Origin of the sequence: Enterobacter sp. BNK-22 (genome assembly GCF_048684805.1) — a bacterium.
Lineage (GTDB): Bacteria > Pseudomonadota > Gammaproteobacteria > Enterobacterales > Enterobacteriaceae > Enterobacter > Enterobacter quasiroggenkampii.
Genome location: NZ_JBLQTT010000001.1, coordinates 2,919,445 through 2,974,917, shown reverse-complemented (window position 1 = coordinate 2,974,917; position 55,473 = coordinate 2,919,445). Strand labels below are relative to the sequence as shown.

Sequence of the window (55,473 nt, the reverse complement as noted above, 5' to 3'; positions counted from 1 at the left end):
TGTAGCTCGCCACGCGGGTGGCGTCCGTCCCTAAGCCCACCGGCACGCCGGTCTCGAGCATTTTCGCCACCGGCGGCGTGTGGCGGGTGGCTTCGATGCCGTAACGCTCGGCAAAGTACTCGCCCTGGAAGGCCATGCGGTGCTGGACGGCAATGCCGCCGCCGAGCGCTTTGATGCGGTCGATGTTGGCCTGTGACACGGTTTCCGCATGGTCGAAGAACCAGTGCAGGCCGTTGAACGGAATGTCGCGGTTCACCTTCTCGAAGACGTCCAGCATGCGGCTGATGGATTCGTTATAGGTGGCGTGCAGGCGGAACGGCCAGCGGTGCTCCACCAGATGGCGTACCACGCGCTCCAGCTCGTCCTCCATGCCCGGCGCGAGATCCGGGCGCGGTTCGAGGAAATCTTCAAAATCGGCGGCAGAGAAGACCAGCATCTCGCCCGCGCCGTTGTGGCGGAAGAAGTCGCTGCCCTGGCCCGGCGTGAGCATGTCGGTCCATTTTTCAAAGTCTTCCAGCTCGTGGCCCGGACGCTGGGTAAAGAGGTTGTAGGCGATGCGGATGGTCATCTGCTTTTTCGCGTGCAGCTCGGCGATCACCTCGTAATCTTCCGGGTAGTTCTGGAAGCCGCCGCCCGCGTCGATGGCGCTGGTCAGCCCCAGACGGTTCAGCTCGCGCATAAACTGACGGGTGGAGTTGACCTGCTGCTCCAGCGGCAGCTTCGGCCCTTTGGCCAGCGTGGCGTAGAGGATCATGGCGTTCGGACGGGCGATCAGCATCCCGGTCGGGTTGCCGTTGGCGTCGCGCTGGATCTCCCCGCCCGGCGGGTTTGGCGTGTCTTTGGTGTAGCCGACCACCTTCAGCGCGGCGCGGTTGAGCAGGGCGCGGTCGTACAGGTGCAGGATGAAGACCGGGGTATCCGGCGCGGCGTCGTTAATTTCGTCGAGGGTCGGCATGCGGCGCTCGGCAAACTGGAACTCGGTCCAGCCGCCGACTACGCGCACCCACTGCGGCGACGGCGTGCGCAGCGCCTGCTCTTTCAGCATCCGCAGGGCGTCGGCCAGGGAGGGCACGCCTTCCCAGCGCAGCTCGAGGTTGTAGTTCAGCCCGCCGCGGATCAGGTGCAGGTGCGAGTCGTTCAGGCCGGGGATGGCGGTGTGGCCTTTTAAGTCGACCACTTTGGTGCCGTCGCCGTGGTGCTGCATCACCTCGGCGACGGTACCCACTTCCAGAAATTTTCCATCGCGTACGGCAACGGCTTCCGCGACAGGATTCTCGCGATCGACGGTGTGAAACTGGCCGTTAACCAGAATGAGATCGGCTTTACCGAGGGTATCCATAACTGCTCCTGACTGAGAGGGGAATGGTCAGGATTATGGGAACCGGTTTCGGCAAAGATCCAGTTATACAATAGGATAGGTATACCAAAGTATAACTATACCTAAGGTTAACTATACGAAGAGATAATTACGCGCGGAGAAGGAAAACCGCAGGATGAGGGTGACTTTATCGTCGCGGCGCTCGCGGCGATTTCTACCCTTAACCACTGGAAAATGCTATGACCTCTTCAAAGCTCGAAGTGTTAACCCCTGCGAACTGTCAGATCATCTTTATCGATCACCAGCCTCAGATGGCGTTTGGCGTGCAGTCGATTGACCGCCAGGTGCTGAAAAACAACACCGTGGCGCTGGCGAAAGCGGCTAAGGTGTTCAACATCCCGACCATCATCACCACCGTAGAGACCGAAAGCTTCTCCGGTAACACCTATCCTGAGCTGCTGGACGTGTTCCCGGGTCAGGACATTCTGGAGCGTACCTCCATGAACTCCTGGGACGACCAGAAGGTGCGCGACGCGCTGAAGGCCAACGGCAAGAAGAAGGTCGTGGTTGCCGGTCTGTGGACCGAAGTGTGCAACAACAGCTTTGCCCTTTGCGCGATGCTGGAAGGCGACTACGAAATTTATATGGTGGCGGACGCGTCCGGCGGCACCTCCAAAGAAGCCCACGACTACGCGATGCAGCGCATGATCCAGGCGGGCGTGATCCCGGTGACCTGGCAGCAGGTAATGCTGGAGTGGCAGCGCGACTGGGCGCGTAAAGAGACCTACACCGCGGTGATGGACATCGTGCGCGAGCATTCCGGCGCGTACGGCATGGGCGTGGATTACGCCTACACCATGGTGCACAAAGCGCCGTCTCGCCAGAAGAGCGAGCACCGCACCTTAGCGCCGGTCCCGGCTCGCTAAGTCCCGTCGGCGGGCTGGTCCCTCATCCGGCTCGCCGCTGCCTCTTTCTCTGGAGTTCACGATGAGTACTGGGCTGATATCCCTTGCGGCAGGCGTGTTGATTGGCCTGATGTATGCCGTGCTGAAGGTGCGCTCCCCCGCGCCGCCCGCGCTGGCGCTGATTGGTCTGCTGGGGATGCTGGCGGGTGAACAGGCGACGCGCCATCTCTTATCCCGCGACGGCGCCCCACCTCCTCAGGTGACCGTTCCGCAGGCGGCATCGCAGACGGGAGCGTCATCATGAAAGCATGGATAATTTCGCTGGTGTGCGGCGTGGTTGCTGGGGTAATTTACGCTCTGCTCGACGTCCATTCCCCGGCACCGCCGGTTGTCGCCCTGCTTGGCCTGTTTGGCATGCTGGTGGGTGAACAGCTCATCCCGGTGGGACGACGTTTACTGAGTCGCGAACCGCTCACCCTCGCCTGGTTTCGTCACGAATGCGTACCGAAAATCAGCGGCACGGCGCCCCCTGCGCCCGCGAAGGACCCTCGCGACGTTAAATGACTGGTTAGAGGAATAACAGCATGACGCTGCCGTGGCGCATTGCCATCATTGATGACGAACGTTCCGTCCGCAGCGGGTTGAGTAATCTCCTGGAGTCGGAAGGCTATTCAACCGACACGTTTGATTCGGCAGAGGTATTTCTGAGCCATCCGCTTGCCCTGTCCGGCGCGGCGCTGGTGATCACCGATATCAAGCTCCGGGGCATGAGCGGCCTTGAGCTGTTTGACAAGCTGCGGCTGCTGGCCGTACCGCCTCCGCCCGTGCTCTTTATCTCCGGTCATGCTGATGAAAATATGCAGCGGTACGCTCTCGGTCTGGGCGCCGCTGCTTTTTTGCGTAAGCCGATTAACATCGATATTCTGCTGGATCATATTCAGCGGGAGCTGACCCGCCGACAATAAGGATCGCGGATGAACGAACACGAGCAGCCTGCATTCTGGCCCGCCCAGGGAAATCTTCACCAGGGGCGGGTTTTTGTCCTTAAAGAGGATGTGATTTTTACCGTGCTGGCGCAGGAGGGCGGAATCGCCTGGATGCATGCGCGACATCCTCATTCCGGCGGCTCGTTCATTATCGCCACCGCGGTCAGCGACGAAGAGGAAGAGCGGGCCACCCGGCTGCTGAAAAACGAGTTTGCGCTGCGTGACGCGCTGCAGGACAGCTGGGCCATTCGCGCCGTCGCGTCCACCCAGTACCGGGGACGCTTCGCGCTGGTGTACGCTCCGTTTTCGTTTGAGCTGCTGGCGCGGCGCGCGGGCAGGGCGATCTCGGGGATCGCGCGCTTTATCGAGCTGGCGATCCAGATCTGCGTTCCTCTGCGCCAGATGCATCTGCAAAACCTGATCCACGGCGATATCAAGCCCGGCAATATTTTTGTTCATCACGATGCCACCTGCCGTCTGGGCAGCTTTGGCCTTTCATGCAGCCTCTCCGGCGCCTTCGCGCAGACCCGGCTTGCCATTTCAGGCGGCACACCAGCGTATATGTCCCCGGAGCACACCTCCCGCACCCAGCGCCCCGTCGATGGCCGCAGCGATCTCTACAGCCTCGGCGTGGTGCTGTATGAACTCCTGACCGGACGCCTGCCGTTTGAACGGGGGGAGGACGATCGGACCAACTGGGCGCACTACCATATTGCCTCGGCGCCGCTGGCCCCGGATGCGATACGCCCGGACGTGCCGGGAATGCTGTCGACCATCATCCTGAAGCTGCTGGAGAAGCACCCGGATAACCGCTACCAGACGGTTGACGGGCTGATTGCCGACCTCCGCCGCTGCCAGGCGACGTTGACCGGTGAGGGCGAGATCGTTGCCTTTACCCCCGGCCAGCAGGACCGCACCCCGGCGATTCTTCTGGCAGACTCGCTGTTCGCGACGCATCCGCAGGCGAATGACGTCATTGCCGCGTTTGAGCGGGTGGGGCAGAACCGCGTGCCGGAGCTGGTGACCATCGGCGGGCCGTCGGGGATCGGCAAATCCTCCATCATTGCGACGGCGTTAAAAACGCTCCAGCAGCGTACGGTGCTGCTGGCGGTGGGCAAAGTGGATCAGTTTTCACCGTCATTGCCCTACGGCGTATTAAGCTCCGCATTCCGCCCCCTGACCCTGCACCTGCTGGGCCTGCCAGCAGACGAGGTGGCGAAGTGGAAAATCCGTCTTTCTCGCGCCCTGGAAGGACACGAGGCGCTGGCCGTCAGCCTCGTGCCCGAGCTGGGCCTGCTGCTTGAGCGCAAGCCGCGCTTCCCGGCGGATACGTTTTCCATTGATGCCCGGGCGCGCTTCAGCCATATGGTGCTGGCGCTGGTGAAAACCTTTGCCTCGCAGGGCTGCCCGCTGGTGCTGGTGCTCGACGATCTCCAGTGGAGCGACGCCGCCAGCCTGCATACGCTCAACTACCTGCTGGTGAACTGCGGCGCGATCCCGCTGCTGGTGGTTGTGGCTCACCGCGACATCGATTCGTTGTCCGACCCCACGCTGCAACAGCAGCTGGCGAGCCTGCCGCAGGCGGCGCAGCGCGCGAGCGAAATTGTCCCGCAGGCGCTGTCGGTCAAAGCCGTGTCCCGCTGGCTGGGGACGGTATTTCGCACCCGCAGCACGGCGACGACCGACCTCGCCACGCTGATCCATGAAAAGACCGGGGGCAACCCGCTCTTTGTACACGAATTTTTCCGCCGCATCGTCGATGACGGGCTGGTGGTGCACAACAAATATCAGGACAAGTGGCACTACGATCTGCAGGCGATCCGCGCCCGGCATTACACCGAAAACGTCGTCACCCTGGTGCTGGAGAAGCTGGAAGAGTTGCCCGACGAGACGCGTCGCCTGCTGGGCAGCCTTGCCTGCCTCGGCGGCACGGGCGAAATGGAGATGATCTGCCGCGTGGTTGGTATATCGATGGCGGAAATGCGCTACGCGCTGCATCCGGCGGTCATGGCGCAGCTGATCGTGCTGACGGAGAAAGCGTACTCCTTCACCCACGACCGGGTGCAGGAGGCCGCCTTTGCGCTGCTGGATCGGCATGAGAAAAGCCATCTTCATCTGACCACCGCCAGCCTGCTGGCCGACGCCGCACGGCAGGCGGCGGGGAACGAGCTGCTGTTCCGCGCCGTACATCACGTCACGGCCGCGCTGGACAGCATCCAGCCTGCCCCGCAGCGCCAGATGTTCCGCGAGCTGAGCCTGCTGGCCGCGCGACGCGCGAAACGCTCGGGGGATTACCTTTCGGCGCTGAGCTATATCCAGACTGCCCGAGCGCTGGGCAACGCCGGGACGGTGTCAGACTTTATGCTCGATATCGAAGAGGCGGGCTGCGAGTTTGCGCTGGGGCACCTGGCGCGCACCCGCGAGCTGTGTGACGCCATCCTCGGGTGCCCCGGCGGGCTGACCGAAAAGGCGCTGGCGGCCAATCTGCTGGTGGAAGTGTACATTCGCCAGTCGGACAGCCGTCTGGCGCTGGAGGCGGCGCTCTGCTGGCTGGGGGTCTTTGGTATTCAGATCGGCCGCTATCCGGAAGATGCCGACTGCGACAAGGCCTGGGAACACTTCTGTAACCGCGCGGGCGACGCGCCGCAAAGCCTGTTTGCCCCGCTCTCGCGGATGGATAACCCGGAAACCGAAGCGGTGATGAACCTGCTTTACAGCGCCAGCATTTGCGCCAGCTTCATCTGTCCGCGCCTGCACTTTTTACTGCTTTGCCGCATGATGCACCTGACGCTCGACCACGGTATTACCGGCGCCTCCACCACGGCGATGGCCTGGTTTGGCGTGCTGATGGGCCACCGCTACGCCGAGTATCGCCTCGGCTTTCAGTACGGCACGCTGGCCCGCGAACTGGTCAATCGCCACGGCTACGACGCGTTTGAAGCCAAAACCCTGCTGCCGCTCGACCAGCTCAGCGTCTGGACCCAGCCCTTATCGTTTACCATCGAGTGCGCGAAAGCCTGCTTTACCTCGGCGGTGACCCACGGGGATATGACGATGGCCTGCTTTGCGGCCTGCCACCAGGTCATTAATTTCCTCTCCCGGGGCGATCACCTTGACGGGGTGCTGACCAGCATCGATCGCGGCCTGGCGTTCGTGCGTAAAACCCACTTCCAGGACGTGGAGACCATTTTGATGGTCCAGCGCGGCTACGTTGAGTTCCTGCGCACGCCGGTTATCGGCACCTGGACCGCATCGCAGGTGCTGCCGGAGGCGCTGCTGCCCGCGTCGCCGGAGCAGGCACCGGAGCAGACCTCCACCATGCTGTTCTGGTACTGGCTCTACCGCGGCATGGCGCACTTTACCTGCGGCGAGTATGCCGACGCGCAGGCGGATCTGGAGATGGCGGGGTGGTACGCGTGGTCTGCGCCGGGGCACATCCATCTGCTGGATTACCATCTTTACAGCGCGCTGGCGCTCTCCCGTCAGTTAACGCCGGAGACCTTCTCAGCGAACCACCGCCGCAGCATTCACGCCCACTATGACAAAATCGCCCTCTGGGCGCGCATTAATCCCGGCACGTTCGCGGATAAAGAGGCGCTGATCTACGCCGAAATCGTGCGTCTGGACGGGATGAACAGCATCGCGCTTGAGCAGTATGAGAAGGCGGTCCGGCTCTCCCGCGAGGGCGGGTTTAATCCGATTAATGCCCTGGCTCACGAGCTGGCGGGCCGCTTTGCGCTGGCCTGCGGCTATCCAACCGCCTCTGACGCACACTTCCGTGGCGCAATTGCCGCCTGGGGCCGGGCGGGCGCGCAGGCCAAGGTGCGCCAGCTGGAGCAGGATTTCCCGCATCTGCTGGCCTCAGGGCAGGCGAGCGCCTATGACACGGTGGCGTTCGCCCAGAACGAGACGATCCGCGATCTGCAGAGCGTCATCAAAGCCTCCCGCGCGCTGTCGGAAGAGATCAATCTTGAGCGCTTAATCGAAAACCTGATGACGATCCTCCTCGAACGCGCCGGGGCGCAGCGCGGCCTGCTGCTTCGCGTGAGCGATAACCTGATCCCGGAGATCGAGGCCAGCGCCTGGACCAGCACTGAAGGCGTGCGGGTGCGGATCTTGAAAGACGTGCCGACGGCGACCGACATGCCCCTGTCGGTGCTGGCGGCGGTGATCCGCACCGGGCAGGAGATCCGCACCGGTAAGCCGGAGGAGTTTCACCCCTTCAGTCAGGATCCCTATCTGGTGACCTCGGGGGCGGCCGTCATGTGCGTCCCGATGTTCAAACAGGCGCGGCTGGTGGGCGTGCTCTACCTGGAAAACCGTCTGATGCCGGAGGTTTTCACCGCCGAGCATTCTCGCGTGGTGAGCCTGCTGGGGGCGCAGGCTGCGGTCTCCCTGGAAACGGCGCGGCTGTACGCCGAGCTGCTGGGGGAGAACATCCAGCGCCGTCGGGTGGAAAAAGAGCTACGCGCCAGCCAGACCTCGCTGATGCTGGGCGAGCAGATCAGCCACACCGGCAGCTGGCGCTGGGAGCTGGAGCAGGATCTGATGTTTGTCTCGGAGGAGTACGCCCGCATCCTCGGCCTGCCCGAGCAGCAAAAGATGATCTCCATGGCGGAATTTTTGACCTTCGTTCATGAAGACGATTACGCCCGCATCAGCACCATCGTCACGCAGAGCGTGCGCGAAGGGCTCTCCATGCGCGCGGAGTTTCGGGTGAAGCGTACCGACGGTTCAACGCGCTATATCCTCGGCATTGGCGATCCGGTGGGCGTGGGCAGCGAGGTGAACGAGTATTACGGTATCATCACCGATATCACCAGCCAGCGCGCCGCAGAGGATGCCATGCGGGTGGCGCAGGCGGATCTGGCGAGGGTGTCCCGCGCCACCACCGTCGGGCAACTGACCTCCTCTATCGCCCATGAGATCAACCAGCCGCTGATGTCGATCGTCTCTAACGCCGGAGCGAGCCTGCGCTGGCTCAGCCGGGAGCCGGCCCGGCTGGATAAAGTGCGGGAAGGGCTGGAAGAGATCGCCGCGGAAGGCGCGCGGGCGGGGGAGATCATTCGCAGCATCCAGTCCCTGACGCGCAAGCAGGATCCCACCTTCTCGCGCATCGATCTGCACTATCTGATCCACCATATCATCGCGCTCTCCCGCAGCGAGCTGGAGCAGCGACACATTAGCGTTGATTACCTGTTGAAGGCGCAGGACAGCTTTATCACCGGCGATAGCGTGCAGATCCAGCAGGTGCTGCTTAACCTGGTGATGAACGCCGTTGAGGCGATGGCCGAGGTGAAGGATCGCGCCTGCACCATCACCCTCAGCACCAGCAACGCGGACGGGAAAGCGATCGTTGAGATCGCCGATACCGGGAGCGGCATTGAGCCCGAGCGGCTGGAGCAGATTTTTGACTCGTTCTACTCCACCAAGCCACAGGGGATGGGGATGGGGCTGACCATCAGCGCCAGCATCATTGAGCGCCACTGCGGGAAGCTGAGCGCGCGCCGCCGGGAGCCTTACGGCACGGTGTTTGCCTTTGCGCTGCCGCTGGCGGTACAGGAAGGGTAAACGTTACTCCGCAGGCTGGCTTTTGGTCAGGCGCTCAACGGCCCTGACCAGCTCTGCCACGGAGCGCACCTGCATTTTCTCCATTACGCGGCGGCGATGCACTTTCACCGTGATCTCACTGACGCCCAGCTCGGCGGCAATTTGCTTATTCAGCATGCCGCTTATCGCCAGCGTGAGCACCTCGTGTTCGCGCGGCGTGAGGGAGAGATGGCGCTGCTTCAGGGCGTAGTGCTCTTTATTGCGCTCGGCGTTGTTTTCCGCCAGCTGCAGCGCGGACTCAATGGCGTCGATAAGCGCGTTAGATTCGACGGGCTTGGTGAGGAATTCGTACGCGCCGCCTTTAATGGCGCGCACCGACATCGGAATAGTGCCGTGGCCGGTGAGAAAGATAATCGGGATTTCACGCCCGCTGTCCTTGAGGGCATCTGCCACCTCAAAACCCGAGATGGTGGGCATCTGCATATCCAGAACCACGCACGAGGGGAGCTCTTCAAAGCGGTGCTGAAGAAACGCTTCTGCCGATGCAAAGCCGATGGCGTTTAAGTCTGCGGATTCCAGCAGCCCGATTACGGACTGTCGGACTGCGTCATCGTCATCAACCACATACACAATGTGTTCCATTCACCGCCCCGGTGCTGTTTTACATGTCGAGGATGCAAACAGCCCCCCAGGAGTGACGTAAGGGACTGTTTATGCTGACTTTCATCTTAACACATTAAATATAATTATCATTTAACAATATGATAATCATATGAAGTATAGCGATCCGTGACCGGGCGAGTTCAGGAACGAAACGCTGATGTTATGCACCGACAAGCTCAATCCGGTTGCCGTCCGGGTCCGCGATCACCGCTTCATAGAAGCCGTCTCCGGTCATGCGCGGGGCGCTGAGCAACGTGCCGCTGGCCTGCGCCCGTTCGGCCATGTCGTCCACCTGCGCCTTGCTGCCGACGTTGATGGCAATATGCGCCCAGCCGATAAACTCCGGATGTGACGGGGCTGCGGGCAGGTCCGGCAGCTTCATCAGCTCGATGGTCGGTCCGTCATTCAGCGTAATAAAGTGTGATTCAAACCCGGGACGATTTTTACTGACGTAGCGTTCGTTGCTGCGGCCATTAAAAACCGTTTCCCAGAACTGAACCTGGGCGTTCAGGTTTCGGGTCCACAGTGCAACATGGGCAATATGCATAAGCTCCCTCGTGATTTGTCGGTGAGGACTTTGATCGGTAAAACAGGCTACACTCTGGTTTTGAGCGCGACAAGCTGAGGAAATAACAATGCATTACACACTGAAAGAAAGCGACAAGGAAAAAGCGGAAGGGTCAAACGGCGCGGGCGCTCTGCAGCAAAAACTGCTGGAGTCTCGTTCGATTGTGATCTCCGGTGAGATCAACCAGGAGCTGGCGCAGAAAGTGATCACCCAGATGATCCTGCTGCAAAGCGTCAGCAACGATCCGATCAAGCTGTACATCAACAGCCAGGGCGGCCACGTGGAAGCGGGCGACACCATCCACGACTTCATCAAATTCATTCGCCCGGAAGTGCACGTGATCGGCACCGGCTGGGTCGCTAGCGCCGGGATCACCATCTTCCTGGCTGCGAAAAAAGAGCACCGCTACTCGCTGCCAAATACCCGCTTTATGATCCACCAGCCGCTGGGCGGCGTGCGCGGTCAGGCGACGGATATTGAGATCGAAGCGCGCGAGATCATCCGCATGCTGGAGCGCGTGAACAAGCTGATCGCCGACGCTACCGGCCAGCCGCTGGAAAAAGTGAAAAAAGACACCGACCGCAACTTCTGGATGTCCCCGGCGGAAGCGCTGGACTACGGTATCGTGGGTAAACTGATTACCCATTATGACGAGCTGAAGCTGGATTAATGTGTTATTGCGCCCGGAAACGGGCGCTAACCCAGACCTCATCGGTCCGTTTATCGGCAGGATTTCAGCTCCAGCTGCGTTTGCGAGTCAATAGTCATCACCACTTTCCCCGCTTCTGTCGCTGCAATAGCAACCCCGGTAAAGTCCTGAAGTGTCAGTCTGGCGCCGTGCTTAAGCAGTTCTGCTGCACCGAGACCGACACAATACGCCCCGGCGGCGACGGCTGATGTCACTCCGCTAACGGAGTCTTCGAATACCAGGGCATTCCTGGCGGGTATATTCAGACGCCGGGCTGCGACTAAGTAGGGATCCGGGAAGGGTTTACCTCGTTCAACATCATCTCGTTCAACAATAACCGACACAGACTGTGAAATATCAAGCATGGCCGCGACACGCTCTATTTTCTCCTTCCACCCACTCGTCACAATCCCCACCGTCACTCCTGCGCTATGCAGGGAAGCAATCAGTTTCGCCACGCCAGGAATGGGCGCATACTCAGCCGTATTTTCAACGTAGATAACATGGTTCTGAACGTTATTTTGTTCATGGAGGGGAAGATGACCAAATAGCGCGCGGATAGTATAATGACCTGGCTGGCCATGAATATGCTGCACAATATCTTCATTGGAAATATCTATTCCATACATGGCTGCAGCTTCTGTCCATGCTCGTTCTATGACGGGGTTTGAATCAATTAACACGCCGTCCATATCAAAAAGAACGGCTGAAAGAGGGATATGTTCGTTACACATTCGTGACTCCCTGGTTGTAATTATTCATATTGAAAATGAATTCGTAATATATGTTTCTGTTGTGAATGACTGTCAGGTCCGACTTTATGGGGCAATATCATGGACTAATGCCTGGTGTTTTTATAATTCCATTTTTCCTGGGTTCTATAAATGAAAGGAATTGATATTAAATTAATACGGGCGTTTATTACTCTGGCGGACAAGGGCAATTACCAGCACGCTGCTCAGGCACTGTTTATCACTCAGCCTGCGTTATCGAAGCAGATAAAAATGCTGGAAGAGGTGATGAAGGGGACCCTCTTTATCCGCGGCAGAAAGGGCGCGACGCTCACAGCGTTTGGTCATCATCTGTTGTCGAATGCAAACGCCATTTTGTCTGCCCATGACGAACTGTTGAAGCAGGCTAAAATATTTCAAAAAACATGTTACAAAACGCTCAGGGTGGGATTGGGTATTTCTTCTTTTCATCATGTACCGATATGGATAAACCATTTTCGACGAACAGTTACCGATTGTGAGGTGGTAATAAAAGAAATGGCCTCGAGTCTTCAGTGCCACATGCTGACGGAGGGAGAGCTGGATATAGGCTTCATCAGGATGCCGGTGGCAGGGGCGCTGACGGGAAGAGCGTTGTTTGAGGAGAAACTTGTTCTGGCTGTTCCGGGGGATAAAAGAATAGACACCATGAATATGACTGACGTCTTATCGTCCTTGCCATTATTACAATTATCCCCGGATGTTATGCCCTGTCTGGCTGAACAAACTGCACTCTGGCAAAAAAATACGAAAACAACCGCGCTTCCTGGACCCATGGCTGACGATATTCCTACCTTGCTGGCATTAGTGGCGGGCGGCAATGGGACTGCCTTAGTGCCCGGGAGTGTCAGACATTTTTTACCGCCAGGCGTGAGGCTTATCACGCTGGAGACAGATCCTGTCGGCTGGGATATTGGTATCGCCTGGAATCCAAAAATAGCCCATCCGCAGCGGGATGAATTTTTACGTCTGGTTGAAGAAACTTCGACATTTGACCCACGACAAGGCGGTTTGATGCACAGTCTTCCATAATCGCGCCTGTTTCCCTTCTCACTGGTGCTACCCATGGCGTATCAACTGAACCTGAACTGGCCGGAATTTCTTGAGAAATACTGGCAAAAGCAACCCGTTGTGCTGAAAAATGCCTTCCCGAATTTTGTCGACCCGATTACCCCGGACGAGCTGGCGGGTCTGGCGATGGAGCCGGAGGTCGATAGCCGTCTGGTGAGCCATTTCAACGGTAAATGGCAGGCCAGCAATGGGCCGTTCGAGCACTTTGACGATCTGGGCGAAACCGACTGGTCGCTGCTGGCGCAGGCGGTGAACCACTGGCATATGCCCGCGGCGGAGTTGGTGCGTCCGTTCCGCGTTCTGCCGGACTGGCGTCTGGACGATCTGATGATCTCCTTCTCCGTGCCGGGCGGCGGCGTGGGTCCGCATATCGATCAGTACGACGTGTTTATCATTCAGGGGATGGGCAGCCGCCGCTGGCGTGTGGGTGACAAGCTGCCGATGCGTCAGTTCTGCCCGCATCCGGCGCTGCTGCATGTGGATCCGTTCGAGCCGATCATCGACGAAGATCTGGCCCCGGGCGATATTCTCTACATTCCGCCTGGATTCCCTCACGACGGTTTTACCCATGAAACGGCGCTTAACTACTCCGTCGGCTTCCGTGGGCCAAACGGCCGCGATCTGATCAGCAGCTTCGCCGATTATGCGCTGGAAAACGATCTGGGCGGCGAGCACTACAGCGATCCGGATCTGACCTGCCGCGAACACCCGGGCCGCGTGGAGCAGTACGAGCTCGATCGCATTCGTCAGATGATGATCGACATGATCGGCAAGCCCGATGATTTCACAAAATGGTTCGGCAGCTTTGTCTCCACGCCGCGCCACGAGCTGGATATTGCCGCCGCCGAGCCGCCGTACGCGCCGGAAGAGGTGCTGGACGCGCTGCAGGGCGGCGAAACGCTGTCTCGCCTGAGCGGCCTGCGCGTGCTGAACATCAACGGCAGCTTCTTCATCAACAGCGAACAGCTGGAGACGGTAGACGCGAAGGCGGCGGATGCGCTGTGCCGCTACACCGAACTCGGTCAGGCCGAGCTGGGCGATGCGCTGAAAAACCCGGCGTTTGTCGAGGAACTCACCGGGCTGATTAACCAGGGATACTGGTACTTCGACGAGTAGTGACGTTTACCGTCAATACGGCCTTAGCTTTCGGGTTAAGGCCGTTTTTTTCTGCTTTCCGCTGACATGTTCTGTCATTACCTGCGGTTATTCTTGTACTACCTAAAAAGAGAAGGGTTTTCATTGCAGTTTTTTCTGCAAATGCCGTTAACACCTATCAGGCACCCTTAAAAATTACGTAATTTAAACTGAAAATAGCCTTCGGCTGGTAAGAGATAATGGGAAAATACAGAACAGATCAAGACCTGGAGCTACTTCGCTACTCAGACAACGAGATGCTGGAAGTATTGGTTAACTATCTCACCACGGATAAAGACGGGTCGACGCGTTACACTGAGTCCTTAACGGGTGAGAAAGCATTTCAGGATGCAGGTAAAAACTATAAGCAGGTCTGGCAACTCATCGGGGCGGAGCTACAACATTTCGGTGGCGATACCTTTGTTAACCTCTTCCGTGGTAACGGCGTGCTTTATAAAGAAATCCTGACGGACGTATGCAAGAAACTCTCCGTTAAAGCCGATTTCTCTGCGGATACTGTCGATATTGAGCAGGCCCTTCTCGCAAAATTATTCACTGACTCCTGGGATAAAATGAATGAGGAAGAGCGCCGCAACATCCGCCGCGAACTCAAAATTGACGGGAATCTTGCTAGTGGTGCGGCACTGACGGCAATCATCACCGCAATCCGTATGGGCGGATTTATGTCCTACCAGGTGGCGATGATCGTAGCGAATGCCGTTGCGAAAGCGGTGCTGGGCAGGGGACTGGCGCTGGCCGCCAATGCGGGACTGGTACGCGCGATTGGGATTTTTGCCGGTCCGATCGGCATGGCCATTACCGCGTTACTAACTATCCCGGCCATCAGCGGCCCGGCGTTTCGCGTTACGCTGCCTGCCGTGGTGCAAATTGCTGCCATGCGCCAGCAAATGCTAAACAAAGTTGGAGATTTCTTTTGATGAAGGAAACGTTGCTTACTATCGACTGGGTGAATGTGTACAAAGAGGTTAAAAGCGCGCTGGAAACCGGGCACGTCATTATTCGTGATGGCGTAGCGTACTGGCACGCCATGTCCGGTAAAAGCGGGATCGCTCAACACCTTCCGCTAAAAGAGGTGGTGCTGGAAACGGCCTCCATTGGCGACATCAAACAACTTACACAAATGGCACAGACCGTTCAGCTGGCTGCAGTCGGCGTCTCCACGGGGATCATCGTGGGGGCAATGGTGGTACAAACCATGTATTTGTCGAAAAAAATTGATCAACTGCAGCAGAGCATGGATCTGATCTCCGAAGATGTGCACGCGCAGAATGTTATTTTCTACATGGATAAACTGTCTCGCTACTTTGGCGTCGTGGAGTCTGCTCGCGTTATGTTGCTGGATCGCACGCTGGTGGATGAGACGCATGACGTTGCGGCACACCTCATTGTCCGAATGGGCAATGAACGCAACGAGGTTCTCTCGTTTATTGATAACTTGCTCTCCTTTGCCGATAAACTCAGCGACAGGCATTTAGAACAGGTTCTGGATTTCATTACTCTCATGCTCGATCTGGTGCCAAAAGCGATCTACATCGAGAGTCAACTTTGCGATCGCTACGGGAAATTCAGGCTGGCAGAGCACCTGATGCGCGAAAACTCACGCCGCTATGCTGCCACGCTGGAACATTACCGCCAGTGGTGTAATAGCAAAGTTAAGGAGAGCATCAGCGGTCGCGTTGAGCCACAGTCACTTGCCTTTACCCGTAAGCAGGAAGATTTGCGTCTGTTATTTAAATCGGAAGATAACGCGCTACTGCTCCAGGAGCTGGTTTCCATCGCCCCCCTTCCTCTTAAAGCGTAATCATGGTGATGCCTGGAACCTTTTCCAGGTATTCTTCATATTTCTTGAACCATATTTTTTTCTGACACATTTTGTCAGTCCCATCCTCTATTTTCTTTTCACTGACCAATATTGGTAGGTCTGCTCGAAACGGTAGGAAATATCATTGGAGTTTTCGACGCTCTTGCCGTTAACCAATATTGCACCAGCAACTTAATTCAAATTTCCCACAGCCCATAATGAGGTAATACATGTCTCTGGGACGAATTCGACCGCAATTTACGCAGGGCCTGGAGAAAGCAGCCGGTGAAGAAAATAAGGCGTTTGCATCAGCGGTTATTCCCCGTTTTACGCTAGAAAACGATGTGGCGCTGACGACGCAGGTCATTGCCCAGCTTGATGAAGCCAGAGCCAAAATTGACCACTTCCATAAAATTTACGTGGAATGGGAATTCGCAGCGGTCGACCCTACGGGGAACGGGATCGTGCTGAATTTTTTTGGCCCACCAGGAACCGGCAAAACCCTGACGGCAGAGGCGCTGGCGGGTTCGCTTAAGCGCAAGATTATGGTTGTCAGTATTGCCGATCTCGAAAGCAAATTTATGGGGGAAACCGCGAAAAATATCGCTGCTCTTTTCCGTCAGGCCACGGAGGAAGAGGCCGTGTTGTTCTTTGATGAAGCAGACACCCTTTTGGGTAAACGTCTCTCATCTGTTACTCAGGGCATTGATAATGAAGTAAACGCGATGCGTTCCACCTTATTGATTGAGCTGGAAAAGCATACCGGTATCGTCATCTTTGCTACCAACTTCGTCAAAAACTACGACAGCGCATTCCTCAGCCGTATCTCTCACCATGTTGGTTTTACGTTACCCGGCAGCCAAGAGCGTTTTCGCATCTGGGAAAAATTGCTCGTGCGCGCTATTCCGCTTGCCGATGCACGGGAAACGATGCTGGAAAGCGCCGTGTCTCTCTCCGAAGGGCTCTCTGGCCGAGATATCCGGAATGCCATGCGCCTGGCTCTACCTAAAGCCGTATTGGAATCAGAACAAAAACTTACGCTTAAGCATCTTGAAAGTGCACTTGCGCAAATTCGTGATGCTTACGGCGCGATATCGAACGCGGCATCTTTCGTTCCACCACACATTAACACAGCAAAAAAAATGCTCGGTTTGAGCTAAGGGTTGAATCATGGGTTTATGGAGTCGTATTTGCTCTGCAGTCTCGTACGTACGTGATGTCGCTTCATCCGTCGTCAGCAAAGCAAAAGAAATGGCCGGAAAAGCGATCGGTTTCATGGCAGAAAAAGCGGAAGGTTTTGTTGGCAAAGTCAGCCAGATGTGGCAACGCATTAAGCCGCATATCGGCACGGGACGTAAAATTCTTCAGATGCTAGGCGGTTTTATCACATTGCCATGGGTAAAGAGCGCGCTGGCAGGGCTGGATCGCGCGCTGGCATGGCTGGAAAAACTTGATAAACAACCGCTGGTAAAAAAGCTGCAGAAAGCCCTGGAGTGGGTCATTAACTGGTGTAAAAACGCCCACCAGAAACAAATGGAGGAGCAGGAGCTTGAAGAGGCTCGCCATCATGCTCAGGCTATGGCTGAAGCGGAAGGTGAGTTGAGTGGTGAGGAGAAAGAGGCTGTGTCGGCTTTCGCACTGGTGAACAGCTATCTTATCGCAAAAGCAGAAGTGGATTTCGCCGTGAAGCGAGATACGCTGCAGGACTTCGAGTATTTCCTGCGCCTGCGTGCAGTGCAAAAGCTGCTCGCCTTCTATGAAACCCGTATGCAGGCCGTGAAGTCCATCAGCGATGTCGATGCGGATATGCACTTTATGGTTTATGCCGCGAACGCGCTGATCCAGCAGGAGGCAGAGTTTAGTGATGCCGATACTCTGCGTCTGGATAACCTCACTCAGAGACTATTCGGCAAGCCGATTATCCCGTTTGTCTTCGAAGAGATGATTATTGCATGGGAGAAAAGCCGTCAGCTTCTGGAAGAAGAGTGGGAGAAGAAAAACAGCGCGCTTTCGAAAGATCGTTTGCTGCATAACCGTCTGGTGCGCGCGCTAAAATACGAAGAACTTGAACCGGCTGAAGTGGGCGTGCTGAACGATCTTAAAATCACCCTGCCGCGTGATACGGCCGATCTGGAACAATTAGGCGACGATCTACTGGCGCGCCATAGCTACGTCAACGCGGCGGAAGGCTTTCTACAGATGCTCGAAAAAGAAGAACAGCAGCTGATTGCGGAAGGCAAAGCATATCTGCTCGATCAGGGGGCGATTGTGGGTGCACTGCTGATCGACTGCTCGCAAAACGATCGCGCCTGGTCTTCTCTTTCCAGGCAGGAACAGAGCTTAATTACCGATTTCGCCAACATATTTGCTGCCGATTGCCAGAAACGTACTGAAGCGGGTCTGCTCGTCGAGGTGGTAGCATGAATCTGCTAACTGAAATTGGCCACTTTTTGATCCCAGGCTTTGATGCGCTGCAGATGGGCTTTTTCGGCGTAATGCTGCTGGCAGTAATCTACACCTGGCTCTCCGTCAGGCGCAATGCACAGGAAGCGCGCTGGCAGCAGGCCTGGGAGCAAAGTGGATTACAGGCTGCTCAGCCGGGGGTGAGTGCAGAAATGGGATCGGCCGCTGAGCTGAGCCAATCACTGGCGACCAAAGCTGAGAAAATAGCCGCCATTATGCCGGGTATGCTGTTGATCCTTGGTCTGTTGGGAACCTTTCTTGGGCTGGGGCTGGCGCTCGATAAAGCTTCCGGCATTTTGCATAACGCGGGAAACAGCATTGGTGCAATGGACTCCTCCATGCGCGACCTGATGGAGATGATGCAGGGGCTGGGCACGAAATTCAAAACCTCAACCTGGGGGATTATTGCCTTTATCGCCCTCAAAATCTGGGAGTCGAAAAATGGCTATGAAGAGCGCCGTCTCAACTGGTGTATGGCCAAACTGCAGCACTCCCTGACCGAAGAATATACTCTGCAGGCGGAGGAAAACGCTTCCCGGCAGCAGCAGCGTGAAGCTGGACGTAACGCGGCTACCGAGCGTCTGGTGGAGGCGATGGCGCTGCAAACTGTCGCGTTGCGCGAGGAGTTCAGTCAGCAGGCAAAACGCAGTGAAGAGCAGGAAGCGCAGCGTCATCAATACCATCTGGCGGCGTTAAAAGAGATCGCAGATATTAATAATCAGTCGCGCAATCTGCTGGAAACTTACACCCGTAAAAGTGAAGAGAACCTGGTGGCACTGCAGCAGGCGGCGACTACTATGAGTGATGCTTCGCAGCAAGTCTCTGGCTCGGCGATGAGCCTGGAAAAAGTGGTTACCGCGCTGGGTGCCGAACTTAGTGAGCTCATGACCGGCATTAAGCAAGAGCTGTCGCAGGTAGTGAATGAGATGAATGCCGACTTCACTCGCAACGTGCAGCAGATGAGCGATAAGCTGGCGGAGTCTACTCATCAGCTCAGTACGACAATGGGCCAGATAGAAACCTCCCTTAACGGTGCTATCGCCAGCATGGATGCGTCTTTCCGCGGCAACATGACGCAGATGGCCAACCAGCTGGAATCCGCCACTTCGCAGATCAGCGAGTCGGTTAACAACATGTCTTCGAAGATCGATTCAACCATGACCACGGTGAAAGAGAGAACCGAAGCCGCGGCGAAAATTCAACGTCAGGCGATGGATGAATTCTCCGAAACCAGCATGACGCTGAATGAACAAGTCACCTCTATGACAAACTATATTCAGCGCGTCACGAAGGAGATCGCTCTCGGTCTGGCCGCCGTTTCCGAAGGCAACCGTAAGATGGAGCACTACATCACGCGCTTTAACGAGGCCTTCGATCTGCTGGGTACATTGCCGGAAACCGTTAAACAGATCACCACTCAGGTGTCTGTATTGTGCACCCGCATCGATAAGTTGCTCCCGGCTCAACAGCTTGTCGCCGAACGTGTTGAGGTCTGATATTGCCGATGAAAGATAAACCGAATGAGTGGATTTCTATTTCCGATCTAATGGCAGGGGTCATGGCCGTGGTGATGCTGATGCTGGTGTTATCGGTACTGCAAAACAAAGTGGCTGACGTAAAACGCGAGCAGGAGAAAAACAGCGGCCAGGCAGCCGCGCAACAGAAACTGAATGCCATGATGCACAGCATGCAGCAGGAGATGGTGGATCAGGGGGATGCTGCGCTGGTGGGGTTTGATATAGCCAGCGGAAAAATTACGCTGCGCGATAAAATCTTCGCCCGCGGTAGTGCCTGTATCACCGTTCAGGCAAGAGATGCACTTGCTCGTCTGGCACCACGGATTCAGGCGTTCGTGAGCGGTTCGACGAACACTCAGGTTTTTGTTGAGGGGCACACGGATAACATCAGCGTGAATAACCCTGTGGTCGATTACACCAGGTTCTGTACCGTGTATGACGATAACTACACGCTCTCGGCTGCCAGAGCCCGTGAAGCACGTAAATTGTTAATTGCGAACCTCAACGATCAGCAATCGCATCGTGTGATTGTGGCCGGTTTTGGCGACTCTCAGCCGCTAAAAGGGATTTCACCCAGCGATGAGCGTAATCGCCGCGTTGAGGTGCAGTTCCTGACGCACGCGCCGTCACGTCAGGAGCAGGGCAGCGCTCTGTAACTCAGCGGCTGGTTGAGTAATGGCATTTAAACCAGCCCGCTATAGGGGCTTACTGAACCGTTGGAGAGGACTGGGGTGAGGGCATCAGGCCGCACTAGTCCTCCTCCATCGCAATCACAATCGCTTCACCCAGCTTTTTCAGCGCCTCGCGATGTTTCTCCGTAGGCGGCAGCGCCACGTTGATCCGCAGGCAGTTACGGTACTTCCCGGAGGCGGAAAACAGCGACCCGGCCGCGGCCTGGATCTTCAGCCGGCACAGCTGCTTGCTGACGCACACCATATCGACCTTCTCCGGCAGCTCAATCCACAGCAGGAAGCTGCCCTGCGGGCGCGTGACGCAAATCTCTGCCGGAAAATACTGCCGCACCCAGCAGGTGTAGGTTTCCATATTCTGCTGATAAATCTGGCGCATACGGCGCACATGGCGATGGTAATGACCGTCGCGAATAAACGCCGCCACCGCCATCTGCGTGCCCGGCACGTTAAATCCGCCGGCGGCGTATTTCATGTGCATTACCCGGTCGTAGTAGCGTCCCGGCACAATCCAGCCGACGCGCAGGCCCGGCGCCACGGTTTTGGTAAACGAGCTGCAGAGGATCACGCGGCCGTCGATATCCATCGAATGAATGGTGCGCGGGCGCGGGTACTCCGCCGCCAGCTCGCCGTAAATATCATCCTCGACAATCACGATATCGTGCCGCTGGGCGAGGGCCAGCACCTGCTTTTTCCGCGCCTCCGGCATGATAAACCCGAGCGGATTATTGCAGTTGGGCACCAGGATCACCGCCTTGATTGGCCACTGCTCCATTGCCAGCTCTAGCGCCTCGATGCTGATCCCGGTTTCAGAGTCGGTGGGAATTTCAATCGCCTTGATGTCAAACCCGCGCAGCATCTGCATGGTGCCGTGAAACGACGGCGATTCCACCGCCACGATATCCCCCGGTTTGCATACCGACAGCAGGGCGATCGACAGCGCGCCGTGGCAGCCGTTGGTGATCACAATGTCGCTTGCCGAAACGGTGGAGCCGCCGTCCAGCATCAGACGGGCGATCTGCTCGCGCAGCTCCAGGCGCCCGTCAAGCACGTCATAGCTCAGCATCTCGCCAGGGTTATGCTGCGCGATGCGGCTCATCTCGCGCCACAGAGGCTTCAGGCTCGGCTGGTTAATGTCCGGCGAACCGCCGCCGAAGGAGAGCATCTCTTTGTCGGCGCGGGCGTCCAGCAGCATCATCACCTCATCCCACTGGGTAACGTCCACCGGGCGCTGCACCGGGCGCGTCATCGCCGGAACGGGCGGCTGGGCTTTGCGCGGTGAGACAAAATAGCCGGAGCGCGGTTGAGGCGTGATCAGCTGGAGGTTTTCGAGGATCTGGTAGGCCTGCTGTATGGTGCTGATGCTCACGCCGTGCTCCTGACTCAGCGTGCGCACCGACGGCAGACGTTCGCCGCTGCGATACAGCCCTTGTTCAATGCGTTCTGCCAGAAGATTGGCCAGATGTTGGTAGCGTGTCATGCTGTATCCTTTGTTTTCACCATACAGATTATAAAACCAGTACAGATTGCTGCGAAAATTGCAATGCAGATACTGTTTTAGCGGATCTGTATGTTAAACAAAAGTTGTTTTTGCATCTGTATTGCACGGGTGGATTTCCGGGATGATAACCCCACTGACACAGTGAGGAGAGCATCATGGAATTCTACGAGAATCGTTCAAAACGTCCGTTTATTGTGTTTGTCTGGATCGCAAAAACGCTGCGTAACTGGTATCGCATCAACCGCACCCGCCGCATCCTGAGCCAGATGAGCGACGAGCAACTCAAGGACGTTGGGTTATCGCGATATGATGTGTGAGCCGTATCATCGCCCGGTGGCGCTACGCTTACCGGGCCTACGGGATCGAGTAGGCCGGGTAAGGCGAAGCCGCCACCCGGCGATGTTTAGCGCAACAGCGCAAACGTCTGCCGCTTCGGCCTTTCCAGTAAATCCAGCGCCTCCTGATACGAGCGCACGTTGTTATAGCCCATCACCAGCCCGTAACGTTTGCCCGACCCGCGATACCACTCCGAGAGCGCATTGACCTGCAGCTGCTGTTCCTGCCAACAGCGCGCCACTTCCCGGTCACGGCTTCCTTTGGTCAGGAACGCCACGATATGCATCCCTCCGTCGTTTTGCTCGGTGAAAAACAGATCGCCATACACCTCCTGCAGGGCGGCAATCATCCAGTCGCGGCGGGTCTGATACAGCGCGCGCATCTTTTTCAGATGACGGAAAAAATGCCCTTCGTTGAGAAACGCGGTGAGGATCTTTTGCGTCAGCACCGGCTGGCCGCTGGTGGTGATGTCCGCGCAGTCGATAAAGGCTCCGACGGTGCTGGCGGGCATCACTAGGTAGCCCATGCGCAGCGACGGCATGATGGTTTTACTGAAGGTACCCATAAAAATCACCCGGTCGTGATGGTCGAGGCTTTTCAGCGACGGCAGCACCTTGCGGGTGTAGTGAAACTCCCCGTCGTAATCGTCTTCGATAATCCACGCCTCGTTCTGGCTGGCCCAGTCGAGCAGCTGCTGCTTACGCGGCAGGGAGAGCGTGACCGCCAGCGGGCTCTGGTGCGACGGGGTGACGATGGCAAATCGGGCGTCGCGATGGTGGTGCAGCAGGTAGTCCGTGTCGATGCCGCAGCGATCGACCGGCACGGTATGCAGGCGCGGCACGATCCGCTTGAGCAACTGCTGGCCCATAAAGTAACCCGGATCTTCAAACACCACCTTGTCGCTGCGGCTGGCGAGGGTGTCGAGGATCAGGCGCAGGCTGCCGCTGTAGCCACTGGTGATCAGCACCTGTTCAGCGGTGCAGGATAAACCGCGTGAAATATTGAGGTAGCTGGCGATGGCCTGGCGCAGCGGATACCAGCCCAGAACGGGCGGGTTGAGCATCTCCTCCTGTCGCATGGCGCGCGTCGCCTGGCCTGCCAGCAGCAGCCATTTTTTATACGGAAAACTGTCGAGGGCAGGGATGCCGGGGCGCAGAAACCCGGCCCGCTCGCGCTGGCTGATGAGCGAGGCCGGAAGCGCTCCGGTGGGCTGCTCCGCAGGGGTAGCCTTATCCGGCAGCAGTAAGTCCGGGTTAACCCGCGTGCCGCGCGCGCCCTGGCTCACCAGATACCCTTCACCCGTCAGAATGGCGTACGCCGTTTCGACGGTTTTACGCGCCACCTTCAGCTCTTCCGCCAGCACGCGGATGGCAGGCACCCTGTCGCCCGGCTTCAGCACGCCGCGCATGATGTTGTCGCGATAGCGGGAATAAATCTCGTGATAGCCCGGCTTCATGTCCTACCTCGTTTCACGCTTTTTGTATCTTTTTACTATGTCATGAACGGCGTAGATTTGCCTCATCGCACGGTACATGCCGCACAAAAAGAGGAAAGACCATGAGCACTCGCGTTAATCACCATAAAGTTACACCTGCCCTCGCCAACGCGCTGTCTGCCCTGAGCATGGAGGTGGCAAAAACCTCCATCGATCCGGCGCTGAAGCACCTGATCGACATTCGCGTGTCGCAGCTGAACGGCTGTACGTTCTGTCTGGATATGCACTCAAAAGAGGCGAAAATCGCCGGCGAGCGCGAACTGCGCCTGTACCATCTGGCGGCCTGGCGCGAGTCCCCGCTGTTCAGCGCCCGTGAAAAAGCCGCGCTGGCCTTCACCGAAGCGCTGACCCAGATTGGCGTTCACGGGGTGAGTGACGCGCTGTACCGCAGCGTGGCGGAGCACTTCTCGGACGTGGAGATTTCAGAGCTGAACTTCGCCATCGTGGCGATCAACGCCTGGAACCGTCTGGGGATCACCTCCCGCATGGCGCCCGGTTCGCTGGATGCGGCGTACGGGCTGAATAAAGCTAACCTGGAATAATTCCGCGCTCGCGGATCATCGCCACCAGCGCCCGCAGCCCTGGCGGGACGTGGCGATGGCCGGGGTAGTACAGGCGCAGCCCGGCAAACGGCTGCGTCCAGTCGTTTAAGACGCTCACCAGCTCCCCGCTTTTCAGCTCGTCCCGAATATAGAGTTCCGGTAAAAATCCCACCCCTAATCCCGCTTTCACGGCGCGGATCGAGGCAAAAAGATCGGACGTCGCAAAGCGCGGCGGCACGGCAAGCGCGTACGTTTCCCCCCGACGGGCCAGCTCCCAGCGGTAGATCCCACCGTGAGCCATGCGCATGCCGATCCCCTGATGTGAAAGCAGATCGTCCGGCGTCTCGGGTATGCCATGAAGGGTGAAATAGTCCGGCGTGGCGGTGACGAGCTGGCGGATCTCACCGGTCAGCGGCACGGCGATCATGTCCTGCGGAACGGACTCTTCGAGGCGGATCCCCGCGTCATAGCCTTCGGCAACGATGTCGATCATCCTTGCTTCACTCACCGTTTCCACGCGCATTTTCGGGTAGCGGATCATGTAGTCGATCAGCAGCTGGTCCAGAAACAGGGTGCCGATATGATTCGGCACGTTTAGCCGTAGCGTGCCGGCAGGTTCCCCGGTTTCGCTGTGGATCGCCTCCCCGGCGAGACGGATCTCCTGCAGGGCGGGGCCGATACGCGCCACGTAGCGCTGTCCGGCGTCGGTAAGCGCTACGCTGCGGGTGGTGCGGTTGAAAAGTCGCGTCTCAAGGCGGCTCTCCAGCCCGGCGATGGCGTTGCTGACCGCCGTGGCGGACATCCCCAGCTCCTGCGCTGCGCCGCGAAAGTTGCCGCGTCGCACCACCGCCATCACCACTTCCAGCTCTGTCAGACCTGAACGATGCATAGATTATCCTGAAAATCGAAACAACCCTTGCAGCATAGCGTGGATTATCGCAACGGAGAAGCCGTGCCAGACTGTGCTCACACAGCCTGAGGAGGGTGATATGCACACTATCGAACAGATTTTTATTAACGGCGAGTTTGTTACCCCGCACGGTACCGAACGGTTTGATTTGTACAATCCCGCGACGGCGCAGGTCATCGGCCAGGTTCGCCTGGCGGATGAGGTTGACGCTGAACGCGCTATCGCGGCGGCAAAAGCGGCGTTTCCGGCGTGGTCGCAGACCACAAAGCAGGAACGCATCGCCGCGCTGAAGCGCATGCACACCGCCGTGGCCGCCCGTCACGATGCGCTGCTGGACGCCATTGTCGAGGAGTACGGCGCGCCCGCCTCGCGCTCGGCATGGATGGCAAGCTATCCGGCAGAGGTGATTGCGCAGGCCATCGAGGCGCTGGAGGCGTTTGAGTTTGTCACCTCCGCAGGTGCCGCAACGGTGCAGATGACGCCACTTGGCGTGGCCGGGCTGATTACGCCGTGGAACAGCGATGCCGGGTTTATCTGCGGCAAACTGGCGGCCGCGCTCGCCGCGGGCTGCACGGCGGTGATCAAGCCGAGCGAAATGAGCGCCCTGCAAACGCAGATTGTCACTGAAGCGTTGCGCGATGCTGAATTACCGCCAGGGGTATTTAATATCGTCACCGGACGCGGCGAGACGGTCGGCGAAACGATTAGCCGTCATCCGGACGTGGCAAAAATCTCGTTCACCGGTTCCACGAATACCGGCAAGGCGATCCTGCGCAACGCGGCGGAAAGCTTTAAGCGCGTGACGCTGGAGTTGGGCGGTAAATCACCGACGATCCTGCTGGATGATGTGGATCTGGCGCAGGCGATCCCGCTGGTGATCCAGGCCGGGTTTATGAACAGCGGGCAGGCGTGCGTGGCCGGGACGCGCATTCTGGTGCCTTACTCGCTCAAGACGGAGATCGAAACCGCGCTGGCGCAGGCCGTGGCGGCGGTGAAATCCGGCGACCCGCGCAACAGCACGACAGACGTCGGCCCGATGGTCAGCGAGAAGCAGTGGCTTCGGGTGCAGGGCTATATCCGTAAAGGTCTCGAAGAGGGGGCACGCCTGCTGGCGGGCGGTGAAGGACGACCGGACGGCACGCAGGACGGCTGGTTCGTGCGTCCGACGCTGTTTACCGACGTGAACAACCGGATGACCATTGCCCGCGACGAAATTTTCGGCCCGGTGCTGTGCGTGATCCCCTATCGTGACGAGGCGGAGGCGATCGCCATTGCCAACGACACCGACTACGGCCTGAGCGCAATGGTGCTGGGCGGCGATGTGGACCGCGCACGACGCGTGGCGCAGCAGATTGTTGCCGGTCGCGTGCTGGTGAACACCCTGGCCCATGAACCGAAAGCGCCGTTCGGCGGGTTTAAGCACTCCGGTTTGGGGCGCGAGATGGGTGAGTGGGGAATTCGGGCGTTTATGGAGCCGAGGTCGATGGTGGGTTAAAACCCGCCCGGTGGCGCTGCGCTTACCGGGCCTACATGAGCCCGTAGGCCGGATAAGCGCAGCGCCATCCGGCGCAACACTTCGCTCCTTACCGAAGCATTGTGCTTTTCCCTCCTGCATTCTCTCCCCAACATCACAACGGAGAGAAAACCATGATCGCAGTCCTTTTCGAAGCCAAAGCCGCGCCTGCCCATCAGGCGCGCTATCTTCAGCTTGCTGCAGAGCTTAAGCCTTTGCTGGCCGACATCGACGGCTTTATTGATATCGAACGGTTCCAGAGCCTGACCACCGAGGGCAAAATCCTCTCCCTTTCCTGGTGGCGGGATGAAGAGGCCGTCCGCCGCTGGAAGCAGAACGTCTTTCATCAGGCGGCGCAGGCCGAAGGGCGTGAGTCAATTTTTGCGTACTACCGCATTCGGGTGGCGCAGGTCGTGCGGGAATATACCTCTGAAACCGGAGGGCATGCCGATGTATGACGTTCATGTCATTTTTCGCGATATCCCGGGTGAACTGGCGCGCTTTGGGCAGCTGCTGGGCCGCAACGGCGTGGGGCTGGAGGGCGGTGGCGTATTTGGTACACATGCCCATTTCCTGGTGGAAGACGGGGAAAAAGCGCGACGCGTGCTGCTTGACGCCGGGTTTACCGTGCAGGCGGTGCGAAAGCCGGTGATCAGAAAGCTTAAGCAGGAACGCCCTGGCGAGCTGGGGGAGATCGCAGCGGCGCTGGCGGCACGCGGTGTGTCAATCATGACTCAGTACAGCGACCATGCGAATCACCTTATTCTGCTGACGGATGATGATAAGCTGGCCGCAGAGATCACCGAACCCTGGGCGGCCCATGCTTAAGACGAGTTTACCCCCTGATAACAGCGCGTTGCTGGAAAAGGCGATTGCCGCTGTAGCGGCTGCAATGGCCGATCCGTCGCGCGTGAAGATGCTCTGTGCGCTAATGGACGGGCGGGCGTGGACGGCCACTGAACTGAGCGCGGCGGCAGATGTCGCACCGTCGACCGCCAGCGGGCATCTCGCCCGACTGCTTGAAGGGCAACTGATAACCTGCCTGTCGCAAGGGCGGCATCGCTATTATCGTCTTGCCGGGCACGACGTGGCGGCGCTGGTGGAGCAGATGATGGGGCTTTCGTGGAGCCGCATGACCCCGCCGGAAACCACCGCGCCGAAAGCCATGCGTGAAGCCCGGACCTGCTATGACCATCTCGCAGGCGCGGTGGCGGTGCAGATTTATGATTTCATGCAGGCGGAAGGCTGGCTGGAGGCTGATGGTTCAGCATTGACACTCTATGGCCGGAAGCAGTTCCTGACGCTCGGCATTTCGTTAAGCGCGCATCCGCGCCGGAAGGCCTGCTGCGCCTGCCTGGACTGGAGCGAGCGGCGGTTTCACCTTGGCGGAGAAGCCGGCGCGTTGCTGCTCGACCATCTGGAAAATAAAGGCTGGATCCAGCGGGTGGCGGGGTATCGGGAGGTGGTGGTGACGGCGTCGGGTAAGGCCGCTGTAAAGAGGCTTTTTAGCCGCTAAAAACGCCCGGTGGCGCTGCGCTTACCGGGCCTACGCATACATCGCCTCCAGTAAGACCTTTCGCAATTCCTGCGCTTTCGCCTCTCGTTTCTTGATAGTTACCCTGATAACTATTATCTTGACCGCGTGTGACGAGAGGTTTCCCCATGAGTGAAGAAGAACTGTTCTGCCGCAGACCGATGGGCATGCGGATGGCGATGATCGTGCGCCAGTGGCGTGCCGTCATCGACGAGGCCATTCTCGATACCGGGTTAACCCAGTCGAGCTGGACGGTGATGATGCAGCTTCATCAGCTCGGGGATAACGTCTCAATGAGTGAGCTGGCGGAGGTGCAGGGCATTGAACTGCCGCCGCTGATGCGCACCCTGACACAGCTGGAAAAGCAGGGATACCTGCTGCGCGCTGTATCGCCTTATGACAAGCGCATCCGGCTTCTGACGCTGACACCTGAGGGAAAAGCCCTGTTACAAAGGCTCACTCAGGTGATTGAGACGTATCAGGCGCGCGTATCGCAAAACATCGCGCCGGAACATCTCGACATTTTCAGCGCCACGTTGAATCAAATCGCCTGCAATTTGCGGACAATCCGCGAAGAAGATAACAAGACCGAAAAATAATGACCCCTGAACAAAAGTTTGCCCGCTGGGTAAGGGTGAGTATTGCCTCTTTCCTGCTGATGTTTGTCTACTTTATCGTCGCGGATATCTGGATCCCGCTGACGCCGGACTCCACCGTGATGCGCGTGGTGACGCCGGTGTCTCCGCGCGTCTCCGGTTACGTGGCGGCGGTACACGTCCACAACAACAGCCAGGTGAAGAGAGGCGATCTGCTGTTTGAGCTCGATGACACGCCGTTTCGCAATAAGGTGGAAGCGGCGCAAATCGCGCTCGAGCAGGCACGCCTGTCCAACGAACAGCTGGATGCGCAGATCGCCGCCGCGCAGGCCAGCCTGAAAACCGCCGTGCTGACCGCGCGTAACGACAAAGTGACTTTTGATCGCTACCAGAAGCTGAGTACGCTGCAGAACGTCTCGCAGGCGGATCTGGATAAAGTCCGCACCACCTGGCAGAGCAGTGAACAGTCCGTCAGCTCAATTCAGGCCAACATCCAGAACCTGCGTATCCAGCGCGGCGAGCGGGACGAGCACCGCAACGTGACGCTGCAAAAATACCGTAACGCGCTGGATGAAGCAGAGCTGAATCTCGGCTGGACGAAGGTCTACGCCCAGGCGGACGGTACGATCAGTAACCTGCAGTTGAGCCCCGGCTTCTATGCTTCATCCGGTTCCGCCGCGCTGGCGCTGGTGAACAACCAGACCGATATCGTGGCCGATTTCCGTGAGAAGAGCCTGCGCCATACGCATCAGGGCACCGATGCGGCCGTGGTGTTTGACGCCTTCCCGGGACACGTTTTCCGCGCCCACGTCACCAGCAGCGACGCGGGGATCCTGGCAGGTCAGGAGGCCGTTAACGGCCAACTCTCCGAGCCGGAAACCTCCAACCGCTGGGTGCGCGACGCCCAGCGCATGCGCATTCACGTGACGCTGGACGAGGCGCTGCCGAAGCATCTGCCGACCGGCGCCCGCGCGACCGTGCAGCTTTACAACAGCGAAGGGCCGTTTGCGCGCTTCTTCTCCGGGATGCAGATCCACCTGGTAAGCCTGCTTCACTATGTCTATTAGTACCCTGGCGCGGGTCTTTACCCCGCACGGCAACATCGTCTACACGGCAAACGACTTTCGCCAGACCCTGCGCATCGTCTTTGCCGGGATGGTTGCGCTCAGCATCTCCAGTTTCTATAACACCAGCTACGGCGTCTTTTTCGTGGTCTATCCGATCATGCTGCTCTCGCTGGTGCCGGTGTTTAACCGCCACGTGGCGAAGCAGTTTATCTTCAGCGCATCGCTCAACTGCGTTGAAATGGTGATTATCATCGGCTATTTGTCGCAATGGCCGATCATCATGACGCTGGTGGTGTTTGCCCTGTACGTGATGCGCTTTCGCTTTATGAGTAAAGGCCCGCTGTTTCTGTTCGGTTCGATGGGCGTGGTGTGCCAGAGCGTGATGCTCAACTTTATGAGCTACCCCACCACCAACTGGCACACGCTGCTGTTTTCCAACATCGAAGCGAGCGTGATGGCGGTGTGCCTGAGCGCGCTGATGAACTATCTCCTGCCGGACGTGGAGCCCCGCAAGCCGCCGCCGCTGATTGAGAAAGACGACGCCCGCGTGCGCCACGAGTCGCTGCTCTCCGGTACCGTCGCGACGCTGATATTCGTCGTTTTTCAGATCAGCGACTTAAGCGATTCGCTTTCGGCGCTGATGGCAGGGATTTTGATCCTGTTCCCGATGCACTATCGCGGCGCGGTGATGAGCTCCATCTGGCGCGTGGTCGGCGTGGTGCTGGGCTGTCTCTATATTCTGGTGGTGCAGTTGATCCTCTACGATCACAGCAGCCATATGCTGCTGATGATGCCGCTGATCGGCCTTGGGCTGGCGTTTGGTGCGCGACTCCACGTGATGGAGAAGGTGGGGGCGGGCGTGGGCTTCTCCAGCATCACCACCATCGGGATAATGTTCGGGCAGAACATGCACCCGGACACTGACCTGGTGTTCAGCGATCTGTACCGCATCACCTCCGTCACCTTTTCGCTGGTGGCGACGCTGACGATGGTCTTTCTGGTGCACCTGATCCTGAACCGCTTCGAGGCGACGCGCTACGTCATCGCGCCGCCCAAAGCGGATTAATGTCCCAGCACGGCAGGCAGCTGCGAGAGTAAAAACAGGATCAGGCCAATCGTCCCGCCCACCAGGGTGCCGTTGACGCGGATAAACTGCAGATCCTTGCCAATGTTCAGCTCAATCTGGCGGGACATGTCTTTGGCATCCCAGCTTTTCACCGTGTCGCTGATATGGCGTGTCAGGAACGCAGCAAAATCCGGCGCGAGGCGGTGCGCGGCCTGCTCCAGATGCTCGTTCAGCGAGGCCTGCAGGTTCGCATCGTTCGTCAGCGTTTCACCGAACCACAGCCCGGCGTTGGCGATGCGCTGCTTCACGCGCGAGTCCTCACTCTGCATATCCGCCTTCAGCCACTGGCGCAGATCGGCCCACATCTCGCCCAGATAGCGGTTAAACGCCTCATCGTTTTTCAGGTAATGCTTGATGTTGTCGGCTTTGGCCGCCATGTCCGGATCGTTTTTCAGGTTGTCGATAAGCTTCAGCGTGGCGCGGTCAAACGCCTGGCGGATCTGGTGCGTGCGGTCGTGGCTGATATCGTCCAGCAGCGTGTTGACCGCGTTCGATACCATCTCCGCACTCTGATCGCCCAGCCACTCGGTGGGCAGCACCATCGCTTTGCGGGGATGCTCGGTTTTGAGCCAGTGGATGATCTGGTCGGCGATAAAGTCCCGCGTGCTTTCCCGCTGAATCAGCGTAATCAGCCGGTTGATGATGGTGTCCAGCAGCACCTGATGGCGGTTGTTTTTGGTCATGCTCTCCAGCATCACGGCGCTGGTTTCGGTGAAATCGACCTTGTCGATGGCCTTATGCACCGCGCGTTTGAGCAGGCGCTGAATGCGCCCGTCGTCGGTCAGCTCGAGAAAACCGCTCATTACCTGCATCAGATGCAGCCCGACGCGCTGGGCGTTGTCAGCCTTGCTGAACCAGGCACCAATCATCTGGGCAGGCTCATAGCGGCGGATCAACGCCACCAGCGACTGGGTATCCAGAAACTTTTCCTGCACGAACTGGCCGAGATTGTCGCCGATCCGGTCTTTATTGCGCGGGATGATCGCCGTATGGCGGGAGATAAAGGGAATCGGCACCCGGCGGAACAGCGCGACGACCGCAAACCAGTCAGCCAGCGCACCGACCATTGCCGCCTCGGCAATGGCCTTGACGCCGCGCACCCAGAAGGTCTGCGGCAGGAACAGGGTGGTGATAAAGGCCGCGGCGGCAACCAGCAGCAGCGACAGCGCCAGCAGCTTGGCGCGTTTGAGTTCAGCTATTTTTTCCATGGGTTAAGGATAGAGGCAAGTGAACCAAAAGTGCAAAACTGGTGTAAGGGGGAGACGCATACTCAGTGTGAACCAATGGCGTCTATATAAAAAATATATACATCTAAATTTTCTATTATTAATTTTTCTATATTTTTTGTGCTTATTTATTTTCGGACGTAATGTTTTGTGACCGTCGTAGTCATTTTAACGTTCCTGCTAGCCATAAGATAAAGGACTATTTATGAAAGGAGACGGTATCGATGACATGGGAGTATAAAGTTTCGACGGGGGTATTGAGCCATAATGGTGTGTTTGTCGCTAACTGCTACAGCGGTGCGGGTGAATCGAAAGATAAGCCAGAGTGTGAAAGTCAACGAAACAGAGGCCCCATTCCCAGAGGTATTTATTTTATTGCCGGGTGGAATAATCATAAAAGTGCTGAGGCCATTATTCTTGAGCCTATAGCGGGGACCAATACCTTTGGTAGAGATCATTTTCAAATTCACGGTGATAAAAAAGGCCAGCCGCCAGGTTCTGCATCAGCAGGTTGCATCATTATGAACGGTCAGGACAAGCGTCATATGATTTATGATTCGGGTGATACAATACTGGTGGTGCGATAATGAAGTATATTATTGCGCTATTCTTCTTGTGCTTACCGATGGGGTTATTTGCCAAAAAACACACTCCTGAACAGATATTGCAGATGATAAACGACAAAGGCGCCATGTCTGTTGTAGCGGAGCTGGATTCAAATGATACGGGTGAGTCGGAATGGTGGAATCATGTCATACCAGAGATAAGTAAAGGAACTCAGGCATGGTTAGCCGTGGCGAGTGCCCTTGAACCCGGAGTGGACGCCAGTACGGCTGAAGATTTAAAGGCGGCGCTTTCTGAAGCCATCCCACATAACCCTGAAGGTGTCTTAGCAATCTTAAAAGACGATAAACCGTTACTCACTGTTGAACAAATATGCGCGTTTGCGAATTTCCCCGAAACCGAGGCAGAGAGTAATAAACTTGTTGTGGATTCAATCAGGGAGATGTTCAAAATAAAAAGTCCGGAGGGTAAAAGATGTCTCGCCGTTATGATCTCAACTGTTGAACACTCTTTTCCATTCGATAAGGATATGTAAATGGCCATTCCAGGATATATGTCATTAACTGACGATGCGGGTAATAGCATAAAAGGCAGCGTGAAAGTTAAAGACCGTGAAAACCAGATTGAGGTTTTAGGGCTCTATCATAACGTAAGCTATAATTCTGACCTGCATAATGGCAGAGCATTGAGCAAACGCCAGCATCGTCCCTTTCTGATTGAGAAGGAAATTGATGCCTCCAGCGTTTTTCTCTATAAAGCACTCAGTACGGGCGGTACGCTCAGGAAAGCGACTATCGACCTGTACAGAATCAATGATGCCGGTCAGGAAGAAATCTATTTCACGATAACGCTGGAAGCGGTGAAGGTCGTCACGGTGTTTTCATTAATGCATGACGTGAAAGAGACTTACCATGAAAAACAGGGTCATCTTGAGCTTGTTTTGCTTCGTTATGAAAAGATTACCTGGCATTACCGTGACGGTAACGTTATTCATTCGGATGACTGGGATTATCGGTTAGGGGCATAGAAAACGGCTGATAGGATTCTTTCATATCACCCGCCACAGCACCCACCCGCCAAACCCCATCAGCACCACCCCCGCCGTGCGCTCTATCAGCCACAGCGCACGGCTGAGCTTCTGTTGCACCGACGATAGCCCCATCATCGACACCAGTGCCAGATCCCACGCCAGCACCACCGTCACCATCCAGACGCCGCACGTTGCCTGCTGAAGCAGCGTCACGTCCGGCCCCAGTAGCGCCGTCATCAGCGCCAGATAGAACAACGCGTTCTTCGGATTAAGCAGCGCCGAGCCGAGCCCCAGCAGGATCTGCTTGCGCAGCGAGGGGCAGTGTTGACGGGTTTCATTCAGCCTCATCGCCTGCGGTTGGCTGCGCACCAGATGCGAGCCGATCCACAGCAGGTACAGTGCGCCGGATAACTCGATGAGCGTAAACAGCCATGCAAACTGGCGCAGCGCGCTCCAGCCGATAATCACCAGAACAATATAAAGCGCGTTACCCGCGGCGATGCCGACGCACAATCCGGCGCTGCCGCGCAGTCGGTAGCGCGCCGCGTAGCCCACCAGCAGGAAGAAGTCCGGCCCCGGGCTCAACAGCGCAACAAAATGCGCCAGCGCCAGGGCGAGAAAAGCAGAAGGGAAGAACAGTTCCATAGCAACCTCGGTTAACAATCTGAGGTCAGGCTACGGTGATACCAGCGTTATTTATTGTCAGATATTGATCGGCCCGTCGCGTACTGGCGCGGCGTGGCGGCGGTATAGCTGACGAAGGTCTTATGAAAATGGCTCTGGTCGGCAAAGCCGCTCTGGTAGCCGACGTCGGCGATGTCGTCCCCGGCACGTAGCCGCGCTTTGGCGAACTCCACGCGGGAGATGTTGAGGAAGCTGCCCGGCGTCAGGCCGGTATCCTGCCGGAAGGTGCGGATCAGCGTCTCCTTGCGCAGCGAGAATCGTTGGGCAAGTTCGTCAAGCGAAGGCGGTGTGGCCAGGTCGGCAAGAAACGCCTGCCGCACGTGCTGACTGGTTGAGCGAAGCGCATCTGCGTTTTCCACGCAGCGGGGCAGGGCTGAAAGCAGCGTGTCCACGGATACAGGCGACATCATCTCAACAATATCCAGGTAGCGCTTAAACAGCGTAGGGTCGCGAATCACCTGTAACGCCAGAGGAATATCGGTGTCGATATAGAGCATATGGTAGCTGCGCGGTTGCCCGGCGACGGGGTTGCAGCTGTGCGGCGCAGAGGCCGGGATCACAATGAGGTCCCCGGGGTTAAGAATGTATTCTTTGTCATGACAAATGCAGCAGGTCTGGCCTTCCATAATCGCGCCGATAGAGAGCTGAGGGTGACTGTGGCGTTTGTACGCCTGCTTGCTCTGCCACGTGCTGCGCAGCTCAAGGCCTGAGGCGCGGTGAAAAGTCTGCCGGATGTGTCGGGTATCGGTCATAAGCCCTCCTTCTGGACGTTTTTTATACCACGTCAGCGAACCGTCTGGCAGCGCTTCATTAAGAACCTTCCGGATATACCCAACTTTACGTCCACGGCCAGTCATGTTGACTACCCTTAATACCCTAAGCGGTAAAACAAGGAGATTCGACATGGCTTATCAGACAGTAAATCCTGCCACTAACCAGCTCATCAAAGAATACCCCTCGCATACCGACGCGGATATCGACGCGGCACTGAAGGCGGCCGATGCGCTTTATCATTCGGACTGGGCGAAAGGCGACATCAATCAGCGCCTGCCGGTGCTGCATAAGCTTGCCGATCTGATCGACGAGCGCACCGAGGATCTGGCGAAAATCGCCAGCCAGGAGATGGGTAAGCTCATCGAACAGAGCCGCGGCGAAGTGAAGCTGTGCGCGCAGATCGCCCGCTATTATGCTGACAACGCGAAGCAGTTCCTGGCCCCGGTGAAGTATCAATCCGAACTCGGGGAAGCGTGGGTGGAGCATCATCCCATCGGCGTGCTGATGGCCGTTGAGCCGTGGAACTTCCCGTATTACCAGCTGATGCGCGTCCTGGCACCAAACCTGGCGGCGGGCAACCCGGTGATCGCCAAGCATGCCAGCATCGTGCCGCACTGCGCCGAGACCTTTGCCCACCTGGTCCGCGAGGCGGGCGCGCCGGAAGGGGCATGGACTAACCTGTTTATTTCGTCCGAGCAGGTGGCAAACATCATTGCCGACGATCGCGTGCAGGGTGCCGCATTAACCGGCTCCGAAAAAGCCGGTAGTGTGGTGGCCGCACAGGCGGCGAAGCACATTAAGAAATCCACGCTGGAGCTGGGCGGTAACGACGTCTTCGTGGTGCTGGACGACGCGGACCTGGACAAAGCCGTCAAGACTGGCGTGAATGCGCGTCTCAACAACGCCGGGCAGGTCTGTACCGCGGCGAAGCGCTTTATCCTGCATGAAAAGATCGCGGATGCCTTCCTGAGCAAATTCACCGAGGCGTTTAAGCAGGTGAAGATTGGCGATCCGCTGGACGAAAGTACTACGCTGGGGCCGCTGTCGTCGAAAGATGCGCTAGAAACGTTGACCAAACAGGTTAACGAGGCGGTGAAAAACGGCGCGACGCTGCACTATGGCGGCAAGCCGGTGCAGCGCGACGGGAGCTTTTTTGAACCGACGATCCTGACGAACATCTCGCGCGACAACCCGGCGTACTTCGAAGAGTTCTTCGGCCCGGTAGCGCAGATGTACGTGGTGAAAAACGACGACGAGGCGGTCGCGCTGGCGAACGACTCCCACTACGGCCTGGGCGGGGCGGTATTCAGTCAGGATATCGAGCGTGCGAAGAAAATGGCGTCGCGGATCGAGACCGGGATGGTGTACATCAACTGGCTTACCGATACCGCGCCAGAGCTGCCGTTCGGCGGCGTGAAGCGCTCCGGTTACGGACGCGAGCTGTCGGATCTGGGGGTCAAAGAGTTTGTGAACCAGAAGCTGGTGGTGGTGCGTCAGTAAGAGGTCATAAAAAACCTGCCAGCCGGCAGGTTTTTTAAGGGGATTATTGCACTTCGATCTTGTCCCAGCCGCTTTTGAACATGCAGCTGTCAACCAGCGTATCCCGGCGATATTCATTCGCATCTTCAACCGTGTAGCTCGTGGAAATATCCTTTTTCTTTTTCGATTTGTCCGTTTTTTCCGAGCTCGAACCGGTAACCACGTTATCCGGGGGAAGATCGATCAGTGCCTGCGCTTCGCATTCCGTGAGCTTTTTATTCATTTCCGCGTCGCTGACGCCCGGTTTCACCCATTTGTACTGGACGCAGCCGGTGAGCATCAGCGTGAGGCTCAGAACGCAAAGCGCGGTCATGCGGTGTTTCATCAGAAGGTGACTCCACCGCCTACATATGCGCCGTCAATCAGCGTGTGGTTCGGACGACCGTCTTTACCATCAACGCTCACGTGGCGGTAGCCCACTTTCAGGGTCACCGGCGCGATTGGCGTCCAGCTTACGCCACCGTTGGCTTCCACGTAGTTTTTCACGCTGTTGTTCAGCCCTTCTGGCGCCACGTAGCCTTCACCGTACACGTGGATGCTGTCGGTCAGGGCAACGTTTACGCCGCCGCCGATCGGGAACGCCACGCCGTTATCGCCTTTTTTCGGGCCGATGTAGATGGCTTTGGCACCCGCATTCAGCATTACCGGGCCTACTTCCAGGTTGTAGCCTGCGCCCACGCCGCCGGTCTGGGTACCGTCATCGGTGTTTTTAAGCCAGTTGCTTTCGGCATACAGGCCGGATGAGGATTTCCCCATTTCCAGGTTGAGGTTGGTAAAGTTTTTACCCTGCTCAATGCTGCCACCCATTGCCAGAGCGGAACCCGAGAGGGCAGTCAGAGCAGAAAGAAGAAGGATATTCAGTTTTTTCATATTTTATGCCTCGTCATTAAATTCATCTGGGGGCACCTTAACAAGCGATGTTTATGACTGCAAATGTGATGAAGGTCGCTGTTTTATACTGATATTGTTAACTTTTTTATTTGAAATGTTGCATCGATGTTTGATTGTCGAGGTGTCAACGCGTGATGTTCGGACGTTTAGGCACCGTTTAATTTTTTGACTAAACATAAACTGAACGAGGAAGGGATAGTGATTAGAGGCGAATTAATTGAGTTTCTAATAATTTCCAAAAGTATTTCAGATGACACACAATACAACACAACCTTACATTTCCGGGCAATGAATATACGTTCACCCGCGCACGCCGGTTGCCTTTCTATGTCATTTTTCTGACACGTTTATTCTTTACGTTGTTGGCTTCACTTACTGGATGCTAACAATATGAAAAGAAAAATTATTCCTGTGCTTATCGGTTGTGCGCTCTCTTTCTCTGGCCTGGCGGCACAGCCTACCGCTGAGCGCTATGTCGTCAGCTTCCCCGAGGGCTCCCATGTGAAATACAGCGGCGCGTTTGCCGATGCGTTTCCGAATGGGCTCCCGGTGGGGATTGGTTCTGGCCTGCTGTTTACGGGCAAGCAGGGCGATGCCCTGACGTTTGCGACCGTGACCGATCGTGGTCCCAACGCCGATGCGCCAAAAATGGGTAAAAACGAAGCCAAAATATTTGTCACGCCAGATTTCGCGCCGTTGTTGATGACCATCCGCGTCCAGAACGGCAAAGCGGAGGCGGTTGATGCCCGCCCGCTGCATGACGATAAAGGCGAGATTAACGGTCTGCCGCTGCAAAGCGGCGTGATTGGTTCCACCAATGAAGTGGCGTTCAGCGATACCTTAAAGACGCTCAAGGGTGACAATCGCGGACTGGATACGGAAGGCATCACGCCGGACGGCAAAGGCGGCTACTGGCTGTGCGACGAGTACGGCCCGTTCCTGATTAACGTCGACAGCAAAGGCAAGATCCTCGCGATCCACGGGCCGCAGGCCGTGGAAGGGGAAAAATCCATCGCGGGCGGTCTGCCAAACATCATCAAATGGCGCCAGCCCAACCGGGGCTTTGAAGGCCTGACCCGGATGCCGGACGGACGCATTATCGCCGCAGTGCAGAGCACGCTGGACATCGACGGTAAGAGCAAAAAGCAGGCGCTGTTCACCCGTCTGGTGAGCTTTGACCCGGCGACCGGCAAAACCGCGATGTACGGTTACCCTATCGACAGCGCGGCCTACGACAAAAACAGCGACGCCAAAATCGGCGATATCGTGGCGCTCGATAATCAGCACATCCTGCTGATTGAGCAGGGAAGCGATAAAAACGACGGAATGCGTAACCTGATTTACAAGGTGGATCTCAGCAAGGCGAGCGATCTTTCCGCCTTTGACAAGCCGGGCGAGTACCCGGAATTTGATGATGAGAAAACCCTGGCGCAGCGCGGCATTACGCTTGCAGCAAAAACGCAGGTGGTCGACCTCCGCGCGCTGGGCTGGCAGCAGGAGAAGGCTGAAGGACTGGCGCTGATCGACAGCAAAACGCTTGCGGTGGCGAACGATAACGATTTTGGCGTGAAGGTCGCGATGCAAAACCCGGTCGAGGGCAAGAAGCTCAAGGATTACCGGGTAAACGCGGAAGGCAAGCTGACGCTGGATGATAAACCGGTGGAAACCACGCTCAGCGTGAAGCCGCTGAAGAAGCCGGAGTCCGACAGCGAGCTGTGGATTGTGACGCTGCCGGAGGCGGTGCAATAAGTTTACCGCTCACCCCTCTCCCCATAGGGGAGAGGGGATTGTTCGGAGCGCATAGTTAAGCGGGGAGGCTATTTCTTCAGACCCGCAAACGCCGCCCGAATCTCCTCTTCCGGCAGCTGTATACCAATAAACACCATCACGCTGTGCGGCGGTTCATCGCCCCACGGTCGGTCCCAGTCGGCGCTGTACAGGCGCTGCACGCCCTGGAACAGCAGGCGGTTGGGCTCGCCGTCAATCCACAGCATCCCTTTGTAGCGCAGCAGCTTGTCGGCAAACGACAGCAGCAGGTTCTCCATCACGCGGGAAACCTCGCTGATATCTACCGGATAATCCAGCTCCACCACAATCGACGCCACGTCGTTTTGCTTGTCTCCCATAAAGTGGAAGCGCGGTTTCGCGGTGACGTTCTCCTCCAGCATAAAGCCGTTGGTGTTGAACAGCTGAGACAGGTCGATATCGCCGTGCGTCACCGTGTAAATTGGCGCGCGGGAGTTGATGCGCGTCAGGCGCTCGCGAAGCTTAACGCTTTCGCCCGCCACGTCGGTTTTGGTCAGCAGGATGCGGTCGGCGTAGCCCACCTGAGACTGGGCGATGGTGAACTGGTTCATCTGCTCGTCCGCGTGGACCGCATCGACCAGGGCAATCACGCCGTCCAGCAGGTAGCGTTGGCAAAGGATCTCATGGGAGAAAAAGGTCTGAATAATCGGGCCGGGGTCGGCCATGCCGGTGCACTCGATCACCAGACGGTCAAAGTCGATTTCACCGCGATCGCGGCTGTCGAGCAGGTCCAGCAGGGCGTCTTCCAGCTCGTTAGAGCGGGTGCAGCAGATGCAGCCGTTGGTCAGGGTTTTGATCTGCGTGGCGCGATCGCCAATCAGCTGGTCGTCTACGGAGACTTCGCCAAATTCGTTTTCGATGACGGCGATTTTGAAGCCGTGCTGCTCGTTCAGAATGTGGCGCAGCAGGGTGGTTTTACCGGCGCCGAGGAAACCGGTCAGCAGGGTAACGGCAATCGGGATCATGGTCTCTCCTTTAGCAGCAGCGGACGCCGCCTTCTCCACTTCCGCCGTAGCGCGCTTCCTGACGCTCGCGGAAGAATTCGGTGTAGGTCATGTATGGCTTATCCGGATGGTTGGTCTTCATATGCTCAACGTAGTTGTCATAGTCCGGAATGCCAATCAGCATTTTCGCCGCCTGACCGAGGTATTTTTTTGCTTCGCCTAAGTTACCAAACATAACGTGTCCTGATAAGAAAAAGCCCGGTGGCGCGCAGCGATCCGGGCCTACAGTACCGTTGTAGGGCGGGTCAGCGCAGCGCCACCCGCCATTGTGTTAGTGGTGTGAAGAGGTCTTCACGCCGCCTTCCGGCACCGGTACGTACGGGGTTTCTTTGTCCGTACGGCCTTCAGCGTTACGCACTTTCAACCAGGTTTTGATGCCGTAGAAGATAATGCTGTATACCACCACCAGGAACAGAATGCTCAGACCCGCGTTGGTGTAGTTGTTCACCACGATATGGTTCATGTTGGCAATCTGCTGGGCAGTCAGGTCTGCGCCGCCTGCGGCAATCTTCTCTTTGTACTGGTTAGCCATGAAGAAGAAGCCTTCCAGCTGCGGGTTGGCGCTGAACAGCTTCAGGCCAAGCGCCCAGGTGGTGCAGAGCAGCAGCCACAGCGCAGGCACCACGGTGACCCAGATGTATTTGGTGCGCTTCATCTTCACCAGTACCACGGTGCCGAGCACCAGCGCCACGGCAGCCAGCATCTGGTTTGAAATACCGAACAGCGGCCACAGGCTCTTCACGCCGCCGAGCGGGTCGACAACGCCCTGATACAGTAGGTAGCCCCACAGGCCGACGCAGCCCGCCGTACCCAGAATGCCCGCCACCAGAGAGTCGGTTTTCTTCAGGAACGGCACGAAGTTACCGAGCAGGTCCTGCAGCATGAAGCGGCCCGCACGGGTACCGGCGTCCAGCGCGGTCAGGATGAACAGCGCTTCGAACAGAATACCGAAGTGGTACCAGAAGCCCATGTCCGCCCACGGCAGCACTTTGTGGAACACGTGTGCGATACCGACGGCCAGCGTCGGTGCGCCACCGGCGCGGTTCAGCACGGACGGTTCGCCGATGTCTTTCGCGGTCTGCATGATCTGCTCAGGCGAAATCACGAAGCCCCAGGAGCTGACGGTCGCCGCCGCGTGTGCGCTGGCGTCTTTCAACTGCGCCATAATCAGCGCCGCGTTGTCGCCGCCCATCTCATGCAGGTTAGGCATAGTGATGCCGAGACCCGCCGGTGGGGTGTTCATCGCAAAGTACAGACCCGGTTCGATGATGGACGCGGCAACCAGCGCCATGATCGCCACGAAGGACTCCATCAGCATCGCGCCGTAGCCGATCAGACGTGCGTCTTTCTCGTTCGCCAGCAGCTTAGGCGTGGTACCCGAGGAGATCAGGGCGTGGAAGCCGGAGACCGCACCGCAGGCAATGGTGATGAACAGGAACGGGAACAGGGCGCCTTTCCATAGCGGACCGGTACCGTCGATGTACTGCGTTACCGCAGGCATTTTCAGATCCGGGTTGATCAGCAGGATGCCGATCGCCAGACCGACGATAACGCCGATTTTAAGGAAGGTGGCCAGGTAGTCACGCGGGGCCAGAATCAGCCAGACCGGCAGCAGCGCGGAGATAAATGCATAGCCAATCAGCGCGAAGGTGATAGTGGTGTCCTTGAAGGTCAGCGCCGGGCCCCAGTACGGGTCGTGCGCAATCACGCCGCCGAAGTAGATGGAGGCGACCAGCAGTACGATACCAATCACCGACACTTCACCCACGCGTCCCGGACGCAGGAATCGCATGTAGATCCCCATGAACAGCGCAATCGGTACGGTAGAGCAGACGGTGAAGACACCCCACGGGCTTTCGGCCAGCGCTTTCACCACGATCAGGGCCAGCACCGCAAGGATGATGATCATGATCAGGAAGCAACCGAACAGGGCGATAGTCCCCGGTACGCGGCCCATCTCCTCTTTGACCATCTCACCCAGAGAGGCGCCGTTACGGCGAGAAGAGATAAACAGCACCATAAAGTCCTGCACCGCACCCGCCAGCACCACGCCCGCCAGCAGCCAGAGCGTACCCGGCAGGTAGCCCATCTGCGCGGCCAGTACCGGGCCGACCAGCGGGCCCGCACCGGCGATCGCGGCAAAGTGGTGACCAAACAGCACGTAGCGGTTGGTTGGCACGTAGTTCAGGCCGTCATTGTTAATGACCGCCGGGGTGGCACGCGTCGGGTCGAGCTTCATGACCTTCTGCGCGATGTATAAGCTGTAGTAGCGATAAGCCACAAGATAGACGGAAACCGACGCGACCACGATCCACAGGGCGCTTACGTGTTCGCCCCGGCGTAATGCGACAACCGCCAGACAAAAAGCGCCGAGGATCCCGAGTAAGGCCCAGGGCACGTGCTTCAGTAGTTTTTTAGTATCCATAGTAAGACCTGGTTTTTTATGTAAAGAAAAAAGGGTCAGGGTTCGTTGTGAGGAGGTATTGATTAATGCTGGAGCGATCGTGCCAGATCAACGCGCGCGTAAAGGACGGTAAATGAATGAGTGGTTGAAAGTGCCGGGTGAGCGGTCAAAGGCGGCGACGAGCGGTTTCGGCTCGCCGCCAGTGGGCGAAATTATGTGATTGAGATCACTTGATTATTCGGGGTACGCTCCACGGCCAGATAGCTTTCCAGCGTCCTGATGAGCTTCTCCTTCAGCCAGCTTGGTTCCAGTATCTGAATATGGGGGAGCCAGTAGAACAGCAGCGGCAGGATCTGGTTCTCGTGGGCCGCCTGGCAGCGCAGCGTGACGCCGCCCTGTTGCTCCTCCAGCAGCTCCTGTTCCGGCAGAAGATCGCGGCGCAGGAAGTAATGTGAAATATTATCTTTAATGAATATTTTCACCGCGAAAGTATCTTCGGACACCCAGGGATCAAGGCTTTTTTCCAGCAGCTCAAGGACATTTTCTTCGGGAGTGAAGGTCGTTTTCTGAATATCAAACCAGCTAATCTGGCTCAATGAGAAGGATTTCAGTCGGCTATTTTCGGTGGCTTGTAAATACCATATATTTTTTTTGTTAATGAGTTTATAGGGATTAATCAGGCGGGTTTTGCCCTTATAAACGATCTGGCAAACATTATGGTTTTTAATCGATTTCTCGACTTTCGTTAAATGACGGCGAATATCGCGTTCTAACGTGTGTTCCGCTTCATTACCAAGAATAAGAATATGGTTTTCGTCTACGCGCGTTTCAAGCTTTTGCCAGAATTCCGTATTTCTTTCAGGGAAAAAGCTGTCGGCATTCAGAAAGTTAGCCAGAGTGTGGTGCAATCCTTGTCCGCCGGGCGATTGTGCAGAATGAATCAGACGATATAGCCCGTTACCGGTATGTTCAACAATGGGAGAGAGTGCATTTAAATCCCGATAGACGGTGCGCTCGGTAATTTTAAATTTCTCCATTAGCGCACTGCGGTTTACCACACCGTTTAAATGTAGCTCAAGGAGAATATCGACCAGACGTTCAGCCGAGCGGCTCCGCGTCGTTTTAGCCATAAGGTCATCCTGTATATATAGGCATGCGCTGAATGATGCGGGTGCACTGACACAACCTGTCAGTATTCAGGCACAGAAAATTTCTCTTATGGGTATATAACGGCGTGATTTAGCGGAAACCTTAGGAGTTTTTGCAGAAAGCGGCGCTGGCCGGAAAAAAGGCCAGCGCGAGGGAGATCATACGGCGGCTTCCGCCTCCAGCATGACCGGGTGGAAACGGCGCCTGAAGTAGATCAGGCCGTGGCCCGCATCACTCTGGATGATGTTTTTAATTTCAACAAGATAAACCAGATGCGTGCCGATGGTTTGCACCTGGCTTATTTCGCCTTCAAGGCTGGCCAGCGCGCCCTTGAGCACCGGCTGCGCCAGCGGGCCTTTCTGCCAGCAGGAGAGGGCAAAGCGATCCTCCATCGTCATACCGGTCATCCCGGCGAAATGGCGAGCCATGATCTCCTGCTCGTGGTTCAGCACGTTAACGCACAGCCTGCCGTTGCCCTGGAATACCGGGTTCATGGCGCTGTTGGCGTTGATGCATACCATCACCGACGGCGGGGTGTCCGTGACCGAGCAGACGGCGGTGGCGGTGATGCCGCAGCGTCCGGCCTCACCCTCGGTGGTGACAACATTGACCGCGGCCGACAGGCTGGCCATCGCGTCGCGAAAACGCAGGCGTTGTTCTGATTGCATGAAAACCTCCCGCTGCGCTATTTCAGCAGCTTATCCAGCATGTTGATATCGCTGTTATTGTGCAGGTGCGGCACCGTCCAGCCGTGTTGGTCGTATTCGGACATGCAGCGGTCGACCATCGCCATCATCTTGTCCATGTTGCCTGAGCTCTGCGCCTGGCGCAGACACTGCAGGCGGATCTCATCCTGGCTGCCGGAGTAGTTAATTTCATACAGCTCGTGACGGCCGCCAAACTCGCTGCCGATGGCATCCCACATCAGCTTCAAAATCTTGATGCGTTCGACGTGATCCATGCCGTTGGAGCCGCGCACGTATTTCGCCAGATACTGGTCGATCTGCGGGTTGTTCAGATCCCGGGCGCTGGACGGCAGGTAGATCAGCCCGGAGGTGACGTTACGCTCGATGATGTTCTTGATCTTGGCGTAGGCCATCGGGGCCATCACGCGGTAGGTCTGCAACGCCGCGTGGTCAGGAAGATACGCGCCGTTGACCCACGGTGTGGCTTCGGAACACATGGAGTCGCTCAGCGCCCAGAACATGTTGCGCCAGGCCACCACTTCGCCGAGATCCGCCTGCACGCCGCGGAACTCCAGGGTGCCGGTGCACTCCAGGGATTTCTTCAGCAGGGCGGTGATGAAGTCGAGCTTCACCGCCAGGCGCACGCAGGCCTGCAGCGGGTACATGCGGGCGAAACCGCCTTCCATCGTCCAGCGGCGGCAGCGGTCGAAATCGCGGTAGATGAGCACGTTTTCCCACGGGATCAGCACGTGATCCATCACCAGGATGGCGTCGTTCTCGTCAAAGCGGCTGGAGAGCGGGTAGTCGTACGGGGATCCGGTTGCGCCTGCCACCATCTCGTAGGAGGCGCGGGAGATCAGCTTCACGCCCTCGGCATCCATCGGCGCGACGAACATCAGCGCGAAGTCCGGGTTTTCGCCCATCACCTGCGCGGAACCGAAGCCGATCATGTTGTAGTGGGTCAGGGCGGAGTTGGTGGCCACCACTTTCGCGCCGCTGACGATAATCCCGGCGTCGGTCTCTTTCTCCAGCTTGATGTAGACGTCTTTTACCTCGTCCGCTGGCTTGTGGCGGTCGATCGGCGGGTTAACGATGGCGTGGTTGAAGTACAGGCCGGTTTCCTGAATGCGGGTGTACCAGTTCCGGGCGTTCTGCTCGAACTGGCCGTAGAAGGCCGGATTGGCGCCCAGCGCACAACCGAACGCGGCTTTATAGTCCGGCGTGCGGCCCATCCAGCCGTAGCTCAGGCGCGACCACTCGGCGATGGCATCGCGCTGCTGGCGCAGGTCGTCGGCGCTTTTCGCCACGCGGAAGAACTTGTGGGTATAGCCGCCGCTGCCGGTGTCGGTGCCCCAGCACAGCGTGTCCTGCATGTCCGGCTTGTGCAGCGCGTCGTACATCTGCGCGATGGAGGCCGCCGCATTGCGAAATGCCGGATGGGTGGTGACGTCTTTGACGCGCTCGCCGTAGATATAAATCTCGCGTCCGTCCTGCAGGCTTTTTAAATACTCTTCACCGGTTAACGGACGTTTGGTATCGGCGCGGAACTCTTCAGGCTTCATAGGGACCTCGTATCGGAATAGTGTTGTTAAATTTATGTTTTGTTTTTGTTGTTTAATTGAAGCCTGAGAGGGACGTAACGTGAAGGGACGATTGGGACAACGACGGGTACTTTTCGGGTGGGATGTGGTTTTGTGATCTGTGCGGCTTTTCGGCGGGTGGCGCTGCGCTTACCCGCCCTACGAACCGTGATGCGTTCAGGAAACCGGTACTTTCTGCGCCCGGTATGCGCTGGGCGAGCACCCCACTAAGCGGTTAAAAAAGCGGGCGAAATAGGCCGGATCTTTGAACCCCAGCTGCCAGGCAATCTCGCTGACGGTGCTGTCGGAGAAGAGCAGCAAGCGCCTGGCCTCCCGCAGCTGGCGGTCGAAGATCAGGCGTTTTGGCGGACGGTTGGCGAAGCGGCGGCAGATATCGGTCAGGCGAGATTCGGTCAGGTGCAGCTCGCTGGCGTATTCCGGCACCGTCCAGTGCTGGTGGTAGTGGGTGTCGATCAGCTGGGTAAAGCGCTGAAACAGCTTCAGCTCGCCGCGCATGCCGCCTGAGGCGTGGTCGTCGAGCTTCGCGTTGCGCAGCAGCAGCGTAAACACCGCCTGCGCCAGCAGGACCAGGGTATGCTCGCGCCCGGGCAACTGCTCCGTGGATTCCCGGGCAATCAGCTGCCAGTAGTGCTTCAGCGCCGCCAGCTCGTCCGGCCTGTCGGCAAGCGAGAGGCAAATCCCCGGCAGGCCAAACGCCTCCCGCGTGCCGGGGTAGAGCACCTCCAGCAGCGGCCAGATCAGATCCTCGCGCACCGTCAGCACGTGACCATCGCTGTCGGATTCGGTGATAAACGCGTGCGGCACCGACGGCGGGGTGAGGACAAACAGCGGGGCCTGCACCGAATAGCGGTGATCGTCGAGCTGGAGCTCGATTTGCCCGGTATCGAGAAAGTGCATCTGAAAGTACTGGTCGTGACGATGCGCCTGCATGTCGCGGCCAAAAAAGGCCGCCATGCGGGCGAACGACTGGTAGTGCACATCGTCGGTGCCCAGACTTTCGTCGTACTCCTTGCTGATATCAATGTTGGCGATAGGGTTCTGGCACATGATCGTTCCTCTGTTGATCCCGCTGCGTCATCGGAATGCGCGTCAGCACCAGCGCGCCAACCACCAGCAGCCCGGCCACGAACCACAGCCCCGAGCTGAAGCTGCCGGTCGCGTCGCGCAGGATCCCAATCAGCAGCGGGCTGACGGCGGAGCCGACGTTGCCGATGGCGTTGATCACCGCCAGCGCCACCGCGCGGGACTGCAGGCTAATAACCCGATCCGGCGTGGTCCAGAATATCGCCATGGCGGTAAACGATCCGGTTGAGGCCATGATGATGCCAAGCAGCTGGATCAGGCTGTGATCCGTCGCGGAGGCCAGCATCCATCCCGCCGCGGCGAACAGGTACGGCAGGATGGTGTGCTTTTTTCGCTCTTTCAGCCTGTCGGAACGGCGGCTCCACCAGATCATCCCGAGGATGGTGCAGAACTGCGGGATCGCTGCCAGCAGGCCGATGACGATATTGCTGCTGCCCGTGTTGAAGCTTTGCAGGATCTGCGGCGTCCAGATGTTGATCGCACTCAGCGTATTGGTCAGGCAGAAGTAGGCCAGCGTGTAGAGCAGCACCGCCGGGGTCAGCACCTCGCGCAGCGTGGAACGCGGCGTGACGGATTGGGCAATCGCGACCTCCTGCTCGCGGGCGATCATCGTTTTGAGCGCCTGCTTTTCGTCCTCATCCAGCCAGGTGGCCTGGTCCGGCGTGTCGTTGAGGTAAAACCAGGTCACCACGCCGAGCACCACTGACGGCAGCCCTTCCAGCAGGAACAGCCACTGCCAGCCCTTGAGGTTCCACAGTCCGTCCATCGCCAGAATGTAGCCGGAGAGGATCGAGCCGAGCATCATGGTGACCGGCATAGCAATCATAAACAGCGCGTTGGCGCGGGCGCGGTGATAGGCCGGGAACCACCAGGTGAGATAGACCAGAATCCCCGGCAGGAAACCGGCTTCGGCAATGCCCACCAGCATGCGCAGGACGTAGAGAGTCTCGGGGCTGGTGGCGAACATGGTGCAGGTAGAGGCAATACCCCATACCACCATGATCCCGGCGATCCAGCGGCGTGCGCCGATCTTCGCCAGCATGATGTTGCTCGGGATGCCGCACAGTACGTAGGTGACGTAAAACAGCGTAGCGGCCAGGCCAAACATGGTTGACGTGAGGCCCAGATCTTTACCCATTGTCAGCCCGGCGAAGCCGATGTTGATGCGATCGAGGAACGAGAAGACAAACAGGATAAAGAGAAAGACGATCAGGCGTCGGAACAGCTTGTGAATGACGCGGTGTTCAACAGCTTTATTATCATGGGTTTGCAGGGTAGAGGTCGTCATGGTGCGCTCCAGATCTTACGTTTAGTAGACGGATTTATTGTTATGAACTGACGTAACCGGTGTTTCGATAAAGCGTGCCGCCAGCGCTTCCGCGCCGCGGGCAAGCAGGGTAGTGTCGACCCCGACGGCAACAAACAGCGCGCCGAGCTCAAGATAGCGTTTTGCCAGCGGTTCATTCGCCATCAGGATGCCGGGAGCTTTACCGGCAGCGCATATCTGCGCGATCGCCTGCTCAATGGCGGCCTGCACCTCCGGGTGCTGAGGATTGCCGGCAAAGCCCATGTCGGCGCTCAGATCCGCCGGGCCGATAAACACGCCGTCGACGCCTTCCACGTCCAGGATCTGCGGCAGATTTTTCAGCGCCTCGCGGGTTTCAATCTGCACCAGCACGCACATGGCGTCGTTGGCCTGCTGCAGGTAATCGGGAATGCGGTTCCAGCGCGACGCGCGCGCCAGGGCGCTGCCCACCCCGCGAATGCCCGCAGGCGGGTAGCGGGTGGCACGTACCGCCAGCCGCGCTTCGTCGGCGTTTTGCACCATCGGCACCAGCAGGGTTTGCGCACCCACGTCCAGCAGCTGTTTGATCTGCACCGGGTCGTTCCACGACGGGCGGACCACCGGCTGGCTGGGATAAGGGGCGATAGCCTGCAGCTGAGTTAAGACGGTCTGGACGCTGTTCGGCGCGTGCTCGCCGTCGATCAGCAGCCAGTCGAAGCCTGCTCCGGCCAGCAGCTCGGCGCTGTAGCTGCTGGTCAGCCCCAGCCATAATCCAATTTGCGGACGGCCTGCTTTTAGCGCCGCTTTAAATGCGTTTTGCATCGTGCTCTCCTAGACAAAGCGGCAGCTGATGGAGCCCATGTTGCCGTAATCGACGTGGAAGGTGTCGCCTCTGCTGGCGGGCACCGGACGGGTAAACGAGCCGCCGAGAATGATTTGGCCAGGCTCAAGCTGCACGTCGTACGGCGCAAGCTTGTTGGCCAGCCACGCCACGCCGTTGGCCGGGTGGTTCAGGACGCCTGCGGCCACGCCGGTCTCTTCGATCACGCCGTTGCGGTAGAGCAGGGCGGAGATCCAGCGCAGGTCCAGCTCGTCGGGCTTAATCGGACGGCCGCCGAGGATCACGCCCGCGTTGGCGGCGTTATCGGAGATGGTGTCGAAGACCTTGCGCGGACGCTGGGTCTCCGGGTCGACGTTGTGGCAGCGGGCGTCGATCAGCTCCAGCGCGGGGATGACGTAATCCGTGGCGTTATAGACGTCGAAGATCGTGCAGTTCGGGCCGCGCAGCGGTTTTGCCAGCACGAACGCCAGCTCCACTTCAATGCGCGGGACGATAAAGCGATCGACGGGAATGTCGCTGCCGTCATGGAAGAACATGTCGTCCAGCAGCGCGCCGTAGTCCGGCTCGCTGATCTGCGAGCTGGCCTGCATCGCTTTGGAGGTGAGGCCGATCTTGTGGCCCTTCAGCACGCGGCCTTCGGCGATCTTCAGGCTCACCCATTCGCGCTGGACGGCGTAGGCGTCTTCAATCGTAATCTCCGGATAGTCCAGCGAGATCGCGCGGATCTGCTCCCGGGACTGTTCCGCCTGATGCAGACGATGGGCGATCAGGGTATGGGTGTGTTTATCGAGCATGGCGTATCCTTTATGCGGCTGTTGCCGGGTGGCGCTGCGCTTACCCGGCCTACGTTCGAGCCGTTGTAGGCCCGGTAAGCGAAGCGTCACCGGGCGGAAAAGATGTCTACTTAAACAACGCGTGCACGTTGTTCTGTTTGTAATTGAGCGTCGGGTGCAGTTCGTCGAGCTCAAACGACAGCGCCAGGTAGCGGCTCGCCATCAGCGCCGCGAAGTGCGCTTTGATAAGCCCAAACAGCATCTCCCCCACGGCCTCCCGGCTCTCCAGACTGCGCCCCGCGCCAATCTTCAGCGTCATATGGACAAAGGCGTAATCGTGCTTGCCGTCGGCCATCTGCCAGGTATCCAGCCAGTGGGCGCGACTGCGGATACCGCCGAGCGGGAAGATGCCCGTGGCGGCGAGCGCCTCGTTCACTTTGGCGAACAGCGCCGGCAGGTCGGCCTGCTCGCGGATGTTGTCGGTACATTCAGCAATAAAGTGCGGCATGGTGGCTCCTTAGGCGGGCAGCGGGAAAACGGCGTTGACCTGGCCGGTGCCGGAGCTGGCGAACAGCTCGGTGAGAAACTCCACCTTGCCGTCGTATTTGTCCCAGCCGAGCATGCCCAGCAGCATCACCGTGTCGTGCATGTTGCCCTCGCCGTAGCAGTAGTCGGCGTACTCCGGCAGCATGCTGCAAAACTCCTTAAACTGACCCTCGCGCCACAGCTTCACCACGCGCTCGTCCATCTGGCGGTCGAACTCGCGGGTATAGCTGTTCATCCCTTCCTCGGCACGCTGGTCGTCGATAAAGCGGTGCGACAGCGAGCCGCTGGCGAGCACCGCCACGGTGCCGTCGTATTTTTCAATGGCGCTAACGATGGCCTCGCCCAGCCTGCGGCTGTCGGCGAAGTCGTGAACCGTGCAAAACGCCGAAATAGAGACCACTTTGAAGTGCTTATCCGCGTTCATGTAGCGCATCGGCACCAGCGTGCCGTACTCGAGCTTCAGGCTCGGAATGTTGTGCGCTTTGGCGCGCACGCCAAGCTTCACCGCCTCGTCGGCAATCAGCTGGCCGAGTTCCGGGTTGCCGTCGTAGTCGTAAGTCATGTCGCGGATAAAGTGCGGCAGCTCGTTGCTGGTGTAGACGCCCGAAAAATGGTCCGCACAGTTGATGTGGTAGGCGCTATTCACCAGCCAGTGAGTGTCGAAGACGATAATGGTATCGACGCCCAGCTCCCGGCAGCGCTTGCTGATCTCTTTGTGTCCGTCGATAGCGCCCTGGCGGCAGCCGTGGTTTTTACCCGGCAGCTCGGAGAGATACATCGACGGCACGTGGGTGATTTTTGCCGCTAACGCTAATTTACCCATTTTCAGATCCCCCACTTTGGAATCGGATGGTCGCCCATGGAGATGCAGACGTTCTTCATCTCTGCGAACACCTCGAAGCTGTACTCGCCGCCCTCGCGGCCGGTGCCGGAGGCCTTCACGCCGCCAAACGGCTGGCGCAGATCGCGCACGTTCTGGGTGTTCACGAACACCATGCCCGCTTCGATGTTGCGCGCCAGACGGAGCACTTTGCTGACGTCCTGGGTCCAGATGTACGACGCCAGGCCGTACTCCACGTAGTTGGCCAGGCGCAGCCCTTCCGCTTCGTCCTTGAACGGCAGCAGGCAGGCCACCGGCCCGAAGATCTCCTCCTGCGCCACGCGCATGCGGTTATCAACATCTGCCAGCACGGTCGGGCGCAGGAAGTTGCCGCCTTTCAGGTGTGCAGGCAGATCGACCGGTTTGTCCGGGCCGCCCGCCAGCAGGGTTGCGCCTTCCTCGATGCCGAGGCGGATATAGCCGGAGACTTTTTCCCAGTGCTGCTGGCTAATCAGCGCGCCAATCTGGGTGTTCGGATCGGTCGGGTCGCCCACGCGCAGGCGGTTGGCGCGCTCGGCAAAGCGCTTGACGAATTCCGGGTAGATGCTCTGCTGGATGAAGATGCGCGAGCCCGCGGTGCAGCGCTCGCCGTTGATGGAGAAGATGGTGAACAGGGCGGCGTCCAGCGCGCGCTCGATATCCGCGTCTTCAAAAATCAGCACCGGAGATTTGCCGCCCAGCTCCATGGAGTACTTCTTCAGCCCGGCGTTTTTCATGATGTTGCGCCCGGTGGCGGTGCCGCCGGTGAAAGAGACGGCGCGCACGTCGTGATGCCGCACCAGCGCATCGCCTGCCGTCGCGCCGTAGCCCTGAACGACGTTCAGCACGCCCGCCGGAATACCCGCTTCGAGGGCCAGTTCGCCCAGACGGTCGGCGGTCAGCGGGGAGAGCTCGGACATCTTCAGCACCGCGGTATTACCTAAGGCCAGACAGGGCGCGACCTTCCAGGTGGCGGTCATAAACGGCACGTTCCACGGCGACACCAGCGCGCAGACGCCCACCGGCTGCACCAGGGTGTAGTTGAGCATCTTGTCGTCAACCGGGTAGGTCTTGCCGTTCATTTGCTGGCACACCTCGGCGAAAAATTCGAAGTTGTGCGAGGCGCGCGGGATCAGCACGTTTTTGGTCTGGTGGATCGGCAGCCCGGTATCGGCGGTTTCCATGGCGGCGATCTCCGGCACGTTCTGGTCGATCAGATCGCCCAGACGACGCATCAGGCGCGCGCGCTCCTTCATCGGCAGGTTGGCCCACTTCGGGAACGCCTCTTTGGCGGCGGCAACGGCCTGATGGATTTCGGCTTCACCGCCGGAGGCCACTTCAGCCAGGACCTCGCCGGAGGCCGGGTTAGTGGTGTGGAAGTAGTCGCTGCCCGCGACGTTTTTACCGTTGATCCAATGGTTTATCTTTTTCATTTTGCCGTCTCCTCACTCACAATTCGGTTCATCAGGCGTCCCACGCCTTCCACTTCCACCACCACCTCATCGCCCGGCACCACGTCGGACAGCCCCTTCGGCGTGCCGGTGGCAATCATGTCGCCCGGCTGCAGGGTCATAAAGTCGCTCAGGTACGCAATCAGGTACGGGATGCTGAAGATCAGATCCGCCGTGGTGCCTTCCTGACGCAGCTCGCCGTTCACGAAGGTGCGCAGGGCGAGGTTGTGCGGGTCGGGAATGGCCTCTTTTGGCACGATGTTGGGGGAAATGGGGGTCAGCCCGTCGCGGCTTTTCACCCGCAGGTTCGGGCGGTAGTAGTTTTCCAGGTAGTCGCGGATGGCGTAGTCGTTGCAGACCGTATAGCCCGCAACATAGTCCATCGCCTCGGCTTCGCTCACCTTACGCGCCGTTTTGCCGATGACCACCACCAGCTCCGCTTCATAGTGCATGTACTCGACGTTGTTCGGGCGCACCGACGTCTGGTTGTCACCGTTGAAGGTGTTCGGCGCTTTGATAAAGACCAGCGGCTCGGTGGGCGGCTTGAAGTCCAGCTCGCTGGCGTGATCGGCATAGTTCAGACCGAGGGCAAACAGCGTGGCATGCGGCGGCGTGCGGTGTGTGTTAGCGACGTCGCGTTCATCCACCACCGGGTTTTCCAGCGGCGGAAACCCCTCCGCCAGAATACGCACGCGATCGCCCGGGCGGATCTCAACGCGGCTGTGCGGGGTACCGAGCAGGATCGCATCGCCGGGATTAAGGGTGGCGAACTCGCTCAGGGCGCTCAGCAGTTCGGCAGCGTTACGCTGCAGATCGGCGGTGTTCCAGTGGTCCGCTTCGCGGCCGTTGATCTCGGTGATGATGGTCAGGTTGTCCACGTGATCAACGGCGACCGGTTCGCCAAGCGGGCAGAATCCGTCCCGGCATTTGGCCTTGATGGCCGGGCGGTAGAAGCTCTCTTCCGGCAGGCTCACCTCGTTGGCGAGCGCGTATCCTGCAATATATTCCGCGGCGTCCTCCACGCGCACCTTGCTGGCGGTTTTACCGACCACCACCGCCACCGTGGCGCCGCTCAGCACCGTTTCCCCCTGCGGGAACGGAATGGGCTCGCCCGCGCGAATCACGGTGTTATGCGGTTTGATAAACCACACCGCCGTTTTCGGCGGCGTGTTGTAGGGGGCTTTTTCAAACGCCTCACGCCAGGCTTCGCGCTGGCTTTGATGGTTGAGGGCGACGGCAAAAACGGTACCTTTCATTCACATACTCCTCAGGCCGGAGGTCCGGTTTGGATTTCATTAATATGTTAATGATCTGGTTTTATGCTTTTGCTGTTTATTTCGCAATCAGAAGTGAAAAATTTGTGATATGAATAACAATAAATTTACATATTCTTTTTTATGTATAATAAAATCAGGTGTTTAATAAAATTAATGGGTTTCTGTTAGACTTTTGGGCAGAAAACGTGTTGTTTATAAAAACATCTTTTCGTGTTTGTTTACTTGTTAATGATGTGAAGGGTACAGGCTATGCATGATTCATTAACCATCGCGCTGCTGCAGGCGCGGGAAGCGGCGATGTCCTACTTCCGCCCGATTGTGAAGCGCCATAATCTGACCGAGCAGCAGTGGCGTATTGTGCGCGTGCTGGCTGAACATCCGTCGATGGATTTTCACGATCTGGCGTTTCGCACCTGCATCCTGCGCCCGAGCCTGACCGGCATTCTGACGCGTATGGAGCGCGACGGCCTGGTGCTGCGCTTAAAGCCGGTGAACGACCAGCGCAAGCTGTACGTCTCGCTGACCAAAGAGGGCAATGCGCTGTATGAGCACGCCCAGGCGCAGGTGGAAGAGGCGTATCAGCAGATTGAGGCGGAATATACGCCGGAGAAGATGAAACAGCTGACGGCGCTGCTGGAAGAGTTTATTGAACTCGGAAACCGTCATAACGCAGCGCGGGATGAAGAGTAAAAACCACAAATTCCAGGATGAATTTCGTAAAGTTTTCCCTTTCCAGGCCGAAAATTCTGTATCTGTCTGAGGAAAGAGAAAACATGTTAAACCGTATCAAGATTGTCACCAGCTTAATGCTGGTTTTAGCGATATTTGGCCTTTTACAACTCACATCCGGTGGTCTTTTCTTTAATGCTCTGAAGAATGACAAAGAGAATTTCACCGTCCTGCAAACCATTCGCCAGCAACAGTCCACGCTGAATGCCAGCTGGGTAGCGTTGCTGCAAACCCGTAATACCCTGAACCGCGCGGGTATCCGCTACATGATGGATCAGAGCAATATCGGCAGCGGCGCGACCGTGAACGATTTGATGCAAATCGCGTCTGCGTCTCTGAAACAGGCGGAAAAAAACTGGGCTGCCTACGAAGCCCTGCCGCGCGATCCGCGTCAAAGCGATGCGGATGCCATGGAGATCAAGCGTAACTATGATATTTACCACGGCGCGCTGGCGGAGCTGATCCAGCTGCTGGGCGCGGGCAAAATCAACGCCTTCTTCGATCAGC

56 protein-coding genes (2 of these 56 cut by a window edge) are annotated in these 55,473 nt (G+C 57.8%); 30 read left to right on the top strand and 26 right to left on the bottom strand.

The features are described 5' to 3' along the window. Positions 1–1,339 carry the 5' portion of an amidohydrolase gene (locus tag ACMGGE_RS14065; RefSeq protein WP_420293885.1) on the bottom strand. 533 nt of this gene lie to the left of the window's left edge, so 1,339 of the gene's 1,872 nt are visible here — the first part of the coding sequence; the start codon lies at positions 1,337–1,339; its stop codon lies beyond the left edge, outside the window. Positions 1,340–1,557: 218 nt separating this feature from the next. Here ACMGGE_RS14065 and ACMGGE_RS14060 point away from each other — a divergent pair, with 218 nt between their 5' ends. From ACMGGE_RS14060 to ACMGGE_RS14040, 5 genes are all read left to right on the top strand, one after another. Next, positions 1,558–2,244, top strand: coding sequence for a hydrolase (locus tag ACMGGE_RS14060; protein ID WP_008501349.1), 687 nt, complete (start codon positions 1,558–1,560; stop codon positions 2,242–2,244). Positions 2,245–2,305: 61 nt separating this feature from the next. Next, positions 2,306–2,527 (top strand): DUF1427 family protein, encoded by a 222-nt coding sequence (locus tag ACMGGE_RS14055; protein WP_024909508.1) that lies wholly within the window; start codon positions 2,306–2,308, stop codon positions 2,525–2,527. After that, entirely contained in the window at positions 2,524–2,787 is a 264-nt protein-coding gene (locus tag ACMGGE_RS14050; protein ID WP_024909507.1) for a XapX domain-containing protein, read from the top strand. Before ACMGGE_RS14055 ends, ACMGGE_RS14050 begins: the two co-directional genes overlap by 4 nt. 20 nt (positions 2,788–2,807) lie before the next feature. Continuing rightward, positions 2,808–3,188: a response regulator transcription factor gene (locus ACMGGE_RS14045; protein ID WP_420293884.1), complete on the top strand. Its 381-nt coding sequence runs from the start codon at positions 2,808–2,810 to the stop codon at positions 3,186–3,188. 9 nt (positions 3,189–3,197) lie between these two features. Next, a complete protein-coding gene (locus ACMGGE_RS14040; RefSeq protein WP_420293883.1) occupies positions 3,198–8,780 on the top strand; it encodes a trifunctional serine/threonine-protein kinase/ATP-binding protein/sensor histidine kinase in 5,583 nt (1,860 codons plus the stop codon). Positions 8,781–8,783: 3 nt separating this feature from the next. Here ACMGGE_RS14040 and ACMGGE_RS14035 read toward each other — a convergent pair whose 3' ends face one another. Next, a complete protein-coding gene (locus ACMGGE_RS14035; RefSeq protein WP_420293882.1) occupies positions 8,784–9,401 on the bottom strand; it encodes a response regulator transcription factor in 618 nt (205 codons plus the stop codon). 181 nt (positions 9,402–9,582) lie between these two features. Continuing rightward, entirely contained in the window at positions 9,583–9,969 is a 387-nt protein-coding gene (locus tag ACMGGE_RS14030; protein ID WP_420293881.1) for a VOC family protein, read from the bottom strand. An 88-nt stretch (positions 9,970–10,057) separates the two neighbouring features. On the opposite strand from ACMGGE_RS14030, the gene ACMGGE_RS14025 reads away from it, so the two are divergent. Continuing rightward, positions 10,058–10,660: an ATP-dependent Clp protease proteolytic subunit gene (locus ACMGGE_RS14025; protein WP_126534229.1), complete on the top strand. Its 603-nt coding sequence runs from the start codon at positions 10,058–10,060 to the stop codon at positions 10,658–10,660. A gap of 50 nt (positions 10,661–10,710) precedes the next feature. On the opposite strand, the gene ACMGGE_RS14020 is transcribed toward ACMGGE_RS14025, so the two are convergent. Further along, on the bottom strand, positions 10,711–11,412 hold the full coding sequence (locus ACMGGE_RS14020) for an HAD family hydrolase (RefSeq protein ID WP_420293880.1): 702 nt from the start codon (positions 11,410–11,412) through the stop codon (positions 10,711–10,713). Between the two features lie 150 nt (positions 11,413–11,562). Here ACMGGE_RS14020 and ACMGGE_RS14015 point away from each other — a divergent pair, with 150 nt between their 5' ends. The 8 genes from ACMGGE_RS14015 to ACMGGE_RS13980 all read left to right on the top strand — a co-directional run bounded on the left by ACMGGE_RS14015 (position 11,563) and on the right by ACMGGE_RS13980 (position 20,111). After that, positions 11,563–12,480 carry a LysR family transcriptional regulator gene (locus ACMGGE_RS14015; protein ID WP_052714358.1) on the top strand — a complete coding sequence of 306 codons (918 nt, stop codon included), beginning with the start codon at positions 11,563–11,565 and terminating at the stop codon, positions 12,478–12,480. Positions 12,481–12,513: 33 nt separating this feature from the next. Further along, positions 12,514–13,635 carry a cupin domain-containing protein gene (locus ACMGGE_RS14010; protein ID WP_090393036.1) on the top strand — a complete coding sequence of 374 codons (1,122 nt, stop codon included), beginning with the start codon at positions 12,514–12,516 and terminating at the stop codon, positions 13,633–13,635. Between the two features lie 218 nt (positions 13,636–13,853). After that, positions 13,854–14,591: a DUF3944 domain-containing protein gene (locus ACMGGE_RS14005; RefSeq protein ID WP_045908088.1), complete on the top strand. Its 738-nt coding sequence runs from the start codon at positions 13,854–13,856 to the stop codon at positions 14,589–14,591. Continuing rightward, positions 14,591–15,475: a hypothetical protein gene (locus ACMGGE_RS14000; RefSeq protein ID WP_045908089.1), complete on the top strand. Its 885-nt coding sequence runs from the start codon at positions 14,591–14,593 to the stop codon at positions 15,473–15,475. Before ACMGGE_RS14005 ends, ACMGGE_RS14000 begins: the two co-directional genes overlap by 1 nt. Before the next feature lie 230 nt (positions 15,476–15,705). Further along, complete coding sequence (locus ACMGGE_RS13995; protein WP_045908090.1) at positions 15,706–16,635, top strand: ATP-binding protein; 930 nt, start codon at positions 15,706–15,708, stop codon at positions 16,633–16,635. Positions 16,636–16,645: 10 nt separating this feature from the next. Beyond that, positions 16,646–17,899, top strand: a complete 1,254-nt coding sequence (locus ACMGGE_RS13990) for a hypothetical protein (protein WP_045908091.1) — start codon at positions 16,646–16,648, stop codon at positions 17,897–17,899. Then, the gene (locus ACMGGE_RS13985) at positions 17,896–19,434 is read left to right on the top strand and encodes a hypothetical protein (RefSeq protein ID WP_045908092.1); all 1,539 of its coding nucleotides are present in this window, start codon (positions 17,896–17,898) and stop codon (positions 19,432–19,434) included. Before ACMGGE_RS13990 ends, ACMGGE_RS13985 begins: the two co-directional genes overlap by 4 nt. An 8-nt stretch (positions 19,435–19,442) precedes the next feature. Continuing rightward, the gene (locus ACMGGE_RS13980; RefSeq protein ID WP_045908093.1) at positions 19,443–20,111 is read left to right on the top strand and encodes an OmpA/MotB family protein; all 669 of its coding nucleotides are present in this window, start codon (positions 19,443–19,445) and stop codon (positions 20,109–20,111) included. A 94-nt stretch (positions 20,112–20,205) separates the two neighbouring features. On the opposite strand, the gene ACMGGE_RS13975 is transcribed toward ACMGGE_RS13980, so the two are convergent. Continuing rightward, positions 20,206–21,624 carry a PLP-dependent aminotransferase family protein gene (locus ACMGGE_RS13975; protein ID WP_420293879.1) on the bottom strand — a complete coding sequence of 473 codons (1,419 nt, stop codon included), beginning with the start codon at positions 21,622–21,624 and terminating at the stop codon, positions 20,206–20,208. 176 nt (positions 21,625–21,800) lie between these two features. Here ACMGGE_RS13975 and ACMGGE_RS13970 point away from each other — a divergent pair, with 176 nt between their 5' ends. Next, entirely contained in the window at positions 21,801–21,962 is a 162-nt protein-coding gene (locus ACMGGE_RS13970; protein WP_022650337.1) for a DUF1127 domain-containing protein, read from the top strand. Between the two features lie 86 nt (positions 21,963–22,048). On the opposite strand, the gene ACMGGE_RS13965 is transcribed toward ACMGGE_RS13970, so the two are convergent. Next, positions 22,049–23,437 carry a PLP-dependent aminotransferase family protein gene (locus ACMGGE_RS13965; protein ID WP_420293878.1) on the bottom strand — a complete coding sequence of 463 codons (1,389 nt, stop codon included), beginning with the start codon at positions 23,435–23,437 and terminating at the stop codon, positions 22,049–22,051. A 101-nt stretch (positions 23,438–23,538) separates the two neighbouring features. Here ACMGGE_RS13965 and ACMGGE_RS13960 point away from each other — a divergent pair, with 101 nt between their 5' ends. Beyond that, a complete protein-coding gene (locus tag ACMGGE_RS13960) occupies positions 23,539–24,018 on the top strand; it encodes a carboxymuconolactone decarboxylase family protein (protein WP_014882392.1) in 480 nt (159 codons plus the stop codon). Here ACMGGE_RS13960 and ACMGGE_RS13955 read toward each other — a convergent pair. Continuing rightward, positions 24,005–24,907 carry a LysR family transcriptional regulator gene (locus ACMGGE_RS13955; protein WP_420293877.1) on the bottom strand — a complete coding sequence of 301 codons (903 nt, stop codon included), beginning with the start codon at positions 24,905–24,907 and terminating at the stop codon, positions 24,005–24,007. The two genes, ACMGGE_RS13960 and ACMGGE_RS13955, sit on opposite strands and share 14 nt — an antisense overlap. A 100-nt stretch (positions 24,908–25,007) precedes the next feature. Between ACMGGE_RS13955 and ACMGGE_RS13950 the strand changes: the two genes are divergently transcribed. From ACMGGE_RS13950 to ACMGGE_RS13920, 7 genes are all read left to right on the top strand, one after another. Then, a complete protein-coding gene (locus tag ACMGGE_RS13950; RefSeq protein ID WP_420293876.1) occupies positions 25,008–26,423 on the top strand; it encodes an aldehyde dehydrogenase family protein in 1,416 nt (471 codons plus the stop codon). A gap of 152 nt (positions 26,424–26,575) precedes the next feature. Continuing rightward, complete coding sequence (locus ACMGGE_RS13945) at positions 26,576–26,899, top strand: antibiotic biosynthesis monooxygenase family protein (protein WP_048028659.1); 324 nt, start codon at positions 26,576–26,578, stop codon at positions 26,897–26,899. After that, a complete protein-coding gene (locus tag ACMGGE_RS13940; protein WP_420293875.1) occupies positions 26,892–27,269 on the top strand; it encodes an amino acid-binding protein in 378 nt (125 codons plus the stop codon). The genes ACMGGE_RS13945 and ACMGGE_RS13940 overlap by 8 nt, the downstream gene beginning before the upstream one ends. Then, positions 27,262–27,957 (top strand): ArsR/SmtB family transcription factor, encoded by a 696-nt coding sequence (locus tag ACMGGE_RS13935; RefSeq protein WP_420293874.1) that lies wholly within the window; start codon positions 27,262–27,264, stop codon positions 27,955–27,957. The genes ACMGGE_RS13940 and ACMGGE_RS13935 overlap by 8 nt, the downstream gene beginning before the upstream one ends. 146 nt (positions 27,958–28,103) lie before the next feature. After that, positions 28,104–28,574: a MarR family winged helix-turn-helix transcriptional regulator gene (locus ACMGGE_RS13930; RefSeq protein WP_024908312.1), complete on the top strand. Its 471-nt coding sequence runs from the start codon at positions 28,104–28,106 to the stop codon at positions 28,572–28,574. After that, positions 28,571–29,638 (top strand): HlyD family secretion protein, encoded by a 1,068-nt coding sequence (locus ACMGGE_RS13925; RefSeq protein ID WP_139125316.1) that lies wholly within the window; start codon positions 28,571–28,573, stop codon positions 29,636–29,638. The genes ACMGGE_RS13930 and ACMGGE_RS13925 overlap by 4 nt, the downstream gene beginning before the upstream one ends. After that, entirely contained in the window at positions 29,628–30,704 is a 1,077-nt protein-coding gene (locus ACMGGE_RS13920) for a DUF2955 domain-containing protein (RefSeq protein ID WP_048225510.1), read from the top strand. Before ACMGGE_RS13925 ends, ACMGGE_RS13920 begins: the two co-directional genes overlap by 11 nt. Here the strand turns inward: ACMGGE_RS13920 and ACMGGE_RS13915 are convergent. Beyond that, positions 30,701–31,972, bottom strand: coding sequence for a DUF445 domain-containing protein (locus ACMGGE_RS13915; RefSeq protein WP_048225512.1), 1,272 nt, complete (start codon positions 31,970–31,972; stop codon positions 30,701–30,703). The two genes, ACMGGE_RS13920 and ACMGGE_RS13915, sit on opposite strands and share 4 nt — an antisense overlap. Before the next feature lie 242 nt (positions 31,973–32,214). Here ACMGGE_RS13915 and ACMGGE_RS13910 point away from each other — a divergent pair, with 242 nt between their 5' ends. Genes ACMGGE_RS13910 through tssD form a run of 3 tightly spaced genes read left to right on the top strand, consistent with a single transcriptional unit; the run spans position 32,215 to position 33,581 of the window. Then, on the top strand, positions 32,215–32,577 hold the full coding sequence (locus tag ACMGGE_RS13910; protein WP_021240619.1) for a tlde1 domain-containing protein: 363 nt from the start codon (positions 32,215–32,217) through the stop codon (positions 32,575–32,577). Then, complete coding sequence (locus ACMGGE_RS13905; RefSeq protein WP_420293873.1) at positions 32,577–33,089, top strand: hypothetical protein; 513 nt, start codon at positions 32,577–32,579, stop codon at positions 33,087–33,089. Before ACMGGE_RS13910 ends, ACMGGE_RS13905 begins: the two co-directional genes overlap by 1 nt. Continuing rightward, positions 33,090–33,581, top strand: a complete 492-nt coding sequence (gene tssD, locus ACMGGE_RS13900; protein WP_032655043.1) for a type VI secretion system tube protein TssD — start codon at positions 33,090–33,092, stop codon at positions 33,579–33,581. A gap of 21 nt (positions 33,582–33,602) precedes the next feature. Here the strand turns inward: tssD and ACMGGE_RS13895 are convergent, their stop codons facing one another. Continuing rightward, positions 33,603–34,229, bottom strand: a complete 627-nt coding sequence (locus tag ACMGGE_RS13895) for a LysE family translocator (protein WP_111967181.1) — start codon at positions 34,227–34,229, stop codon at positions 33,603–33,605. 47 nt (positions 34,230–34,276) lie between these two features. Next, a complete protein-coding gene (locus ACMGGE_RS13890; protein ID WP_048028706.1) occupies positions 34,277–35,020 on the bottom strand; it encodes an AraC family transcriptional regulator in 744 nt (247 codons plus the stop codon). A 151-nt stretch (positions 35,021–35,171) separates the two neighbouring features. On the opposite strand from ACMGGE_RS13890, the gene ACMGGE_RS13885 reads away from it, so the two are divergent. Continuing rightward, the gene (locus tag ACMGGE_RS13885) at positions 35,172–36,542 is read left to right on the top strand and encodes an NAD-dependent succinate-semialdehyde dehydrogenase (protein ID WP_048028641.1); all 1,371 of its coding nucleotides are present in this window, start codon (positions 35,172–35,174) and stop codon (positions 36,540–36,542) included. Positions 36,543–36,585: 43 nt separating this feature from the next. On the opposite strand, the gene ACMGGE_RS13880 is transcribed toward ACMGGE_RS13885, so the two are convergent. Further along, positions 36,586–36,906, bottom strand: a complete 321-nt coding sequence (locus ACMGGE_RS13880) for a hypothetical protein (RefSeq protein ID WP_008501314.1) — start codon at positions 36,904–36,906, stop codon at positions 36,586–36,588. Beyond that, positions 36,906–37,451 (bottom strand): YfaZ family outer membrane protein, encoded by a 546-nt coding sequence (locus ACMGGE_RS13875; RefSeq protein WP_047746519.1) that lies wholly within the window; start codon positions 37,449–37,451, stop codon positions 36,906–36,908. Before ACMGGE_RS13875 ends, ACMGGE_RS13880 begins: the two co-directional genes overlap by 1 nt. Before the next feature lie 411 nt (positions 37,452–37,862). On the opposite strand from ACMGGE_RS13875, the gene ACMGGE_RS13870 reads away from it, so the two are divergent. Further along, positions 37,863–39,221, top strand: a complete 1,359-nt coding sequence (locus tag ACMGGE_RS13870; protein ID WP_420293872.1) for an esterase-like activity of phytase family protein — start codon at positions 37,863–37,865, stop codon at positions 39,219–39,221. A 68-nt stretch (positions 39,222–39,289) separates the two neighbouring features. On the opposite strand, the gene yjiA is transcribed toward ACMGGE_RS13870, so the two are convergent. The 14 genes from yjiA to hpaG form a co-directional block, all read right to left on the bottom strand. Next, positions 39,290–40,243 carry a GTPase gene (gene yjiA, locus ACMGGE_RS13865; protein WP_420293871.1) on the bottom strand — a complete coding sequence of 318 codons (954 nt, stop codon included), beginning with the start codon at positions 40,241–40,243 and terminating at the stop codon, positions 39,290–39,292. A gap of 10 nt (positions 40,244–40,253) precedes the next feature. Next, entirely contained in the window at positions 40,254–40,457 is a 204-nt protein-coding gene (locus ACMGGE_RS13860; RefSeq protein ID WP_003856610.1) for a YbdD/YjiX family protein, read from the bottom strand. Between the two features lie 96 nt (positions 40,458–40,553). After that, positions 40,554–42,707 carry a carbon starvation CstA family protein gene (locus tag ACMGGE_RS13855; protein WP_024908297.1) on the bottom strand — a complete coding sequence of 718 codons (2,154 nt, stop codon included), beginning with the start codon at positions 42,705–42,707 and terminating at the stop codon, positions 40,554–40,556. 191 nt (positions 42,708–42,898) lie between these two features. Then, positions 42,899–43,816: a helix-turn-helix transcriptional regulator gene (locus tag ACMGGE_RS13850; protein ID WP_045907709.1), complete on the bottom strand. Its 918-nt coding sequence runs from the start codon at positions 43,814–43,816 to the stop codon at positions 42,899–42,901. 177 nt (positions 43,817–43,993) lie between these two features. After that, a complete protein-coding gene (locus tag ACMGGE_RS13845) occupies positions 43,994–44,503 on the bottom strand; it encodes a 4-hydroxyphenylacetate 3-monooxygenase reductase subunit (RefSeq protein WP_111967185.1) in 510 nt (169 codons plus the stop codon). 17 nt (positions 44,504–44,520) lie between these two features. Further along, positions 44,521–46,083 (bottom strand): 4-hydroxyphenylacetate 3-monooxygenase, oxygenase component, encoded by a 1,563-nt coding sequence (gene hpaB, locus ACMGGE_RS13840; RefSeq protein WP_219369255.1) that lies wholly within the window; start codon positions 46,081–46,083, stop codon positions 44,521–44,523. Between the two features lie 195 nt (positions 46,084–46,278). Then, a complete protein-coding gene (gene hpaA / locus ACMGGE_RS13835; RefSeq protein ID WP_044597194.1) occupies positions 46,279–47,169 on the bottom strand; it encodes a 4-hydroxyphenylacetate catabolism regulatory protein HpaA in 891 nt (296 codons plus the stop codon). Further along, a complete protein-coding gene (gene hpaX / locus ACMGGE_RS13830; RefSeq protein ID WP_063622611.1) occupies positions 47,141–48,493 on the bottom strand; it encodes a 4-hydroxyphenylacetate permease in 1,353 nt (450 codons plus the stop codon). The genes hpaA and hpaX overlap by 29 nt, the downstream gene beginning before the upstream one ends. Before the next feature lie 21 nt (positions 48,494–48,514). Then, the gene (hpaI, locus tag ACMGGE_RS13825) at positions 48,515–49,312 is read right to left on the bottom strand and encodes a 4-hydroxy-2-oxoheptanedioate aldolase (RefSeq protein WP_420293870.1); all 798 of its coding nucleotides are present in this window, start codon (positions 49,310–49,312) and stop codon (positions 48,515–48,517) included. A gap of 9 nt (positions 49,313–49,321) precedes the next feature. Beyond that, on the bottom strand, positions 49,322–50,125 hold the full coding sequence (gene hpaH / locus ACMGGE_RS13820) for a 2-oxo-hept-4-ene-1,7-dioate hydratase (protein ID WP_024908290.1): 804 nt from the start codon (positions 50,123–50,125) through the stop codon (positions 49,322–49,324). 106 nt (positions 50,126–50,231) lie between these two features. Next, positions 50,232–50,612 (bottom strand): 5-carboxymethyl-2-hydroxymuconate Delta-isomerase, encoded by a 381-nt coding sequence (locus tag ACMGGE_RS13815; protein WP_252077604.1) that lies wholly within the window; start codon positions 50,610–50,612, stop codon positions 50,232–50,234. Positions 50,613–50,621: 9 nt separating this feature from the next. Further along, entirely contained in the window at positions 50,622–51,473 is an 852-nt protein-coding gene (gene hpaD, locus ACMGGE_RS13810) for a 3,4-dihydroxyphenylacetate 2,3-dioxygenase (RefSeq protein WP_014830538.1), read from the bottom strand. 2 nt (positions 51,474–51,475) lie between these two features. Then, positions 51,476–52,942, bottom strand: coding sequence for a 5-carboxymethyl-2-hydroxymuconate semialdehyde dehydrogenase (gene hpaE, locus ACMGGE_RS13805; protein ID WP_420293869.1), 1,467 nt, complete (start codon positions 52,940–52,942; stop codon positions 51,476–51,478). Next, complete coding sequence (gene hpaG, locus ACMGGE_RS13800) at positions 52,939–54,216, bottom strand: 4-hydroxyphenylacetate degradation bifunctional isomerase/decarboxylase (RefSeq protein WP_420293868.1); 1,278 nt, start codon at positions 54,214–54,216, stop codon at positions 52,939–52,941. The genes hpaE and hpaG overlap by 4 nt, the downstream gene beginning before the upstream one ends. A 270-nt stretch (positions 54,217–54,486) precedes the next feature. Here hpaG and hpaR point away from each other — a divergent pair, with 270 nt between their 5' ends. Both hpaR and tsr read left to right on the top strand, forming a co-directional pair. Beyond that, complete coding sequence (gene hpaR / locus ACMGGE_RS13795; RefSeq protein WP_045907716.1) at positions 54,487–54,927, top strand: homoprotocatechuate degradation operon regulator HpaR; 441 nt, start codon at positions 54,487–54,489, stop codon at positions 54,925–54,927. Positions 54,928–55,010: 83 nt separating this feature from the next. Next, positions 55,011–55,473, top strand: the start of a protein-coding gene (gene tsr, locus ACMGGE_RS13790) for a methyl-accepting chemotaxis protein (protein ID WP_248222527.1). The gene runs 1,202 nt beyond the window's last position; 463 of the gene's 1,665 nt are visible here — the first part of the coding sequence; it begins with the start codon at positions 55,011–55,013; the stop codon falls past the right edge of the window.

Coding starts and splice junctions, on each gene's coding strand:
- ACMGGE_RS13960 (WP_014882392.1), top strand. CDS start 23,539: ATGAGCACTCGCGTTAATCACCATAAAGTTACACCTGCCCTCGCCAAC.
- ACMGGE_RS13855 (WP_024908297.1), bottom strand. CDS start 42,707: ATGGATACTAAAAAACTACTGAAGCACGTGCCCTGGGCCTTACTCGGG.
- ACMGGE_RS13935 (WP_420293874.1), top strand. CDS start 27,262: ATGCTTAAGACGAGTTTACCCCCTGATAACAGCGCGTTGCTGGAAAAG.
- ACMGGE_RS13885 (WP_048028641.1), top strand. CDS start 35,172: ATGGCTTATCAGACAGTAAATCCTGCCACTAACCAGCTCATCAAAGAA.
- ACMGGE_RS14020 (WP_420293880.1), bottom strand. CDS start 11,412: ATGTGTAACGAACATATCCCTCTTTCAGCCGTTCTTTTTGATATGGAC.
- hpaA (WP_044597194.1), bottom strand. CDS start 47,169: ATGTGCCAGAACCCTATCGCCAACATTGATATCAGCAAGGAGTACGAC.
- ACMGGE_RS13955 (WP_420293877.1), bottom strand. CDS start 24,907: ATGCATCGTTCAGGTCTGACAGAGCTGGAAGTGGTGATGGCGGTGGTG.
- tssD (WP_032655043.1), top strand. CDS start 33,090: ATGGCCATTCCAGGATATATGTCATTAACTGACGATGCGGGTAATAGC.
- ACMGGE_RS14050 (WP_024909507.1), top strand. CDS start 2,524: ATGAAAGCATGGATAATTTCGCTGGTGTGCGGCGTGGTTGCTGGGGTA.
- ACMGGE_RS13930 (WP_024908312.1), top strand. CDS start 28,104: ATGAGTGAAGAAGAACTGTTCTGCCGCAGACCGATGGGCATGCGGATG.
- ACMGGE_RS13875 (WP_047746519.1), bottom strand. CDS start 37,451: ATGAAAAAACTGAATATCCTTCTTCTTTCTGCTCTGACTGCCCTCTCG.
- ACMGGE_RS13920 (WP_048225510.1), top strand. CDS start 29,628: ATGTCTATTAGTACCCTGGCGCGGGTCTTTACCCCGCACGGCAACATC.
- ACMGGE_RS14025 (WP_126534229.1), top strand. CDS start 10,058: ATGCATTACACACTGAAAGAAAGCGACAAGGAAAAAGCGGAAGGGTCA.
- ACMGGE_RS13965 (WP_420293878.1), bottom strand. CDS start 23,437: ATGAAGCCGGGCTATCACGAGATTTATTCCCGCTATCGCGACAACATC.
- ACMGGE_RS13975 (WP_420293879.1), bottom strand. CDS start 21,624: ATGACACGCTACCAACATCTGGCCAATCTTCTGGCAGAACGCATTGAA.
- ACMGGE_RS13910 (WP_021240619.1), top strand. CDS start 32,215: ATGACATGGGAGTATAAAGTTTCGACGGGGGTATTGAGCCATAATGGT.
- ACMGGE_RS14040 (WP_420293883.1), top strand. CDS start 3,198: ATGAACGAACACGAGCAGCCTGCATTCTGGCCCGCCCAGGGAAATCTT.
- ACMGGE_RS14035 (WP_420293882.1), bottom strand. CDS start 9,401: ATGGAACACATTGTGTATGTGGTTGATGACGATGACGCAGTCCGACAG.
- ACMGGE_RS13940 (WP_420293875.1), top strand. CDS start 26,892: ATGTATGACGTTCATGTCATTTTTCGCGATATCCCGGGTGAACTGGCG.
- ACMGGE_RS13870 (WP_420293872.1), top strand. CDS start 37,863: ATGAAAAGAAAAATTATTCCTGTGCTTATCGGTTGTGCGCTCTCTTTC.
- ACMGGE_RS13915 (WP_048225512.1), bottom strand. CDS start 31,972: ATGGAAAAAATAGCTGAACTCAAACGCGCCAAGCTGCTGGCGCTGTCG.
- ACMGGE_RS13815 (WP_252077604.1), bottom strand. CDS start 50,612: ATGCCGCACTTTATTGCTGAATGTACCGACAACATCCGCGAGCAGGCC.
- ACMGGE_RS13890 (WP_048028706.1), bottom strand. CDS start 35,020: ATGACCGATACCCGACACATCCGGCAGACTTTTCACCGCGCCTCAGGC.
- ACMGGE_RS13880 (WP_008501314.1), bottom strand. CDS start 36,906: ATGAAACACCGCATGACCGCGCTTTGCGTTCTGAGCCTCACGCTGATG.
- ACMGGE_RS14010 (WP_090393036.1), top strand. CDS start 12,514: ATGGCGTATCAACTGAACCTGAACTGGCCGGAATTTCTTGAGAAATAC.
- ACMGGE_RS14015 (WP_052714358.1), top strand. CDS start 11,563: ATGAAAGGAATTGATATTAAATTAATACGGGCGTTTATTACTCTGGCG.
- ACMGGE_RS14060 (WP_008501349.1), top strand. CDS start 1,558: ATGACCTCTTCAAAGCTCGAAGTGTTAACCCCTGCGAACTGTCAGATC.
- ACMGGE_RS13970 (WP_022650337.1), top strand. CDS start 21,801: ATGGAATTCTACGAGAATCGTTCAAAACGTCCGTTTATTGTGTTTGTC.
- ACMGGE_RS13980 (WP_045908093.1), top strand. CDS start 19,443: ATGAAAGATAAACCGAATGAGTGGATTTCTATTTCCGATCTAATGGCA.
- ACMGGE_RS14005 (WP_045908088.1), top strand. CDS start 13,854: ATGGGAAAATACAGAACAGATCAAGACCTGGAGCTACTTCGCTACTCA.
- ACMGGE_RS13850 (WP_045907709.1), bottom strand. CDS start 43,816: ATGGCTAAAACGACGCGGAGCCGCTCGGCTGAACGTCTGGTCGATATT.
- ACMGGE_RS14030 (WP_420293881.1), bottom strand. CDS start 9,969: ATGCATATTGCCCATGTTGCACTGTGGACCCGAAACCTGAACGCCCAG.
- ACMGGE_RS13845 (WP_111967185.1), bottom strand. CDS start 44,503: ATGCAATCAGAACAACGCCTGCGTTTTCGCGACGCGATGGCCAGCCTG.
- ACMGGE_RS13860 (WP_003856610.1), bottom strand. CDS start 40,457: ATGTTTGGTAACTTAGGCGAAGCAAAAAAATACCTCGGTCAGGCGGCG.
- hpaH (WP_024908290.1), bottom strand. CDS start 50,125: ATGCTCGATAAACACACCCATACCCTGATCGCCCATCGTCTGCATCAG.
- ACMGGE_RS13950 (WP_420293876.1), top strand. CDS start 25,008: ATGCACACTATCGAACAGATTTTTATTAACGGCGAGTTTGTTACCCCG.
- ACMGGE_RS13945 (WP_048028659.1), top strand. CDS start 26,576: ATGATCGCAGTCCTTTTCGAAGCCAAAGCCGCGCCTGCCCATCAGGCG.
- ACMGGE_RS13985 (WP_045908092.1), top strand. CDS start 17,896: ATGAATCTGCTAACTGAAATTGGCCACTTTTTGATCCCAGGCTTTGAT.
- ACMGGE_RS13990 (WP_045908091.1), top strand. CDS start 16,646: ATGGGTTTATGGAGTCGTATTTGCTCTGCAGTCTCGTACGTACGTGAT.
- ACMGGE_RS13995 (WP_045908090.1), top strand. CDS start 15,706: ATGTCTCTGGGACGAATTCGACCGCAATTTACGCAGGGCCTGGAGAAA.
- hpaD (WP_014830538.1), bottom strand. CDS start 51,473: ATGGGTAAATTAGCGTTAGCGGCAAAAATCACCCACGTGCCGTCGATG.
- hpaI (WP_420293870.1), bottom strand. CDS start 49,312: ATGCAAAACGCATTTAAAGCGGCGCTAAAAGCAGGCCGTCCGCAAATT.
- ACMGGE_RS14000 (WP_045908089.1), top strand. CDS start 14,591: ATGAAGGAAACGTTGCTTACTATCGACTGGGTGAATGTGTACAAAGAG.
- ACMGGE_RS13905 (WP_420293873.1), top strand. CDS start 32,577: ATGAAGTATATTATTGCGCTATTCTTCTTGTGCTTACCGATGGGGTTA.
- ACMGGE_RS14055 (WP_024909508.1), top strand. CDS start 2,306: ATGAGTACTGGGCTGATATCCCTTGCGGCAGGCGTGTTGATTGGCCTG.
- hpaE (WP_420293869.1), bottom strand. CDS start 52,942: ATGAAAAAGATAAACCATTGGATCAACGGTAAAAACGTCGCGGGCAGC.
- yjiA (WP_420293871.1), bottom strand. CDS start 40,243: ATGATCCCGATTGCCGTTACCCTGCTGACCGGTTTCCTCGGCGCCGGT.
- hpaB (WP_219369255.1), bottom strand. CDS start 46,083: ATGAAGCCTGAAGAGTTCCGCGCCGATACCAAACGTCCGTTAACCGGT.
- ACMGGE_RS14045 (WP_420293884.1), top strand. CDS start 2,808: ATGACGCTGCCGTGGCGCATTGCCATCATTGATGACGAACGTTCCGTC.
- hpaX (WP_063622611.1), bottom strand. CDS start 48,493: ATGACGACCTCTACCCTGCAAACCCATGATAATAAAGCTGTTGAACAC.
- hpaG (WP_420293868.1), bottom strand. CDS start 54,216: ATGAAAGGTACCGTTTTTGCCGTCGCCCTCAACCATCAAAGCCAGCGC.
- ACMGGE_RS13895 (WP_111967181.1), bottom strand. CDS start 34,229: ATGGAACTGTTCTTCCCTTCTGCTTTTCTCGCCCTGGCGCTGGCGCAT.
- hpaR (WP_045907716.1), top strand. CDS start 54,487: ATGCATGATTCATTAACCATCGCGCTGCTGCAGGCGCGGGAAGCGGCG.